The 56335-nt window shown below is 70.0% G+C and carries 49 protein-coding genes and 1 riboswitch (2 of these 50 only partly in view); of the genes, 16 read left to right on the top strand and 33 right to left on the bottom strand.

The annotated features are described in order from the left end of the window. From AUC47_RS11570 to AUC47_RS11550, 5 genes are all read right to left on the bottom strand, one after another. Nucleotides 1-1336 carry the 5' portion of an FAD-binding oxidoreductase gene (locus AUC47_RS11570; RefSeq protein WP_096715328.1) on the bottom strand. 47 nt of this gene lie to the left of the window's left edge, so only the first 1336 of its 1383 coding nucleotides appear in the window; the start codon lies at nt 1334-1336; the stop codon falls past the left edge of the window. Nucleotides 1337-1387: 51 nt separating this feature from the next. Beyond that, nucleotides 1388-1759 carry a YrdB family protein gene (locus tag AUC47_RS11565; RefSeq protein WP_096715327.1) on the bottom strand — a complete coding sequence of 124 codons (372 nt, stop codon included), beginning with the start codon at nt 1757-1759 and terminating at the stop codon, nt 1388-1390. A 70-nt stretch (nt 1760-1829) separates the two neighbouring features. Further along, nucleotides 1830-3875: a sigma-70 family RNA polymerase sigma factor gene (locus AUC47_RS11560; protein WP_179297599.1), complete on the bottom strand. Its 2046-nt coding sequence runs from the start codon at nt 3873-3875 to the stop codon at nt 1830-1832. Between the two features lie 467 nt (nt 3876-4342). Then, nucleotides 4343-5503, bottom strand: coding sequence for an N-acetylglucosamine-6-phosphate deacetylase (locus AUC47_RS11555; protein WP_256999551.1), 1161 nt, complete (start codon nt 5501-5503; stop codon nt 4343-4345). A 2-nt stretch (nt 5504-5505) separates the two neighbouring features. Continuing rightward, nucleotides 5506-7035 carry a family 20 glycosylhydrolase gene (locus tag AUC47_RS11550; protein ID WP_096715324.1) on the bottom strand — a complete coding sequence of 510 codons (1530 nt, stop codon included), beginning with the start codon at nt 7033-7035 and terminating at the stop codon, nt 5506-5508. Between the two features lie 53 nt (nt 7036-7088). Then, a riboswitch (ZMP/ZTP riboswitch) is annotated at nt 7089-7173 on the top strand. 38 nt (nt 7174-7211) lie between these two features. Between AUC47_RS11550 and glyA the strand changes: the two genes are divergently transcribed. Next, nucleotides 7212-8486 (top strand): serine hydroxymethyltransferase, encoded by a 1275-nt coding sequence (glyA, locus tag AUC47_RS11545; protein WP_096715323.1) that lies wholly within the window; start codon nt 7212-7214, stop codon nt 8484-8486. Further along, nucleotides 8483-9361, top strand: a complete 879-nt coding sequence (locus AUC47_RS11540) for a bifunctional methylenetetrahydrofolate dehydrogenase/methenyltetrahydrofolate cyclohydrolase (RefSeq protein ID WP_096715322.1) — start codon at nt 8483-8485, stop codon at nt 9359-9361. Before glyA ends, AUC47_RS11540 begins: the two co-directional genes overlap by 4 nt. A 218-nt stretch (nt 9362-9579) precedes the next feature. Here AUC47_RS11540 and AUC47_RS11535 read toward each other — a convergent pair whose 3' ends face one another. Then, nucleotides 9580-10143 (bottom strand): TetR/AcrR family transcriptional regulator, encoded by a 564-nt coding sequence (locus AUC47_RS11535; RefSeq protein WP_096715321.1) that lies wholly within the window; start codon nt 10141-10143, stop codon nt 9580-9582. Between the two features lie 67 nt (nt 10144-10210). Here AUC47_RS11535 and AUC47_RS11530 point away from each other — a divergent pair, with 67 nt between their 5' ends. Further along, on the top strand, nt 10211-10687 hold the full coding sequence (locus AUC47_RS11530) for a DUF4188 domain-containing protein (RefSeq protein WP_096715320.1): 477 nt from the start codon (nt 10211-10213) through the stop codon (nt 10685-10687). A gap of 83 nt (nt 10688-10770) precedes the next feature. On the opposite strand, the gene AUC47_RS11525 is transcribed toward AUC47_RS11530, so the two are convergent. The 8 genes from AUC47_RS11525 to AUC47_RS11490 all read right to left on the bottom strand — a co-directional run bounded on the left by AUC47_RS11525 (nt 10771) and on the right by AUC47_RS11490 (nt 19332). Further along, a complete protein-coding gene (locus AUC47_RS11525) occupies nt 10771-11490 on the bottom strand; it encodes a DUF6882 domain-containing protein (protein ID WP_096715319.1) in 720 nt (239 codons plus the stop codon). A gap of 22 nt (nt 11491-11512) precedes the next feature. Next, nucleotides 11513-12763, bottom strand: a complete 1251-nt coding sequence (locus AUC47_RS11520) for an MFS transporter (protein WP_096715318.1) — start codon at nt 12761-12763, stop codon at nt 11513-11515. A gap of 63 nt (nt 12764-12826) precedes the next feature. Further along, nucleotides 12827-13630: an HpcH/HpaI aldolase family protein gene (locus tag AUC47_RS11515; RefSeq protein WP_096715317.1), complete on the bottom strand. Its 804-nt coding sequence runs from the start codon at nt 13628-13630 to the stop codon at nt 12827-12829. After that, nucleotides 13615-14400: a 2-keto-4-pentenoate hydratase gene (locus AUC47_RS11510; protein WP_096715316.1), complete on the bottom strand. Its 786-nt coding sequence runs from the start codon at nt 14398-14400 to the stop codon at nt 13615-13617. Before AUC47_RS11510 ends, AUC47_RS11515 begins: the two co-directional genes overlap by 16 nt. 62 nt (nt 14401-14462) lie before the next feature. Then, on the bottom strand, nt 14463-15599 hold the full coding sequence (gene hpaD / locus AUC47_RS11505) for a 3,4-dihydroxyphenylacetate 2,3-dioxygenase (protein WP_096715315.1): 1137 nt from the start codon (nt 15597-15599) through the stop codon (nt 14463-14465). 27 nt (nt 15600-15626) lie between these two features. Then, nucleotides 15627-17123 (bottom strand): 5-carboxymethyl-2-hydroxymuconate semialdehyde dehydrogenase, encoded by a 1497-nt coding sequence (gene hpaE / locus AUC47_RS11500; protein WP_096715314.1) that lies wholly within the window; start codon nt 17121-17123, stop codon nt 15627-15629. Continuing rightward, nucleotides 17120-17818: a GntR family transcriptional regulator gene (locus tag AUC47_RS11495; protein ID WP_096715313.1), complete on the bottom strand. Its 699-nt coding sequence runs from the start codon at nt 17816-17818 to the stop codon at nt 17120-17122. Before AUC47_RS11495 ends, hpaE begins: the two co-directional genes overlap by 4 nt. Beyond that, entirely contained in the window at nt 17815-19332 is a 1518-nt protein-coding gene (locus AUC47_RS11490; RefSeq protein ID WP_373557862.1) for a fumarylacetoacetate hydrolase family protein, read from the bottom strand. Before AUC47_RS11490 ends, AUC47_RS11495 begins: the two co-directional genes overlap by 4 nt. A 162-nt stretch (nt 19333-19494) precedes the next feature. Between AUC47_RS11490 and AUC47_RS11485 the strand changes: the two genes are divergently transcribed. The 3 genes from AUC47_RS11485 to AUC47_RS11475 all read left to right on the top strand — a co-directional run bounded on the left by AUC47_RS11485 (nt 19495) and on the right by AUC47_RS11475 (nt 23439). Then, on the top strand, nt 19495-20874 hold the full coding sequence (locus AUC47_RS11485; RefSeq protein WP_096715312.1) for an MFS transporter: 1380 nt from the start codon (nt 19495-19497) through the stop codon (nt 20872-20874). 49 nt (nt 20875-20923) lie between these two features. Further along, nucleotides 20924-22789, top strand: coding sequence for an FAD-dependent monooxygenase (locus AUC47_RS11480; protein ID WP_096715311.1), 1866 nt, complete (start codon nt 20924-20926; stop codon nt 22787-22789). Between the two features lie 269 nt (nt 22790-23058). Beyond that, nucleotides 23059-23439, top strand: a complete 381-nt coding sequence (locus tag AUC47_RS11475) for a VOC family protein (protein ID WP_096715310.1) — start codon at nt 23059-23061, stop codon at nt 23437-23439. Between the two features lie 390 nt (nt 23440-23829). Here the strand turns inward: AUC47_RS11475 and AUC47_RS11470 are convergent, their stop codons facing one another. Next, on the bottom strand, nt 23830-24687 hold the full coding sequence (locus AUC47_RS11470; protein ID WP_096715309.1) for a PhzF family phenazine biosynthesis protein: 858 nt from the start codon (nt 24685-24687) through the stop codon (nt 23830-23832). A gap of 79 nt (nt 24688-24766) precedes the next feature. After that, nucleotides 24767-26431 (bottom strand): thiamine pyrophosphate-binding protein, encoded by a 1665-nt coding sequence (locus AUC47_RS11465; protein ID WP_096715308.1) that lies wholly within the window; start codon nt 26429-26431, stop codon nt 24767-24769. A gap of 160 nt (nt 26432-26591) precedes the next feature. On the opposite strand from AUC47_RS11465, the gene AUC47_RS11460 reads away from it, so the two are divergent. Beyond that, nucleotides 26592-27101, top strand: a complete 510-nt coding sequence (locus AUC47_RS11460; RefSeq protein ID WP_096715362.1) for a phosphoribosyltransferase — start codon at nt 26592-26594, stop codon at nt 27099-27101. 19 nt (nt 27102-27120) lie between these two features. On the opposite strand, the gene AUC47_RS11455 is transcribed toward AUC47_RS11460, so the two are convergent. From AUC47_RS11455 to AUC47_RS11420, 8 genes are all read right to left on the bottom strand, one after another. Next, complete coding sequence (locus tag AUC47_RS11455) at nt 27121-28644, bottom strand: ATP-dependent DNA ligase (RefSeq protein ID WP_096715307.1); 1524 nt, start codon at nt 28642-28644, stop codon at nt 27121-27123. Nucleotides 28645-28707: 63 nt separating this feature from the next. Next, nucleotides 28708-29478, bottom strand: a complete 771-nt coding sequence (locus AUC47_RS11450; RefSeq protein ID WP_096715306.1) for an enoyl-CoA hydratase/isomerase family protein — start codon at nt 29476-29478, stop codon at nt 28708-28710. A 9-nt stretch (nt 29479-29487) separates the two neighbouring features. Next, nucleotides 29488-30675, bottom strand: a complete 1188-nt coding sequence (gene paaE / locus AUC47_RS11445) for a 1,2-phenylacetyl-CoA epoxidase subunit PaaE (protein WP_256999549.1) — start codon at nt 30673-30675, stop codon at nt 29488-29490. A 16-nt stretch (nt 30676-30691) separates the two neighbouring features. After that, nucleotides 30692-31198: a 1,2-phenylacetyl-CoA epoxidase subunit PaaD gene (gene paaD / locus AUC47_RS11440; RefSeq protein WP_179297598.1), complete on the bottom strand. Its 507-nt coding sequence runs from the start codon at nt 31196-31198 to the stop codon at nt 30692-30694. Continuing rightward, nucleotides 31195-31977, bottom strand: a complete 783-nt coding sequence (gene paaC / locus AUC47_RS11435; RefSeq protein WP_256999555.1) for a 1,2-phenylacetyl-CoA epoxidase subunit PaaC — start codon at nt 31975-31977, stop codon at nt 31195-31197. The genes paaD and paaC overlap by 4 nt, the downstream gene beginning before the upstream one ends. A gap of 92 nt (nt 31978-32069) precedes the next feature. Continuing rightward, nucleotides 32070-32375: a 1,2-phenylacetyl-CoA epoxidase subunit PaaB gene (gene paaB, locus AUC47_RS11430; protein ID WP_096715304.1), complete on the bottom strand. Its 306-nt coding sequence runs from the start codon at nt 32373-32375 to the stop codon at nt 32070-32072. Between the two features lie 67 nt (nt 32376-32442). Continuing rightward, on the bottom strand, nt 32443-33417 hold the full coding sequence (gene paaA / locus AUC47_RS11425) for a 1,2-phenylacetyl-CoA epoxidase subunit PaaA (RefSeq protein WP_096715359.1): 975 nt from the start codon (nt 33415-33417) through the stop codon (nt 32443-32445). 107 nt (nt 33418-33524) lie between these two features. Continuing rightward, nucleotides 33525-33944 (bottom strand): pilus assembly protein CpaE, encoded by a 420-nt coding sequence (locus AUC47_RS11420; protein ID WP_096715303.1) that lies wholly within the window; start codon nt 33942-33944, stop codon nt 33525-33527. A gap of 107 nt (nt 33945-34051) precedes the next feature. On the opposite strand from AUC47_RS11420, the gene AUC47_RS11415 reads away from it, so the two are divergent. Continuing rightward, complete coding sequence (locus AUC47_RS11415; protein WP_096715302.1) at nt 34052-36220, top strand: RecQ family ATP-dependent DNA helicase; 2169 nt, start codon at nt 34052-34054, stop codon at nt 36218-36220. Between the two features lie 164 nt (nt 36221-36384). Here AUC47_RS11415 and AUC47_RS11410 read toward each other — a convergent pair whose 3' ends face one another. Continuing rightward, a complete protein-coding gene (locus AUC47_RS11410) occupies nt 36385-37152 on the bottom strand; it encodes an IclR family transcriptional regulator (RefSeq protein ID WP_096715301.1) in 768 nt (255 codons plus the stop codon). 113 nt (nt 37153-37265) lie between these two features. On the opposite strand from AUC47_RS11410, the gene dhaK reads away from it, so the two are divergent. From dhaK to AUC47_RS11375, 7 genes are all read left to right on the top strand, one after another. After that, nucleotides 37266-38258 carry a dihydroxyacetone kinase subunit DhaK gene (gene dhaK, locus AUC47_RS11405; protein ID WP_096715300.1) on the top strand — a complete coding sequence of 331 codons (993 nt, stop codon included), beginning with the start codon at nt 37266-37268 and terminating at the stop codon, nt 38256-38258. A 4-nt stretch (nt 38259-38262) separates the two neighbouring features. After that, nucleotides 38263-38907, top strand: coding sequence for a dihydroxyacetone kinase subunit DhaL (gene dhaL, locus AUC47_RS11400; RefSeq protein WP_096715299.1), 645 nt, complete (start codon nt 38263-38265; stop codon nt 38905-38907). Beyond that, complete coding sequence (ptsP, locus tag AUC47_RS11395; RefSeq protein ID WP_096715298.1) at nt 38907-41423, top strand: phosphoenolpyruvate--protein phosphotransferase; 2517 nt, start codon at nt 38907-38909, stop codon at nt 41421-41423. The genes dhaL and ptsP overlap by 1 nt, the downstream gene beginning before the upstream one ends. A gap of 156 nt (nt 41424-41579) precedes the next feature. Then, complete coding sequence (locus AUC47_RS11390) at nt 41580-42863, top strand: sensor domain-containing protein (protein ID WP_143740732.1); 1284 nt, start codon at nt 41580-41582, stop codon at nt 42861-42863. 133 nt (nt 42864-42996) lie between these two features. Next, nucleotides 42997-43425: a hydroxyphenylacetyl-CoA thioesterase PaaI gene (paaI, locus tag AUC47_RS11385; RefSeq protein WP_096715358.1), complete on the top strand. Its 429-nt coding sequence runs from the start codon at nt 42997-42999 to the stop codon at nt 43423-43425. Nucleotides 43426-43475: 50 nt separating this feature from the next. Further along, nucleotides 43476-44825 (top strand): phenylacetate--CoA ligase PaaK, encoded by a 1350-nt coding sequence (gene paaK, locus AUC47_RS11380; RefSeq protein ID WP_096715296.1) that lies wholly within the window; start codon nt 43476-43478, stop codon nt 44823-44825. 43 nt (nt 44826-44868) lie between these two features. Next, entirely contained in the window at nt 44869-45471 is a 603-nt protein-coding gene (locus AUC47_RS11375; protein ID WP_096715295.1) for a TetR/AcrR family transcriptional regulator, read from the top strand. Nucleotides 45472-45500: 29 nt separating this feature from the next. On the opposite strand, the gene paaZ is transcribed toward AUC47_RS11375, so the two are convergent. From paaZ to pdhA, 8 genes are all read right to left on the bottom strand, one after another. After that, nucleotides 45501-47582, bottom strand: coding sequence for a phenylacetic acid degradation bifunctional protein PaaZ (gene paaZ, locus AUC47_RS11370; RefSeq protein ID WP_096715357.1), 2082 nt, complete (start codon nt 47580-47582; stop codon nt 45501-45503). 31 nt (nt 47583-47613) lie between these two features. Beyond that, nucleotides 47614-48423 carry a 3-hydroxyacyl-CoA dehydrogenase family protein gene (locus AUC47_RS11365; protein ID WP_096715356.1) on the bottom strand — a complete coding sequence of 270 codons (810 nt, stop codon included), beginning with the start codon at nt 48421-48423 and terminating at the stop codon, nt 47614-47616. A gap of 101 nt (nt 48424-48524) precedes the next feature. Beyond that, nucleotides 48525-49295 (bottom strand): enoyl-CoA hydratase/isomerase family protein, encoded by a 771-nt coding sequence (locus AUC47_RS11360; RefSeq protein WP_096715294.1) that lies wholly within the window; start codon nt 49293-49295, stop codon nt 48525-48527. Next, nucleotides 49295-50485, bottom strand: a complete 1191-nt coding sequence (locus AUC47_RS11355; RefSeq protein ID WP_096715293.1) for a thiolase family protein — start codon at nt 50483-50485, stop codon at nt 49295-49297. Before AUC47_RS11355 ends, AUC47_RS11360 begins: the two co-directional genes overlap by 1 nt. Before the next feature lie 109 nt (nt 50486-50594). Continuing rightward, nucleotides 50595-51914 (bottom strand): MFS transporter, encoded by a 1320-nt coding sequence (locus AUC47_RS11350; protein ID WP_096715292.1) that lies wholly within the window; start codon nt 51912-51914, stop codon nt 50595-50597. 184 nt (nt 51915-52098) lie between these two features. Further along, nucleotides 52099-53568, bottom strand: a complete 1470-nt coding sequence (locus tag AUC47_RS11345) for a dihydrolipoamide acetyltransferase family protein (protein WP_096715291.1) — start codon at nt 53566-53568, stop codon at nt 52099-52101. Further along, a complete protein-coding gene (locus AUC47_RS11340; protein ID WP_096715290.1) occupies nt 53565-54593 on the bottom strand; it encodes an alpha-ketoacid dehydrogenase subunit beta in 1029 nt (342 codons plus the stop codon). The genes AUC47_RS11345 and AUC47_RS11340 overlap by 4 nt, the downstream gene beginning before the upstream one ends. Before the next feature lie 55 nt (nt 54594-54648). Further along, entirely contained in the window at nt 54649-55797 is a 1149-nt protein-coding gene (gene pdhA, locus AUC47_RS11335) for a pyruvate dehydrogenase (acetyl-transferring) E1 component subunit alpha (protein WP_256999547.1), read from the bottom strand. A 109-nt stretch (nt 55798-55906) separates the two neighbouring features. Between pdhA and AUC47_RS11330 the strand changes: the two genes are divergently transcribed. Next, on the top strand, nt 55907-56335 hold the 5' portion of the coding sequence (locus AUC47_RS11330) for an Lrp/AsnC family transcriptional regulator (RefSeq protein ID WP_179297597.1). The gene runs 9 nt beyond the window's last position; only the first 429 of its 438 coding nucleotides appear in the window; it begins with the start codon at nt 55907-55909; its stop codon lies off the right edge, out of view.

Raw genomic sequence — 56335 nt, 5'->3', positions numbered from 1 at the left:
GATCGAAGACGCGCGCGATCTGCCGCTGCAGCTGCCACTGGTCGTCGCCGAGCTCGTCGGCGAGCCAGCGGCTCTTGAGCGTGCCGATGCCGTGCTCCCCGGTCAGGGTGCCCCCCAGTGCGAGGGCGGCACGGAACAGCTCGTCTGCCGCCTCCCAGATGTGCGCGGGCGTCTCCGTGCCCTCGAAGATGAAGTTCGGGTGCAGGTTGCCGTCGCCGGCATGAGCGACCGTGGGGATGGTGATCCCGTACGCCTGCTCGATGCGGGCGATCTCGTCGAACATCGCGGGCATGGCGCTCCGAGGCACCGAGACGTCTTCGATCAGCGTCGTACCCAGTGATGCCATGGCGGCGTGCATCGAGCGGCGGATGGCCAGCAGACGCTCGCCCTCCTCGCGGTCGGACGACACCTGAACGGTGCCGTCGTGAGCCTCGAGGATCTCGGCGATCACCGCCGCTTCGGCGGCGGCGGCCGGCCCGTCGGTCTGAATGGTCAGCTGAGCGCTGCCGATAGTGGAGGAGGGCAGGTCGAGCAGGGCCGCGACGGCGGCGAGGCTCGCGGCATCCATCAGCTCCATGATCGCGGGCTGGACCCCGGATGCCGTCACGGCGGCGGAGGCGGCAGCCGCACGGCGCACGTCGGGGAAGACGGCTGCGATCGTGCAGGTCGTTCCGGCGACGAGGCGGCGGAGCTTCAGCGTGGCCCCGACGACCACACCGAGAGTGCCCTCCGAGCCGATGACGAGGGAGGTGAGGTCGAGGCCGGTGACGCCCTTCACGCTGCGGTGACCGAGGTGCAGCAGGCGCCCGTCGGCGAGAACGAGATCGATGCCGAGCACCGCATCGCGTACGACGCCGTACTTCGCGCACAGCAGCCCGCCCGCACCCGTCGCGATGTTGCCGCCGACCGTCGAGATGGCGCGACTGGCGGGGTCGGGCGCCCACCAGAGGCCGTGCTCCGCCAGGGCGTCGTTGAGCTCGGCGTTGAGGATGCCGGGTTCGACGACCGCGAGCAGGTCGTCGGGCCGCACCTCGCGGATCGCGGTCATACGGCGGGTGGAGAGGACGATCTCGCCGGCGCCGGCGTTGGCCGCCCCCGCGAGTCCCGTGCCTGCTCCTCGGACGACCACGGGAGTGCGCGTCTCGGAGGCGATGCGCATGACGGTCTGCACGTGCGTCACGGTCTCGGCATGCACCACGGCGATCGGCCGCCCGTCCGCGGCGTGACCGGAGCTGTCGGCTCTGGCCTGTTCGAGAGACGCGCCGTCGGTGTCGACGATGTCGCCGAGCGCGTCGACGAGCAGATCGAGGGTCGTCGGGCCGGACGTCGTCGTCATCGTCGCGTCCTCACGGCCGAAGAGCCGCCCCGGAAGAGCGGATGCCGGTCGTCATGCGATGCGCCGCCGTCCGCTCACGACCCCGGCACCCACCGCGACGAGCGCGAACGCGAGGCCCACGACAGGCTGATCCATGAGCCACCACGCGATCGTGACGCTGACATAGATGAGGAGTTCGACGGCCGCGCGGAGGAAGGGATGCAGACGCAGCACGGGTCGCGGCGAGAGGAACAGCGCCCACACCAGGATGACGAGAACCGGTGCTCCGATGCCGAGGACGATGTTCCAGGGCAGCGGCCAGGTGGCGAAGCCCCAGAGCGCGAGCGTCGCGACGGAGATCACCAGGACGATCGAGCGGATCACGTCGAGCGCGGTGATGGTCGGGCGGTTCACGCCGGGTACGGCGGAGGGTTGCTCGGGCATGATTCCAGTCTAATTCTCCGGGAACAGGCCGATCCGCCTCCGAGGGGTGCTGCTTTCCTGCCGGCGGAGCTCAGGGAAGGGGAAGCGCGGGCTCTGCGGTCTCGTCGACGAGGGGGTCCTGGATGGGAGCATCGACCCCCGCGGCCGTCTCGCTCTCGGTCGGGGCCGATTCGACGGGCGCCTGCTCGGCGGGTGCCTGCGGTGCCTGCTCGGCGGGTGCCTGCGGTGCCTGTTCTGTCGGTGCCTGCTCTGCCGGTGCCTGCTCTGCCGGTGCCTGCGCGGGCTCGACGACGGGGGCGGGCGTGGTCGCGGCATCCGTCGGCGGCGTGGCCTCTGTCGGAACCTCGGCGTCGGCCGGGACGTCGGCGGGAAGTCCGCAGGCGGGTGCGAGGAGCACGGCATCCAGGGTCACGCCGAGGCCGTCGAGTGTCGTCCTGCTCGGCAGAACCGGGCCGTCGAGGGTGACGTAGTGAACCTCGACGGTCGAGCCCAGGATGATCTGCGTGAGAGACGGACGGAGGCTGATCGTCCCGGCGCCGGATGCTCCGAGCTGCGTGCCATCGGCGCCGCCGCTCCCTCCGTCGAGGAGCGCGTCCACCTCGGTGCCGGCCGTGCCGAGCACGCCGACGGAGACGTGGGTGACGAGGTCGTCGTCGAGGCAGATGTCCGCCGCGCCGAACTCCACGGGGGCGGTCGGGACGACGGGTGAGCCGGGCTCCTCCGTCCCCGGCTCTTCGGTGCCGGGGTCTCCGCTTCCGGGCTCCTCGGTCTCGGGCTCCTCGTCACCGGGTGCGGTGACGGGCGGTGCGACCGGAGCGACGGGCGCGGCCGACGCGGGAGCCGTCGTGGGTGCCTGATCCTCGGCGGGCTCGGGAGTCACCGGAGCCTCGACCGGCGGGATGACGGGCTCGGGGGCCGGCGTCTCGACCGCGACGGGCTCGTCGGCGGCCATGGCTTCGTCGGGGCCGACATCGGCGCTGATCGATGACGAGTCGCTGTCGCCCGCGCTCGGCAACGACGCGGCCGGGTTCGCGCCGACGAGACCCGGAACGATGGTCGCGGCGGTCACGACACCGGCGACGATGAGGGCGGCCGAGCCCGCACCGACCAGGGCGCCCACTCCGCTGAGCACGCCTCCGCCTGCAGCGCCCGCGCCACCGGTGCCACCTGCTCCGGCGCCTCCGCCTGCTCCGCCGGCGCCTGCTCCTGCGGAGCTTCCGGCGGCGACAGCGCCGCTGCCCACGGTGACGGCGCCCTCGGTCACGGCCGATGGCATCGCGGCCAGCGCGACGACCGGCGCCCCGCCGCCCTGCAGGGTGGCCAGGTACCCGGTCGCTCCGGTGACGCCCAGCACCAGCGGAAGGAGCACGAGGGCGAGGCGTGTCGAGACGTCCTTGGCCTCCGCGGCGACGATCATGCAGCGCGCGCAGTCTTCGAGGTGCGCGTCGAGACGCTTCCTGTCGCGCACGCCGAGATTGCCGCGCGAGTACGCGCCGAGGTGCTCGATGGTCCACTGGCAGTCGGAGCCCGGCTCCGCACTGCGCAGATGCGCCTGGATCCACGCCTCCCGCAGACCCTCGCGGGCGCGGAACGCGAGCTGCGAGACGGCGCCCGCCTTCATGCCGAGGAGAGGGCCTGCCTCGGCAGGCTTCATCTGCTCGATCTCGGTGTACCAGAGCACCTCCTGCCACCGTGAGGGGAGGCTGCGGAAGGCCTGAGCGGTGAGACTGCGGTCGAGGGCCTCGTTGGTGGCCTGCTCTGTGCTGTCGGGGTCGGCGACGGTGTCGAGCTCGTCGATGGCCGACTCGCGTCGTGAGCGCCCCCACGCGGCTGCGGTGTTGCGGATGCTGGTGAACAGGTACGCGCGGAACGATCCGTTGGGGCCGCCGCCCTTGATGATCGCCTGATAGATGCGCGTGTACGACTCCTGGACCAGGTCGTCGGGGTCGATGGATGAGGTGATGGAGCGGGCGACGGACATGCCGGACGGGTAGTGGCGTCGCCAGAGCTCCCCGAAGGCGGCGGCGTCACCCGACCGGGTGCGCAGCACGAGGTCGGCATCGGCGATGGTCTCGTCGTTCGAGGCCTTCTGGGTCGCGGTGGTGTCCTGGCTCACTGTCATCCATCTGTCATGGAGAGCGGATGCGTCTCCACATGAAGAGACGCGTGAGACCGTCCTTCATCACGCGCCTTATCCATTCTCTCTCCGATCTTTCAGGTTCGCCACCCCGGGATTGAACTCTCATCGAGAGGTCGCGTCCAGGAAAAGACCTGATCAGAGCGACTGCGCACAGGATCGGAGAAAAATCTCGAAGAAAATCTGAGAAGTGGCGTAATGAATCGGCGGGACCGTCGTCTCATCCCGTAGAGACAGCCGTGGTCCTCCACCGGGGGGCGGAGGATCAGGCGCTGGTGCCGAGGGGCATGAGCACCGGTGAACGGCGGGTCGGGCGCCTCGGGGGAGGAGTTCCCGGCCCGCCGGCTCTGAGAGGGGAAGCGCGGGGGCCGCCATTCTGGGGAAAGGCGGCCCTCCACCCTGAAGAAGACCGGAGAGCGCAGAGCTGCGCGTCGTCGCGCAGCGGGCTAGGGGAGTCGGCCCACCCAGACGCGCGCGACGCGCAGCTCCGCATCCAGCAGCACCGCGTCGCCGGCGTACGCGGGGGCGAGTGCGCCGATCCGCTCGCCGTGTCCGACCGCGGACGCGGGTGTACGGGTGAGAGCGCGCACCGCGACGGGGAGCGGGATGCCGGCCGCCACCGCGCGCTGCAGCGCGACGTCCTGCGTGAGCGTCGAGCCGGCGATCGATCCGGTGTCGTCCGCGCGGGCGATGCCGTCCTCGACGGTCACGCTGACGGCGCCGAGGTCGTAGTGCCCGTCGGCGCTGCCCGCCGCGGCCATCGCATCGGTGATCAGCGCGACGCGGTCGGGGGCGGAGTCGAACAGCAGCTTCACGACATGAGGATCGAGGTGCACGTCGTCGGCGATCGCCTCGAGCACGACGCGGTGGTCGGCCGCCGCGGTCAGCACGGGGCCGGGCGCGCGATGATGGATGCCCGGCATCGCGTTGAACGCGTGCGTGAGGATCGATGCCCCGGCATCGAACGCCGCTCGGGCCATGTCGGCGTCGGCGTCGGTGTGTCCGACGGCCGCCGCCGCTCCCGACTCGACGATCAGCCGCACGGCATCGAGTCCTCCCGGCAGCTCGGGTGCGATCGTGACCTGGCGCACGGTGCCCGCGCCGGCGTCGAGAAGCCGGCTCACGTCGTCCGCCACCGGCGCCCGGAGCAGGCTCGGCTCATGGGCGCCGTGGTGGCCCGGATCGAGGAAGGGCCCCTCGAGGTGTGAGCCGAGGATGTCGCGGTCGCTGCGCGTCAGCTCGGCGATCTCGCCGACGCGACGAGCGAGGTCGTCGAGCGGCGCCGTGACGAGCGACACCACGGCTCGGGTCGTGCCGTGTGCGCGATGCAGGGAGCGGGCTGTGCGGATCGCGTCGACGCCGTCGTCGAACGACGCGCCCGCTCCGCCGTGCCCGTGGATGTCGACGAAGCCCGGGGTCAGAATCGCACCTTCACCGGCGGCCTCCTGCGCGTCGACGACGCGATCAGCCGCATCCCACGTAGTGCCGGTGCCGGTCGCGACGACGAGGCCGTCCTCGATGCGCACCCAGGCGTCGTCGGCGATGGCGCCGTCATCCACCAGCCGCGCTCGGTGGATGACGAGAGATCCTGACGCGGTCTGCTCCACCGTCACTGCTCGACCCCGTCGATCTCGGGCGAGGTCCAGTCGATCTCGGGCGAGGCATGGAAGTTCACGCCGCGAGCACGCCATCCCGGCGCGAGCGAGGCGATGCGTCCGCGGAACGACTCCCAGTCGCGGCCCTCGCCGTCCCGCGGCGACCACGCCACCTCCGCGAGAGCCGCCGCGCGCGGGAACACGAGCTGCTCGACGTCGGCGTAGGTGCGGGTGGTCTCGCTCCACAGCGGCGCCTCGATGCCGAGGATGGCGCTGTCGGGCACGTCGAGCACGGCCACCGGGTCCCATGAGTACGCGCGCTGCACGTCGACGACGGCGGCCCAGGTGAGTCCGAGGGGGAAGTCCGGGGTGTACTTCATATCGAGGTAGGCGGCGTCAGCGGCAGAGACGATCAGCGCGCCGCCCCGTTCCACGAAGCGGGCAGCCTCGTTGGCGTGCGTCTCGGAGGGTGTCGTCATGCCCCAGTACTGTCCGACGGTGCCCTCGGCGATGCCGGTGGCCGAGCCCATCTCGTGCCAGGCGACAGGGATCTTCCCCTCCTCGACCACGATGGCGGTCGCGCGCTCGGCGAACAGGTCGAAGTCGGCCTGCGGGGTGCCGAGCGACTCGTCGCCGCCGATGTGGATGTACGGGCCGGGCGTCAGCTCGACGAGCTCGCGGACGACGTCGCGCACGAACTCGTAGGTGCGCTCCTCATGGATCCGGACGCTCGAGTGGCCGACGCCCCAGCCCAGGTACGGCTCGCCCTTCACAGGAAGCGGCTGGTCGAGCTCCTTGGCCTGCGACACGAGGGCGTCGTTGAGCACGGGCTCCTCGACGAGCTCGGGGTACGCGACGCCGATCGCGTGCGTGTGCCCGGGGAGGTCGATCTCGGGGATGACGATCATGTGCCGCGCCGCCGCATACGCCACGATGTCGCGGTACTCGTCCTTCGTGTAGAAGCCGCCGCGGTCGCCGTCCGCAGCCGACGCCGACGACAGCTCGGTGAGCCTCGGCCACGACTCGATCTGGATGCGCCAGCCCTGGTCGTCGCTGAGGTGCAGGTGCAGGTGGTTGTACTTCAGTGCGCTCGTCTCGTCGATGAAGCGCTTCACCTCGGCGACGTCGAAGAAGTGACGGGTGACGTCGAGCATGACCCCGCGCCGCGGGAATCGGGGGGCGTCGGTGATCTCGACACGGGGCAGGCTCCACACGCCGCTCTCCTCGGTCAACAGCTGCAGGAGGGTCTGCACACCGTAGAAGAGTCCGGCCTCGTCGCCGCCGACGATCTGCAGGTTCTCGCCGATCGAGAGGCGGTATCCCTCCGTCGGCGCCGCGCCGGACTCCACGCGCAGGGTGACCGCCCCGGGCTCCGCGACGTCGGTGGTGGTGAGGCGGATGCCGGTGCGGTGCGCCACGGCATCCATCAGCTGGATCGCGGCGGGGGAGTCGCCGATGACTCGCATGCTCTCGGTGACCGGCATCCGGCCCTCGCCGACGATGGCGGAGACGGGAAGGGGGACGAGGGGGAGGGGAAGGACCATGAACAAAACCTACCCTGCGGACACACCGCCACGACAGGGCCGATCCGGTATGCTCGAACCGTCGCGACTGGCGTCTGGGTGGACTACCACCGGGGAGCGACTGACCACGGACTTCGACCGCGCGCCTGGGCCGATAGGAACACCCTTCGATTCCGTTGTCAGAGGAGCATGTCACCATGACCGACCGTTACTTCAACGCCCCGCTCGCCGAGGTCGACCCCGAGATCGCCGAGGTCCTCGACCGTGAGCTGAAGCGTCAGCAGACCTTCCTCGAGATGATCGCGTCCGAGAACTTCGTGCCCGTCTCCGTGCTGCAGTCGCAGGGGTCCGTCCTGACGAACAAATACGCCGAGGGCTACCCCGGCCGGCGCTACTACGGCGGCTGCGAAGAGGTCGACGTCGCCGAGGAGCTCGCCATCCAGCGCGCCAAGGACCTCTTCGGTGCCGAGTTCGCGAACGTCCAGCCGCACTCCGGTGCGTCCGCCAACGCCGCCGTCCTGCATGCGATCGCCCGCCCCGGCGACACCCTGCTCGGTCTGTCGCTCGACCAGGGCGGACACCTCACGCACGGCATGAAGATCAACTTCTCCGGCCGTCTCTACGACATCGTCGCCTACGGCGTGAACCCCGAGACCTCGGTCATCGACATGGACGAGGTGCGCCGCCTCGCCCTCGAGCACAAGCCGAAGGTCATCATCGCCGGCTGGTCGGCGTATCCCCGCACCCTCGACTTCGAGGCCTTCCGCGCGATCGCCGACGAGGTCGGTGCGCTGCTCTGGGTCGACATGGCGCACTTCGCCGGGCTCGTCGCCGCCGGTCTGCACCCGAACCCCGTGCCGCACGCGCACGTCGTGTCGTCGACCGTGCACAAGACGATCGGCGGCCCCCGCTCGGGCTTCATCCTCACCAACGACGCCGACATCGCCAAGAAGATCAACACCGCGGTGTTCCCGGGGCAGCAGGGCGGTCCGCTCATGCACGTGATCGCCGCGAAGGCGACCGCGTTCAAGCTCGCCGCGACCCCCGAGTTCGCGGAGCGTCAGCAGCGCGTCCTGCGCGGCGCGTCGATCATCGCCGAGCGACTCTCTCAGCAGGACGTCAAGGATGCCGGCATCGGCGTCCGCTCGGGCGGCACCGATGTGCACCTCGTGCTGGTCGACCTGCGCGACGCCGAGCTCGACGGCAAGCAGGCCGAGGACCTGCTGCACGAGATCCACATCACCGTGAACCGCAACGCGGTTCCGAACGACCCCCGTCCGCCGATGGTGACGTCGGGTCTTCGCATCGGCACGCCCGCGCTCGCGACGCGCGGGTTCGGCGACGCCGAGTTCACCGAGGTCGCCGACGTGATCGCGCTCGCGCTGATCCCCGGCGCCGACATCGAGGCGCTCCGCGCACGGGTCGACGCGCTCGCCGCCGCGTTCCCGCTGTACCCGGACCTGCAGCAGTGACCGCTCGCGTTCTCGACGGCAAGGCGGCGTCGGCCGCGATCAAGGCCGAGCTGACCGAGCGGGTCGCCGCGCTGAAGGAGAAGGGCATCGTCCCGGGCATCGCCACGGTGCTGGTCGGCGCCGACCCGGCATCCCAGCTCTACGTCGGGATGAAGCACCGTCAGTCCGAGGCGATCGGCATGAACTCGATCCAGCGCGAACTGCCGGCCGATGCGACGCAGGGCGATGTCGAAGCGCTGATCGACGAGCTCAACGCCGACGACAGCTGCCACGGCTACATCGTGCAGCTGCCGCTGCCGAAGCACATCGACACCGACGCGATCCTCGAGCGGATCGACCCGGCGAAGGATGCCGACGGTCTGCACCCGACCAACCTGGGTCGTCTGGTGCTCAACGTGAACAGCCCGATCCACACGCCGCTGCCGTGCACGCCGCGGGGGGTGATCGAGCTGCTGCTGCGCAACGGCTACGACCTGAAGGGCAAGCACGTGGTCGTCGTCGGCCGCGGCGTGACGATCGGTCGGTCGATCGGCCTGCTGCTCACGCGCCGCGACCTCAACGCCACCGTCACCCTGACCCACACGGGCACGGTCGACATGCCGCGCTACCTGCGCGAGGCCGATGTGATCGTGGCCGCGGCGGGCGTGAAGCACCTCATCCGTGCCGAGGACGTCAAGCCGGGGGCCGCGGTGCTCGATGTGGGTGTGACGCGCGAGACCGACCCGGAGACGGGCAAGAACCTCGTCTTCGGCGACGTGCACCCCGACGTGGCCGAGGTCGCGGGCTGGGTGTCGCCGAACCCGGGCGGCGTGGGACCGATGACCGTCGCGCTGCTCATGACGAACGTGGTGGAGGCCGCGGAGCGGCTGGTCTGACGCGCGCTGCGGTCGCAGAAAAGCTCCGGCGTCGCAGGGATTCTCCGGATTCCTGCGACGCCGCCGCATTTCTGCGACACGCAGGTCAGTGGTCGGAGGCCCTGCCCGAGATCTTCGACCGCACTGCGTCATACAGTTCGCCCGTTTTCGCGCGGAGCCTGTCGTCGACGAGGTCGTAGGCCACCCTATCGGCAGCAAGACCGGCGGCCGGCCGTGGCTCAGGGGAGCGGGAAGGCCCGTTCGACGGCCGTGACGACCTCCTCGTAGACGGCATCCCAATCGACCGCGACCGGTGTGACGGCGGCGAGCTCGAGGCTCACGGCTCCGTGCACCTGCGCCCAGACCGTCAGCGCGGCTACGGCCACTCTGTCCGCGGGAACGCGCTCTGCGAGGGTGCGGATGAGGGGTGCCATTGCGGCTCCGGTCTTCTCGTCGTCGGGTCGGCAGTCGATGAGCGTCGTGATCGCTCCGTTGAACATCAGGCGGTACAGGGCCGGGTTCTTCGTCGCCCAGTCCCGATAGGCGAGACCGAGAGCGCGCAGCCCTGCGGCCTCGACCGCGGCCTGGGAGTCACCGAACGAGGCGAAGCCGTTCTCGATGACGGCGACGAGCATCTCGTTCTTCCCGCCGAACAGGGCGTACACGGCCGATGTCGACGTACCGGCGGTCTGGGCGATCTCACGGAGGCTGACCCGCTCCGGGCCCTTCTCGTCGACCATCGCCGCGGTCGCCGCGAGTAGGCGCTCCCGCAGCGCATCGTCGTAGAGGGAAGGTCTTGCCATGCATCCGATCGTACCGTAACGTTGTTTGGTAACAGCGTTACGGAATATCTCTCTCGAAAGGTCGCGCATGGCTCAGCAGGTCTTCCCCGGACGGTTCACGGCATCCGTCGAGCGCTCCGACGTCACGGTGTTCCTGATCGGGATGCGGGCCAACAAATGGTGGCAGGTCGGGAGGGTCATGTGGACGGCGAGCAGGATGCCGCCCATGCTGCAGCACCTGATGACGCACCCCGACGCGGGCATGCTCGGCATGCAGAACTGGTTCGGCAGGACGACGCTGCTGCTCACGTATTGGGAGAGCCCAGAGCATCTCCAGCGATTCGCGGCCGATCGCGAGGCCCCGCACCTGCAGCCCTGGCGTGACTTCATGCGCACCCTGCAGGGCACGGGCAGCGTGGGGGTGTGGCATGAGACGTATCAGGTGCCGACGAAGGATCTCGAAGCCGTGTACGTCGACATGCCGGCATTCGGTCTCGCAGCCGCCACCCGGCATGTGCCGATCGGGGAGGGCATGAAGACGGCCCGCCAGCGTCTGGGCCGCTGACGCGCCGTGCAGGCTCGGGGCGCCCGGGATCGTCGACACCCGCCCGCCAGCGTCTGAGACGCTGACGCGCTGGCGACGCTCGCTCAGCCCTGTGGCTGAAGGCTGCTCTCGATGTTCGCGATGCGAGCCTGATCGTCGAAGCGGAAGGTCGCCGTCCCGCTCGAGTCGGTCACGGTCGCACCCGAGAACGACTCGTCGCTCCAGCTGAGGTTCCAGCCGGCGAGGCGCGCGGCGTCCCACACCGAGGTGCGTGCGTCGGGAAGAGCGAGACCCGAGAGGATGCGCGGGAGCGCGATCGCGGCTGCGGCGACCGTGAGTGGCGCGATCGGGGCGTCGAGGAGGAACACGGCCGAGGTCCCGCCACCCACCGGGGCGACGTAGTACGGGGAGCGGCCGGTCAGTTCGACGGCGACCGCGCCGACGGTGTGGCCGGCGGCCGCGATCCAGTCATCGCCACCGGCGTCGGCGGGGAAGGGCAGCTCGGCGTCGCTGAGCGCAGGAATGCCGTGCTCGGTGCCGTAGTCGCGCAGCTGGAGGGCGATCCCGGTGGGGTCGCCCTGCGGGTGCGCCCATGCCCAGAGCAGCGAGCGGGGGCCGGGAGCGATCGTCGCGATGAGGTGCGCGCGGGCGACGAGCTGACGTGCGGCGTCTGCGTTCGACGTGAAGGTGATGGTGCCGGCGGCCATGTCGGCATCCCAGCGGTTGTCGCCGAGCTTCTCGAGCTCCTGCGCCAGGGCGTCCTGACGAAGGGCGGTGAACAGTGCGGCACGGTCGGCGAGGGGCTGGAGCGCGGCGAAGGTCATGCTCACAGTCTCGCCCGGATTGCTATGAATCCGCCAACCCGTCGTGCCCCGAGCCGAGGGCTTCGGCCGGGCGACCCATGCGCCAGACGCTGGGCACGGCGAGAGCCAGCAGTGCGACCGCGGCGTACACGGCACCCGACCAGAGCAGCACGGTGACGACGTCGCTGTGCGTGACCAGCCAGCCGTACACGAGGGTGCCGACGGGCAGCACCACGTAGCTGCCGAGCATGTCGTAGCTGTAGACGCGCGAGAGCTTGTCGCCCGGCACGTTCTCCATCATGGCGACGTTCCATCCGGTGCTGAAGACGTCGGCGCCCGCTCCCGCGAGGAACGCGGCGATAGCCAGGAGCACGACGGCGGGGTGGGCGCCGAGCACCGTGAGCGGGATCGCGAACGTCGCCATGCCGATCATGCCGTAGCGCAGCGGTCGCTTCAGCGGGAACCACATCAGCACGAGCGTCATGAGCAGGATGCCGAGGCCCTCGGCGCTCACGACCCACCCCCAACCGGCGACGCCGAGCCGGTCGTCGTTCTTCGCGATGTACGGGCCGACGACGCCCCAGGCTCCGATGTGGATGGCGTTCATGATCATGAACGCCACGACGATCGTCCACAGCCAGGTGCGGCTCGAGAACTCCTGCCAGCCGACACGGAGGTCGTGGAACAGCGACGTGCCGCCGCCGTGCACGGGCGAGGGAAGGCGGACCATCGCGAGGATCGGGATCGCGAGCGCCCACGCGACGGCCTGCGAGACCATGACCCAGGCGGGGCCTGCGGTCGCGACGACGATGCCGGCGATGATGGGGCCGCCGATCGTCGTCGCCGAGCGCGCGAACGACAGCATGGCGTTCGCCTGCTGCAGGTGCTCCGGCGTCGTCAGCTGCGGGATGATGCCCTGCATCGCCGGGAGCACGAAGGCGGTCGACGCCCCGTTTAGAACCGAGAGCAGCGCGAGGAGCGGGATGGTCGCCGTGCCGCTGAAGAGCAGTGCGGCCATCGTGCCGATGCTCACGATGTCGATCACGTAGCAGGACTGGATGATGAGCGCCCGAGGCAGTCGATCGGCCACGACGCCGCCGAACAGCAGGAAGACGATGTTGCTGAGCGTGAAGGCGGCCAGCACGAGAGACAGCGACTGCGGATCATTGTCGATCTCGAGCACCGCGAACGCCAGGGCGATCGACGACATCGACCCGGTGATCATGGTGATGGCGCGAGCGAGGAAGAACCAGCGGAACCCGCGGTCCTGCATCGCGGCGAGAGCGCGGATCATGGCGCCGGGTCACTCGTGTGCATCAGACCATCCTGGCACCGGGCGCGCCGTGATGCCTCGCTCTCAGTAGCTGTCGCGGTCGGCCGCATCGGATGCCGGGATGAACCGCGCCGCGAGGGTTTCGGACGCCCTCGCCAGGAGCGCGACGTCGGCACCGACCGCCACGAAGTCAGCGCCTCCGTCGATGTACGCGTCAGCGGCGGCAGGGTCGAACGCATTCACACCGACGGGCTTTCCCGCCTCGCTCACCGCTGCGAACACGCTCTCGACGGCGGCGAGCACGTCGGGATGCGTCTGCTGGCCCAGCAGGCCCATCGACGCCGAGAGATCGGAGGGGCCGACGAAGACGGCATCGACTCCGTCGATCGCCGCGATCTCGGATGCCGCGGCGACGCCGTCCGCGGTCTCGATCTGCACCGTGAGCGAGGTATGCCGAGTGGAGTCGCGGAGGTAGCCGTCGACGCGGTTCCACCGGGCGCTGCGGGCGAGAGCGCTGCCGACGCCGCGGACGCCCTCCGGCGGGTAGCGGGTGGCGGCGACCGCGGCGCGGGCCTCCTCGGCCGACGACACCATGGGGACGATGATGCTCTGTGCGCCCAGATCCAGCACCTGCTTGATCGACACGGGGTCGTTCGACGGCACCCGCACGACCGGTGTGATCGGATACGCCGCGACGACCTGCAGCTGCACCAGGGTCGACTCGAGGGTGTTGGCGGAGTGCTCCATGTCGATCAGCAGCCAGTCCAGGCCCGACCCCGCGGCGACCTCGGTCACCAGCGGACTGCCCGAGCAGGCCCACATCCCGATGAGGGGGCGATCGGATTCCGCGAGCGCCTCGCGGAACGACGGGTCTAGACGAAGCGGCATGTGATGGTTCCCATCGGTCCGTAGTCGCACAGCACCTCGTCGCCGCGCGACACCCACATCGGGCGCGTGAACGATCCTGCCAGGATGATCTCGCCCGCCTCGAGGCGCGCGCCGTGCTGGTGGAACTTGTTCGCCAGCCAGGCCACGCCCGTGGCCGGATGACCGAGCACTCCCGCAGCGACCCCGGTCTCCTCGATCTCGCCGTTGCGCGAGAGGACGCCCGGAACCCAGCGCAGGTCGATCTCGTCGGGTCGCTTGCGCACCTCGCCCAGCACCATCGCGCCGTACGCCGCGTTGTCGCTGATCGTGTCGACGATCGTGCGCCCCTCGAGCTCGATGTGCGAGTTGAGCACCTCGAGCGCGGGGACCGCGTAGTCGATCGCCGTGAGTGCGTCGTCGAGCGTGCAGTCAGGGCCTTCGAGCGGCCGCTTCAGCACGAACGCCAGCTCGACCTCGATGCGCACGTTCGAGAAGTGGTCGGTCGGGATCTCGGCCCCCGATTCGTACACGGTGTCGTCGAACATGACGCCGTAGTCGGGCTCGGTGATGCCCGTCGCCTGCTGCATCGCCTTGGAGGTCAGGCCGATCTTGCGGCCGACAAGGCGGCGCCCCGCGGCGATCTGCGCATCGCGCCAGACGCCCTGAATGGCATAGGAGTCCTCGACCGTCGCTTCGGGGTAGCGGCCCGTGATGCGCGGGATGACCCCATGGGTGCGGTCGGCGTCCGCGAGCTCGGCGGCGATCTGCGTGATTATCTCATTCGAGAGCATCCGTGTCCTGTTCGTCAGGCGTTTCGTCTCGTCGCTGCGCTCCTCGCTCAACGACCCGGGGGTTACAGCTGGTTGCCGAGCTTCTTCTCGCCCTCGTCGGCGCGAGTGTACGAGAATCCGTCGGCGCCGATCGTGACGGCCATCTCGGAGCTGTCGGTGCGTGCGACGACCGGCTGCGGGTTGCCGTCGAGGTCGAGCACGAGAGAGGCATCCGTGTACCAGGAGGGCACGACGGGATTGCCCCACCAGTCGCGGCGCTGGTTGTCGTGCACGTCCCACGTGATGACGGGGTTGTCGGGGTCGCCCGTGTAGTAGTCCTGGGTATAGACCTCGACGCGGTGCCCGTCGGGGTCGCGCAGGTACAGATAGAACGCGTTGCTCACTCCGTGGCGGCCGGGGCCGCGCTCGATCGCGTCGGAGCGCCGCAGTGCACCGAGCTTGTCGCAGATCGCGAGGATGTTGTGCTTCTCGTGGGTCGCGAAGCACACGTGGTGCATGCGGGGTCCGTCGCCGCCGGTCATCGCGGTGTCGTGCACCGTCGGCTTGCGCCGCATCCACGCGGCGTACACCGTGCCCTCGTCGTCCTGGATGTCCTCCGTGACACGGAAGCCGAGATCCTGCATGAACTTCACGGCGCGCGGGACATCCGGCGTGACCTGGTTGAAGTGGTCGAGGCGCACGAGCTCGCCGGGGATGTGCAGGTCGTAGCGCCACGACATCCGCTCGACATGGTCGCTCTGGTGGAAGAACTCGATCGGGAAGCCGAGCGGATCGACGACGCGCACCGAGTCGCCGACGCCCTTCACGAAGCCCTGCGGGTCGCGGCGCACGTCGCAGCCGAGCTCCGAGTAGAACGACACCGCGAGGTCGAGGTCCTCGGCCGAGCGCACGCGGTACGAGAACGCGGCCACCGCGGCGACCGGTCCCTTCCGCAGCACGAGGTTGTGGTGGATGAACTCCTCGGTGGAGCGCAGGTAGATCGCCTCGTCGTCCTCCTCGGTCACGTACAGGCCGAGCACGTCGACGTAGAACTGCCGTGAGGCGGCGAGATCGGTGACGACGAGCTCCATGTACGCGCAGCGCAGGATGTCGGGCGGGGTGCTCTGCGGCGTCGCGATGGGGTTCTCGGTCTGGATCGGCGCCTCCTCGCTCACGTAGTAGCCGGCGGAGGTGAGGGTCATCTCGTGGCGGTCGGTCATGTCAGCGTCCTTGCTGTGGTTCTCTGGTCAGTTCTTGCCGAAGGTGGGGTTGTGGGCCCCGCCGAGCGTGATGTGCACGCTCTGCTGGTCGGTGTAGAAGTCGATCGAGCGGTAACCGCCCTCGTGACCGAGGCCCGATGCCTTGACGCCGCCGAACGGGGTGCGCAGGTCGCGCACGTTGTTGCTGTTGAGCCACACCATGCCCGCCTCGACGGACTGCGCGAAGTTGTGCGCGCGCTTCAGGTCGTTGGTCCAGATGTACGCCGCGAGGCCGTACTTCGTGTTGTTCGCGAGGGCGAGCGCCTCCTCGTCGGAGTCGAACGGCGTGATCGCGACGACCGGGCCGAAGATCTCCTCCTGGAAGATGCGCGCGTCGGGGGAGACGTCGGCGAAGACGGTCGGGGCGACGAAGTTCCCCTCCTCGAACCCGTCCGGACGGCCGCCGCCGGCGACGAGGCGGCCCTCGCTCTTACCGATCTCGACGTAGCTCATGACCTTGTCGTAGTGCTCGGGATGCACGAGCGCGCCGACCTCGGTGGCGGGGTCGTGCGGGTAGCCGACCCTCACGCGCTTTGCCTGAGCCGCATAGCGCTCGACGAACTCGTCGTAGATCGACCGCTCGACGATGATGCGGGACCCCGCGGTGCAGCGCTCGCCGTTGAGTGAGAACACGCCGAAGATGGTGGCGTCGACCGCGGCCTCGAGGTCGGCGTCGGCGAAGACGACCGCCGGCGACTTGCCGCCCAGCTCCATCGAGAGGCCCTTCAGGAACGGCGCAGCGTTGCCGAAGATGATCTGGCCCGTGCGGCTCTCGCCGGTGAACGAGATGAGCGGGACGTCCGGATGCTTCACGAGCGCGTCACCGGCGTCTTCGCCCAGGCCGTTGACGAGGTTGAAGACGCCCTTCGGCAGCCCTGCCTCCTCGAAGATCCCCGCCCAGAGCGACGCCGACAGAGGCGTGAACTCGGCGGGCTTGAGCACCACGGTGTTGCCGGTGGCGAGCGCCGGGCCGAGCTTCCACGACTCGAGCATGAACGGCGTGTTCCAGGGGGTGATGAGCCCGGCGACGCCGATCGGCTTGCGGTTGACGTAGTTCATCTGCTTGCCGGGCACCTTGAAGGCATCGTCGGACTGCGCGACGATCAGGTCGGCGAAGAAGCCGAAGTTCTCGGCGGCGCGGCGTGCCTGGCCGAGGGCCTGCGTGATGGGCAGCCCCGAGTCGTACGACTCCAGCTCGGCGAGGCGAGCATCGCGCGACTCGACGATGTCGGCGATGCGGTGCAGAACGCGCGAGCGCTCGCGCGGCAGCATCCGGGGCCACGGGCCCTCGCGGAACGCGCGCGTGGCTGCGGCGACCGCGAGGTCGATGTCGGCCTTCTTGCCGGCGGACGCCGTCGTATAGGTCTCGTTGGTGACGGGGTCGAGCACGTCGAAGGTGTCGCCGTCGACCGAGTCGACGAAGGCGCCGTCGATGTAGTGCTGGATGTGGTCGGGCAGGTCGGCGGGGATGCGGGAATCGGTCATGACTCGTCTCCAGAGGTGTCAAGGAAGCCGGTGTGAGGTGTGCGGGTGTGCAGCGCATCGAGGAAGGCATCCCTCGTGCGCCAGCGATGGTTGCGGGCCGCGAGCTCGATCTCCAGCGGATCGGCGCCGATGCGGATCAGTTCGACGATCTGGGTGTGCTCCTCGACGGAGTGGTGCGCGCGACCGGGCACCGACGCGAAGGTCGAGTCGCGGATGCCGGAGAGCCGCGACCATCCGCGATGCACGAGCTCGAGCAGGTGCGGGTTGGGGCACGGCTCGAAGAGCACGGAGTGGAACTGCCGATTGAGCTCGGTGAACGCGTGCGCGTCGAAGTGCTCCAGCATCCGCGCCATGCGGTCGTTGATGCGCACCGCCTCGTCGAGTGCATCCTCGTCGAGCAGGGGAGCGGAGAGGGCGGTGGCGGCGCCCTCGACGATGCCCAGCGTCTGCATCGTGTGCGCGTACTCGCTCTCGTCGACGAGGGTGACCCGAGCGCCGACGTTGCGTTCGAACGTGACGAGTCCCTCGGCCTCCAGGCGGCGGATCGCCTCGCGCACCGGCACGACGCTCATCTTCAGGTCTTCGGCGATCGAACCCAGCACGAGCCGGTACCCGGGGCTGAACATGTGACCCGTGATGCGCGAGCGGATCCACTCGTACGCGACCTCGGATTTGCTCGTCGCTGTCGTACTCATTTCTCTGCCGGTTCCTGAGCGAGCGGAGCGAGACGAAGGGCGTACCGAGCGCGCCACTCCGCGTTCATCGGGAACAGTCCGTCGACCGGATGTCCGGCGGCCACCTGCTCGGCGACCCACGAGTCCTCGTCCTCCTGAGCGAGCGCCGCGTCGACGATCTCCTCGACGAGTGCCGGCGGGATGACGATCACGCCGTCGCCGTCGCCGACGATCACGTCGCCCGGCTGCACGGTTGCTCCGCCGCACGCGATCGTGACGTCGACCTCCCACGGCACGTGGCGGCGGCCGAGGACGGACGGGTGCCCTCCCTGCGAGAAGACGGGAAAGCCGAGTGCAGCCACGGCGTCGAAGTCGCGGACGCCGCCGTCGGTGACCACGCCGGCCGCACCGCGCACCTGGGCGCGGAGGGCCATGACGTCGCCGAGGGTGCCGCTCGTGGCGTCGCCGCGCGCGTCGATCACGATCACCTCGCCCTCGTCGACCGCATCGAACGCCCGCTTCTGGGCGTTGTAGCCGCCACCGTGCGACGCGAAAAGGTCTTCGCGGAACGGCACGAACCGCAGCGTCTTGGCGGTGCCGACGATCTTGGTGCCGGGGATGTTCGCGGTGAGACCGTCGACGAAGCAGCCGTGGTGTCCACGCTTGCGCAGCTGCGCGGAGAGGCCGGCGGTCGGGGCCGCGAGGAGCTTCTCCCGCAGCTCGGGGGAGAGGGTCTCGTTGCTCTCGCCGCGTTTCGTCTCGTCGCTGCGCTCCTCGCTCGACGACCGGTCGGTCGATTCCGCGAGTCCGGCCGCCTCGGGCGAGCCCCACGCCTCGGTGCGCTGCAGATCGTCGACCGAGGGGAGCGAGCCGAGCTCCGGGTCGAAGGGCACATCGCCCTGGACAACCGTGGTGACGAGGCGCCCGGACGAGGGCGAGCCCTCGGCATCCGGTGCGTCCACCTCGATCTCGACGACGTCGCCCGGCACGATGACCGAGGATCCGGCGGGCGTTCCGGTGAGGATGACGTCGCCGGTCTCCAGCGTGAAGTGCTGCGACAGGTCGGCGACGAGCTGCGCGAGCGGGAAGATGAGGCCGGTCGTCGTGTCGTCCTGGCGCAGCTCGCCGTTCACCCAGGCGCGGACGCGCAGGGCCGCGGGGTCGACGGTGCGGGCGTCGATCAGCTCGGGTCCGAGCGGGGTGTACCCGTCGCCGCCCTTCGAGCGCACGTTCGAGCCCTTGTCGTCGGCGCGAAGGTCGTAGAGGCCGAGGTCGTTCGAGGCGGTCACCCAGGCGACGTGGTCCCAGGCGCGGGCGAGCGATACGCGCCGCGCTGGCGCGCCGATCACGAGCGCGATCTCACCCTCGAAGGCGAGGAGCTCGGTGCCGGCCGGCCGCTCGACGGTTCCGCCGGAGACGCCGATCGAGCTCGCGGGCTTGAAGAAGTACGAGGGGGATGCCGGGCGCCGGCCGCGCTGGTCGGCGCGGGACTCGTAGCTCAGATGGATCGCGATGATCTTGCCGGGGCGGGTCATGGATGCCGTCACGGTGGGCGCCTCCTCGCGCTCTGTCAGACGCCGTATTGCGTCGTATCCGAAATCGTATATCATCATGATCACCCCGGCAACCATGCCCTCCCCGCTCATGCGGATCGCGCGGATGCCGTGACAGAGCCGTCACCATCAAAGGAGATACCCATGAGCGGGCAGCCACAGGCGGGATTCACCCCCACCGGCACCATCGCCTCCGCGACCGACCGGCGACGCGTCGTGTTCGCCACCGTCGTCGGCACCACCGTCGAGTGGTACGACTTCTTCATCTACGCCACCGCGGTCGGCCTCGTGTTCGGCCAGCTGTTCTTCGAGCCGCTCGGTGCCAACAGCGCGCTGATCGCGTTCGCGACGGTCGGGGTGAGCTTCCTGTTCCGTCCGCTCGGCGCGTTCCTCGCCGGCCACTACGGCGACAAGCTCGGCCGCAAGACCGTGCTCATGTGGACGCTGATCCTGATGGGGGCGGCCACCGCCCTCATCGGCATCCTTCCCACGTACCAGGCGATCGGGATCACCGCCCCCGTGCTTCTCGTGCTGCTCCGCATCATCCAGGGCATCTCGGCCGGCGGCGAGTGGGGCGGTGCGGTGCTCATGGCCGTCGAGCACGCCCCCAAGACCAAGCGGGGCATCTTCGGCGCCTCGCCGCAGATCGGGGTGCCGCTCGGCCTGCTGCTCGCGTCCGGTGTGATGGCGCTCATGACGGCGATCGCGCCGGGCGACCAGTTCCTCTCCTGGGGGTGGCGCGTGCCGTTCCTGCTGAGCGTCGTGCTCATCCTCGTCGGATACTACGTGCGTCGTCGCGTCGAGGAGAGCCCGGTGTTCGCCGAACTCGCTGAGCGCAAGGAGCGCGCCCGGATGCCGATCGTGCAGCTCTTCAAGAAGCACCTGCTGCTCGTGATCATCGCCGCGTTCGTGTTCGCCGGGAACAACGCCGTCGGCTACATGACCACGGGCGGATACATCCAGGGCTACGCCACGAACCCCGAGGGGCCGATCGGTCTCGAGCGCGGACCGGTGCTCTGGGCCGTCGCCGGCTCCGCCGTCACCTGGCTGGTCACGACCCTGCTCGCGGGCTGGGTCTCCGACCGCATCGGACGCCGCACGACCTACGTCGTCGGCTGGATCCTGCAGCTCGTGGGTGTGTTCACGCTCTTCCCGCTCGTGAACACGGGTCAGATCGGTCTCCTGTTCGCAGGACTCGCGATCCTCACGATCGGCCTCGGCTTCACGTACGGCCCGCAGGCGGCGCTGTACACGGAGCTGTTCCCCGCGAGCATCCGCTTCTCCGGCGTCTCCATCTCGTACGCGATCGGCGCGATCGCCGGAGGCGCGTTCGCTCCGACCATCGCGACCGCGATCGTGCAGGCGACCGGCTCCACGCAGGCCGTCACGTGGTACCTCGCCGGCATGACCGTGCTGGGACTCATCGCCACGCTGCTGCTGCGCGACCGCTCCGGCATCCCGCTCGGACCCGACCACGAGGAGGAGCAGTCGGTGAGTCCCGTCCGCGGCCTCGCCCGCGCCTGAGCCGCCGCCTTCGCGAGAGAATAGTCACATCCGGAAGGGATCGACGACGATGCAGTTCCACCACCACGGCTACGTGTCCGGAGACCCGCGGGTGCTGCCCGCGCAGGTCGCCGAGCACCCCGGCGACCTGCCCGACGAGGTCGACGTCCTCATCGTCGGCTCAGGGCCGGCAGGGATGCTCCTCGCCGCGCAGATGGCGCAGTACCCGGGGGTGACCACGCGCATCATCGAGAAGCGCGAAGGCCGCCTCGTGCTGGGCCAGGCCGACGGCATCCAGCCGCGCAGCGTCGAGACCTTCCAGGCGTTCGGCTTCGCCGAGCGCATCATCGCGGAGGCGTACAACATCGGCTGGATGAACTTCTGGGGACCCGACCCCGAGAAGCCTGATGAGATCGTCCGCACCTCGCGCACGGCCGACTACGCGTACGACATCTGCGAGTTCCCGCACCTGATCGTGAACCAGGCGCGCGTGCTCGACTACTTCGCCGAGGCGGCAGCCCACGGTCCCGCGCGGCTCGCGCCCGACTACGGCGTGGAGTTCACGGGTCTGACCGTGCACGACGAGGGCGAGTACCCCGTCGAGGTCGGCGTGCGGCACTCGGCGGGGGAGCGCGCGGGTGAGGAGCGGACGATCCGCGCGAAGTACGTCGTGGGCTGCGACGGCGCACGCAGCGGGGTGCGCCAGGCCATCGGCCGCACGCACGTCGGCGCCAGCGCCGCACACGCGTGGGGCGTCATGGACGTGCTGGTGAACACGGACTTCCCCGATTGGCGCACCAAGTGCGCGATCAACTCGGAGGCCGGGAACATCCTGCACATCCCCCGCGAGGGCGGCTACCTCAGCCGCATGTACATCGACCTCGGCGAGGTCGCCGCGGACGACGACCATCGCGTGCGGCAGACGCCGATCGAGGAGATCATCCGCAAGGCGAACGCGATCCTCCATCCGTACTCGATCGACGTGAAGGAGGTCGCCTGGCACAGCGTCTACGAGGTCGGGCACCGGGTGACCGACGGCTTCGACGATGTGATCGACGGCTCGGGTCGCACCCCGCGGGTGTTCCTCACCGGCGACGCCTGCCACACGCACAGCGCCAAGGCTGGGCAGGGCATGAACGTGTCGATGCAGGACGGCTTCAACCTCGGCTGGAAGCTCGGATCGGTACTGTCCGGGATGGCGCCGGAGTCTCTGCTCTCGACCTACTCGGCCGAGCGACGGCCCGTCGCGCAGCAGCTCATCGACTTCGACCGGGAGTGGTCGTCGCTCATGGCTCGGAAGCCGTCGGAGATCACCGACCCCGGCGACCTCGCGACCTACTACCTCGCGACCGCGGAGTTCCCCTCCGGGTTCATGACCCAGTACAGCGAGTCGATGATCACGGCTCGTGACGCGCATCAGCAGCTGGCCGCGGGCTTCCCGATCGGCAAGCGGTTCAAGTCGGCCGAGGTGGTGCGGGTCGCCGACGGCAACGTTATCCATCTCGGTCACCACGCTCGCGCGGACGGCCGCTGGCGCGTCTACGCGTTCGGCGACCGCGACGCGTCGGCGCTCGCCGCGTGGGCGGCCGCGGCCGCTCCCGTGTTCGCGCGCTACACCCCGCCGGATGCCGACGTCGACGCCGTGTTCGATGTGAAGGCCGTCTACCAGCAGCCGTACGAAAAGGTGGAGGTCACGACGGCGCCGGCGCTGTTCCAGCCCAAGACCGGTCCGCTCGGGCTCACCGACTGGGAGAAGGTCTATGCGGCCGGACCCTCGAAGTGGACCGAGGTCGACATCTTCGACGCTCGAGAGCTGTCGAGAGACGGGGTGGTGGTCGTCGTGCGGCCCGATCAGTACGTCGCCGCCGTGCTGCCGCTCGATGCGGTCGACGAGCTCGAGTCGTTCCTGGCGGGGATGCTGCTGCCGGCATCCTGAGCTGCTCGCGCGTCGCGAGTACGAGTTCTTGCGTGGTGCGTGGGCTGGCAGAGGCGCGCACGCGTATTGCAGGAGATCTCGCGCGATGCAGGAGTTTTCCCGGGATTCGGTCCTTCGTTGCGTGCGATCTCCGTCGATACGGAGCGGGATGCCGGTCTCATGCCGATATACCCGCGCAGGGTGACCGTCGCGAGCACTGGTGCGATGTCGGTGGCCCCGCGTACGGTGAGTCGCGTGCGGGCGCCGATGCCCGCCAGGAGGGTGACACCATGTCGTGGAAGATCGAGCTCATCTTCATGCCGGTGAGCGATGTCGACCGTGCGAAGGACTTCTACACGAAGATCGGATTCAACCCCGATCACGATCACACGCCGGCCGAGGGGCTGCGGTTCGTGCAGATGACCCCTCCCGGGTCGGCGTGCTCGATCGCGTTCGGCACCGGACTCGACATCCCGCTCGAGCCCGGTCAGCAGAAGACCATCCAGGTCGTCGTGCCCAACGCCGAAGAGGCGAAGGCGCAGCTGACCGCCCAAGGCGTCGAGGCGCGGGGCGTCGAAGATCTGGGGTGGGGGCGGTTCGTCTGGTTCGACGACCCGGACGGCAACACGTGGACCCTGCAGGAGCTGCCCGACTACAGCGCACAGGCCTGACCTGTTCGCGGCACTCCCGAGGGTCCGGACTCCTTCACGGCCCTGAGCCGCTCGTGGTCGCCAGGATTCGGGGGCGTTCGCAGTTCTGAGCCGCTCGCGGTCGTGAATATCCGGGGGTGTGCAGTTCTGAGCCGGCTCGCCGTTCGGGCCCGGTCAGGCGCTGCTCGTCATCGCTCCACGATGGTGAGCAGCGCTTCCGGGGCTCCGGAGGGGAACAGCACGCGGGCACCGGAGGCGATGTCGCCGAGCGACGCCGGTACACGTTCTGCGGTGATCGGTCACTTCTGCGGCCGTCCTCGCGCGCCGAGGCCGCAGTAGTCACCCGTGGCCGCAGAAGGTGCAGGGAAGACGGAAGTCGCAGGCGCGGGAGAGCGCCCGCGGGACGGACGGTCAGCTCATCATCCGGGTCGCGCCGCCCGACACCTCGATGCCGCCGGCGTCGGGGATCGTGACCGTGAGCAGGCTCGGTCGGCGCACATGCGCGCCCTGGTGGATCCGGATGCTGCGCTCCACGTACCCCAGATCGCGGAGGTACGCGCCCACGGATGCCGCGGCGGAGCCCGTCGCCGGGTCCTCGGTGATCCGCCCCACGGGGAACAGGTTGCGCGCATCGAAGTCGACGGGGCCAAGGGCGTGCAGCACGGTCACCGTGCCGAGCCACCCCTGTTCTCGCATGAGTGCGGCGACCTCCCGCGGCGCGAATCGGAACTGGTCGAAGAGCTCCCGGTCGGCGATCGTCACGACGGGGTGCCAGTTGCCGGCGAACGACTCCTTCGGCGGGAACCGCGGGTCGAGATCGTCGCGGGCGATGCCGAGGAGGGCGAGGAGTCGACCGAGCACATCGTCGTCGAGGTCGCGCACCTCGGGCTCGACACTGGTGAACGAGACGATGGCCGCCCCGCCCGGCTCGATTCTCGATCGCAGCGCGACCGGCCCCGCGTCCGTGTCGAAGACGACCTCCCCGGCGCCGCCGCGCTCGGCGAGGGCGACGGCGGTCGCGACGGTCGCGTGTCCGCAGAACGGCACCTCTGCGGCGGGCGACCAGTAGCGCACCCGGTACCGCGGAACGGGGGAGTCGGCTGCCCGTGCGACGACGAACGCGGTCTCGGAGTATCCGACCTCGGCGGCGATCTGCTGCATCCGCTCGTCGGTCAGACCGGGGGCGTCGAGCACGACCCCGGCGGGATTGCCGCCGTCGGGGGTCGCGGCGAAAGCGCTGTAGCGCAGCACGTCGGGGGTGGAGGTCATGTCGCGAGCCTATCGAGGTGGTCGACGTTCCTCACTGCGCTCGCGGTGGCCCGTACCCATCACCGCGCCGGTGCGCGCCTCAGGAGTTCACGCGGATGATCTCCTGCTGGTACGGAGCGATCACGTCGCCCGAGATCCGCAGGTCGAGGAGGAGGAAGCGACGCTCGGCCGGCGGCTCAGCCGCCCAACTGCTCAGGCGCTCCAGGTCGGCGAGTGTGCGCACGACGACGCCCTCGGCGCCGACTGCGGCGCCGAACGCGGCGAAGTCGACCTCGGGGATGCGCATCGGTCCCTCGGCGAGGCCCTTGAGGCCGTAGAGGTTCACCTCGGCGCCATAGGCGGCGTCGTTCCAGATCACGGCCATGCCGCGGCCTGCGGCCGCCCGCACCGCGGATTCGAGGTCGGCGATCGCCATGAGCCCTCCGCCGTCGCCGGACGTGAGGACGATCGTGGAGTCTCGCCGGGCGAGAGCAGCCCCGACGACGCTGGGCCACCCCTGGCCGATCGATTGGAAGGCGGTCCCGACCATCATCATGCGGTCCGGGGCCGCGACGGGCCAGTACATGTTCGCCCAGCCGATGAAGTGTCCGCCGTCGGAGACGACGACGCGGTCGTCCGGCAGGAGCTCGGCTATGCGTCGAGCCGCCGAACGCGGGTCGAGCCGGCCGTCGGGCGCGAGGTCGTCGCCGGCCTCATACGCGCGCGCCGTCATCACGTCGACCGTCTCGCGCCACGGGCCAGCTGTCGCGTTCTCCTTCGGAGATGCGGCGCGCAGTCGATTCACGAGTGCTTCTGCCGCGAGCCGGGCGTCGGCGCGCACGAACCCGCCCACGTGCGGGTGGGTCGCTGCGGGAGCCGTGTCGATCTGGAAGACCCGGGTGCCGGGTGCGAACAGCTCGCCGAAGCGCATCGTGAACTGGTTGAGGGACGCGCCGAACACGACAGCGACATCGGCGGAGCGCACGAGTTGCATGGCCCCGTCCGCTCCGAAACCGCCCGTGACGCCGAGGTCGAACTCCGCCGCGGGGAAGACTCCGCGACCGAGCGCCGACGAGGCGGTGAGCGCACCGGTCAGGTCGGCGAGCTCGCCCAGTGCCGCGCCCGCGTCGGCGAGCCAGGCGCCGCGTCCCGCGAGCAGGAACGGACGTTCGGCGCCCCGAAGAGCCTCCGCGATGTCGTCGAGCATGCCGTCGGCGAACGCCCCGCGCGGGGTGAGCGGGGCAGGGATGCGGGGCTCCGGCGCTGCGGGGAGGGGGCCCGCTTCCAGAGACGCGACGTCATAGGGGATCGCGAGCACGACGGGCACCCGATAGGTCAGGGCGTGCTCGATCGCGATGACGGTGGTGGCCGCGGCATCCGCTCGTCCGACCGTGTAGGTGCGAGCGCCGACGGCGGAGGCGAGGGCGATCTGGTCGACGTCCCACGGTCGGGGGCCGGAGGTGGGCTCGTCGCCGACCACCAGGACGAGGGGCACGTGCGCCTGCACCGCCTCGGCCAGGGCGGTGAGGGTGTTCGTGAAACCGGCGCCGTACGTCGACGTGCCGGCGGCGATGCGTCCGGAGGCGCGGAAGTGGGCGTCGGCGGCGACCACGGCGCCCTGCTCGTGGCGGACGGCGGTGAACACGGCATCCGTCTGGGTCTCGAGGGCGTCGAGGAAGTAGGCGTTGCCGTTGCCCATGACTCCGAAGACGGCGTCGATGTGCTGGGCGAGGGTGAGGGCGACGTGCGCGGACACGGTGGGCATGCGAAGGCCTTTCGAGACAGTGACGGAGAGATGCGTTCCGTATGTGTCTCGCCGCCGCGTCGTCGCGAGGGGCTTCGTGCCTCTTTTTCAGGCACCGGCGTCGAGCCGGACTCCTCGATTCTAGTGCGGACCGGAAGCACGGGTGGGGGAGAATGAGTCGGTGACGGATGCTTCGATCGAGCGCGAGACGCTCACCTGGGATGGTTTCGGTTCGGCGACGCGGGATCTCGCGCGATCGATCCTGGAGAGCGGCTTCGAACCGGAGGTCGTGGTGGCGATCGCCCGCGGCGGGCTGCTTCCGGCCGGCGCCATCGCGTATGGACTCGGTGCGAAGAACTGCGGGGCGATCAACGTCGAGTTCTACACGGGGATCGGCACGGTGTTGGACGCGCCGGAGGTGCTGCCGCCGGCACTCGACATGGACTACCTCGACGGCCGACGCGTGCTGCTCGTCGACGACGTCGCCGACTCGGGTCGCACGCTTGCGCTCGCGGTCCAGCTGCTCGAGGACAAGGGCGCCGACGTGCGGTCGGTCACCATCTACACCAAGCCGTCGACGATCATCCAGCCGGACTACGCCTGGAAGGACACGGATCTGTGGATCAACTTCCCGTGGTCGTTCCAGGGCACGGTTCGCGAGGAGGACCTGGGGCTGCCCCCGACGGCCTGACCCTGCTCGTGCGCGACTCTCAGCCCCGCCGGAGACCCCGCAGCGTCTGGATCGTGTCGGCCTCCGCCGGGGTCTTGTCGGCGCGGTAGCTCTTCACACGCGCGAATCGCAGGGCGATCCCGCCCGGATAGCGAGGCGAGCGCTGGACGCCGTCGATCGCGATCTCGACCACGAAATGCGGATCGAGGAAGACGGTGCCCTGCGTGCGGCGGGTCTCGTGCGCGGGGAACTGCTCGGTCTGCCACCGCAGCAGTTCGTCGGTGAGGCCTTTGAACGTCTTGCCCACCATCACGAACCCTCCGGGTTCGCCGAACTCCCCGTCGGCATCGCGGGCGCCGAGGTGCAGGTTCGACAGCCACCCCTGACGGCGTCCCGATCCCCATTCGGCACCGAGGACGACGAGGTCGTAGGTCAGGACGGGCTTGACCTTGACCCAGGCCTTGCCGCGTCGACCGGCGGTGTACGTCGAGTCGATGCCCTTGACGAGCACCCCTTCGTGACCGGCGGCGAGGGCGTCGCGTGACAGCTGCTCGGCGGCCTCGGGGTCGGCGGTGACGATGCCCGGCATCCGCCAGTCAGCCGCCACCCGCTCGAGCTCGGCGAGCCGCACCGACAAGGGCTCGTCGATGAGGTCGCGGCCGTCGACGTGCAGCACATCGAAGAACCAGGGGCGCAGCGCGAGCTCGCGGGCTGCGTCGGCGCCGAAGCGCGACATGGTCTCCTGGAAAGGCCGGGGGCCGCCGTCTTCATCGAGCGACAGCGTCTCGCCGTCGAGGATGACGTCGTCGACGGGCAGGCCGCGGACGATCTCGACCAGCTCCGGAACCCGGTGCGTCACGTCGGCCAGACTGCGCGTATAGACGCTGACGTCGTCGCCGCGGCGGTGCACCTGGATCCGCGCGCCGTCGAGCTTGTATTCGACCGACGCCTCGCCGGTGATCTCCAGAGCAGCGGTCGGGGTCGCGGCCGTGCCCGCGAGCATGGGCAGCACGGGGCGTCCGACGGCGAGTCCGATCGCGTCGAGCTCCTCCTCGGTGCCGGTGAGCGCCACCACGGCCGTCTCGCCGAGGTCTCCCGAGAGCATCGCCGCGCGCCGCACGACATCGGCCGGGCGATCGGACGCTCTCGCCACGGCGTCGAGCAGCACCCCGGCAAGGGCGCCCGTGCGCAGTTCGCCGAGCATCGAACGGGAGAGGAAATCCCACTCGGTCGCCGTCGCGCGCGACGCGAGGTCGGTGAGGAGGCCGGTGCGAGCCGCGGCGGACCCTGACCCGGACGACGCCGCCAGCTCGTCGAGCGCGACGTCGACGTCGGACAGAGACAGTTCCGGGGCCGCGGCGTGTGTCGCGTCGAGCGCCGACAGCCCGCGCCATCCGACGCCGAGCCTGCCTTGGCGGGGCGCGGCGAGCAGCAACCCGACGAGGACGGGCAGCTCCTCTGCATCCGCCGTCGAGAGGAGGGTCGCGAGGGCGTCGATCTTCGCGAGACGGGAGGAGGTCGACGTCACCGTCTCGGCGGTGGTGACGACGTCAGCGAGCTTCATCCCCGCAGTCTGGCATCGAGGTCGGACATTCGCCCAGGCCCTTGCGCGCCGATGTCCGCGTCGTCAGCGCCCCCGGAACTCCGGGCGGCGCTTCTCCTGGAAGGCCGCGAAGCCCTCGCGGTAGTCGTCGGTGTCGCAGAGGGCGGCCTGCGCGGCGTTCTCGACCTCGACCGACTCCCACAGCGCCAGGCGCTCGTCGCGGATGCGGGCGACGAGCTGCTTGCTCGCGAGGAACGCGGCGGTGGCGCCGCGGGCGGCTGCGGCTGCGGCATCCGTCGCGGCCTGCACGACCTCGTCGTCGGGGAATACGCGCGAGAACAGTCCCGCGCCGACCGCTTCCGCTCCGCTCATGAGCCCGCCCGTGTAGATCAGGTCGAGGGTGCGGTGCGCTCCGAGGCGGTCGACGAAGAGCGCGTGCCCGCCGGAGTCGAGCGTCGCCCCCAGCGCGGCGAAGGGCGACCCGATCTTCGCCGACTCGCCGACGTACACGACATCGGTCGCGATGAGAAGTCCGAGGCCGACGCCGAGGCACGCGCCGTGCGCGACCGCGAAGGTCGGGGCGGGGAACCTCGACATGCGCTGCAGCAGCGGCGTGACGAGGCCGCCGAGGTAGCCGATCACGTCATCGTCGCGCGGGTCGACGCCCGAGATGTCTCGCCCGGCGCAGAAAGCCCGCCCTTCACCGCGCAGGACCAGGGCGCGAACCCCGGCCCGTTCGGCGTCGTCGTAGGCGCGCCCCAGGTCGTGCAGCGCCTGCTCGTCGAGCGCGTTGAGCTTCGACGGCGCGTTCAGGACGATCGTGGCGACACCGTCGGCGATCGCGAGATCGATCATCGGAACTCCTCAGACGTCGTAGTCGACCACGACGCGGTCGCTGGTGGGGTGGGACTGGCAGGTCAGCACGTATCCGCGTTCGAGCTCGTCGGGCTCCAGAGCATAGTTCTCGGTCATCGTGACGCTGCCCTCGAGCACGCGCGCCCTGCACGTCCCGCACACACCGCCCGCACAGGCGAATGGCGCGTCGGGGCGCACGCGCAGCGCCGCGTTCAGGACGGACTCGTGCGCGTCGACCGGGCTCTCCACCGTCGACGACACGCCGTCGAGCGTGACCTCGATGCGCACCGTCTTCTCGCCGTCGCGCACCTCGACCGGCCGCGCGGCGCGGACGGGCTCGTCGCCGGTCGTGAACAGCTCGAACCGGACGTGCTCCTTCTCGACTCCCACGTCGGCGAGCACCTCACGGCATAGGTCGACGAGCGCGAGCGGGCCGCACAGGAACCACTCGTCGACGTCGGTCGGATCGATGAGCGAGGAGAGGATCGTGCGCAGCCGCTCCTCGTCGAGTCGTCCGGAGAGTACCGGTGCCGTGCGCTGCTCGCGCGAGAGCACGTGATGCAGCGTCAGCCGCGTCGGATAGCGGTCCTTGAGGTCGGCGAGGTCCTCCAGGAACATCACGTCGACGGTCGCGCGGTTCGTGTACAGCAGAGTGAACCGTGCCGTGTCCGACCGGCCGAGCACCGTGTGCGCGAGCGCCATGAGCGGGGTGATGCCGGACCCGGCGGCGATGCCGACCACGTGCCGATGGTCGAGGTCGTCGAGCCCCGAGGTGAAGGTGCCCTGCGGGCTCATCACGTCGATCTCGAATCCCGGATGCAGTCCGGTCTGCGCCCAGGTGGAGAACAGACCGCCCTCGTCCCGCTTCACCGCGACGCTCAGCCGTGTCGGCATGTCGGCGGCCACCTGCTCGGGAGTCCGGTGCTCGGGTGCCCGGCACAGCGAGTACGAGCGTCGCACCTCGAGGCCGTCGAGGGTCGTCCGCAACGCCACGTACTGCCCCGGCAGGTGGTCGTAGTCGTCGGCCAGCGCCGCGGGGACCGTGAAGGTCACCTCGACGGCATCGTCGGTGAGCGGGCGGACGCTCTCGACCGCGAGCGTATGGAACGTGGCGCGCCGTCGAGCAGGGCGCTGCCCCGCGGATGCCGGGGTCGGCGGCGCAGCGGTCGGAGCGGCGCGTGTCGTGAACAGTCCCATCAGAGCCCCCCGCCCATCAGTGCACCTTGAAGTGGTCGAACGGCTCGAGGCAGGCGCGGCATTCGTAGAGCGACTTGCACGAGGTCGATCCGAAGCGGGAGACCTCGCGGGTATCGAGCGATCCGCAGCGCGGGCAGCGCACGCTGATCGCGAGGCGGATCGGGCCCGAGGAGACCGCCGCGCGCCCGGAAGGCGGGGCGATGCCGTAGCGCTCGAGCTTCTGCTTGCCGGCATCCGACATCCAGTCGGTGGTCCACGCGGGGGAGAGGACGAGTCGGACGTCGACGCGGGCGGCCCCTGCCGCGGTGAGCGCGAGGATGACGTCGTCGCGGATCGTGTCCATGGCCGGACAGCCGCTGTACGTCGGCGTGATGTCGACCCGCACCGTCTCGCCGTCGAGCTCGACCGCCCTCAGCACGCCGAGGTCCTCGATCGTCAGCACCGGGACCTCGGGATCGGCGACACCCGCGGCGATCGTCCACGCGTCGTCGCGGGAGAGGGGTCGCGCGCCTCGCAGGGTCACCACGATGCTCCCGGATGCCGTCGCGCGAGCACCTGCATCTCAGCGAGCAGGTGTCCGAACGGGGTGGAGTGGGCGCCGTGGCGCCCGCCTGCGGACGAGGCGGCGACGGCCGGCACCTCGAGCTGCGCTTCGGCGAACACGGTGTCGACGACAGCGTCGAAACCGGCGCGCAGGCTCGAGGGTCGGACGGCCATGTCGCCGAGGCGCTCGATCAGGTCGTCGTCGCGGAAAAGCTCGTCGACGTACGGCCAGACATCGCCGATCGCGCGGATCATTCGACGGCGCGACTCGTCGGTGCCTCCGGCGAGCCGCAGCACCCACTGCACGGCATGGTCGCGGTGGTAGTCCACTTCCTTGAGCGCCTTCTCGGCGATGGCGGCGAACGTCTCATCGCTGCTGGCGCGGAGCGCCGAGTACAGCTCGAACATGGAGGTGGAGACGACGAACTGGCGCGCGATGGTCTGCGCGAAGTCGCCGTTGGGCTGCTCGACGATCCACGCGCACAGGAACTCGGCCTCGTCGCGGAAGAACGCCAGGTCGTCCTCGCTGCGACCGTCGTACGAGCCGGCGTAATGCAGGAAGGAGCGCGCGTGGCCGAGGAGGTCGAGAGCGATGTTGCCGAGCGCGACGTCCTCCTCGAGCTCGGGGGCACGGGAGATCCACGCGCCGAGCTGCTGGGAGAGGATGAGGGCGTCGTCGCCGAGTCGGAGGGCGTACTCGGCGACGTCTGCGGATGCCGCGACCGCGCCGCTTCCGGAGAGCTCGGCGCTCAGCCGCAGCTCTTCGACGAGGACGTCGCCGTGCACGTCATGGTGCGTTTCCTCTCGCCGCGCTCGGTCGACGACCGGGTGGGCGACGTCTTGTTCCGCGCTCACAGGTGCGGCACCCCCTCGGAGGCCGTGTAGTACACGGCGTGCCGGTAGTTCTTGCCAGCGGCGCTCTCGAAGTAGGCGCCCTTCGCGTCGGGGTCGCTCGTGGTGATCGCCTCGGCGGGCACCGCCCAGATCGATACCCCCTCGCCCCGCCGCGTGTAGAGGTCGCGGGCGTTGCGGATCGCCATGTCGGCGTCCGGTGCGTGCAGCGAGCCGACGTGCACGTGGCTGAGTCCGCGGTTCGCTCGCACGAAGACCTCCCAGAGGGGCCAGGGCTCGTGCTCGTCGTGTCCAGGGGTCGCCATCACGCCACCGTCCCTTCCACCAGCTCAGGAACCCAGGGCTCGTGCTCGTCGTGTCCAGGGGTCGCCATCACGCCACCGCGCGATCTGCTGCGGCCTGCTTGCGGGCGTACTCCGCGGCGGCCTCGCGCACCCACGCGCCCTCCTCGTGGGCGGTGCGGCGTCGCTCGAGGCGCTCGGCGTTGCACGGGCCGTTGCCGCGCAGGACCTCGAAGAACTCGTCCCAGTCGATCTCGCCCATGTCGTACCGTCCGGCATCTTCGTTCCACCGGAGCTCAGGGTCGGGCAGCGTGACGCCGAGGATCTCAGCCTGCGGCACCAGCATCCCGATGAAACGCTGCCGCAGTTCGTCGTTCGAGAAGCGCTTGATCTTCCACGCCATGGACTGCGCGGAGTTGGGGGACTGGTCGTCCGGCGGGCCGAACATCGCCAGGCTCGGCCAGTACCAGCGGTTCACGGCATCCTGCGCCATCTGGCGCTGCTCGTCGGTGCCGCGCATGAGCGAGAGCAGGATCTCGAACCCCTGGCGCTGGTGGAACGACTCTTCCTTGCAGATGCGCACCATCGCGCGGCCATAGGGCCCGTACGATGCCCGGCACAGCGGCACCTGGTTGCAGATCGCTGCGCCGTCGACGAGCCAGCCGATCGCACCCATGTCGGCCCAGGTCGGCGTGGGGTAGTTGAAGATCGACGAGTACTTCGCCTTGCCGCTGATGAGCTGATCCATCATGGCGTCACGCGTGATGCCGAGCGTCTGCGCGGCCGAGTAAAGGTAGAGTCCGTGGCCGGCTTCGTCCTGCACCTTCGCCATGAGGATCGCCTTGCGCTTCAGGCTCGGCGCGCGGGTGATCCAATTGCCCTCCGGCTGCATGCCGATGATCTCGGAGTGCGCGTGCTGAGAGATCTGGCGGATGAGCGTCTTGCGGTAGGCGTCGGGCATCCAGTCGCGGGGCTCGATGCGCTGCTCGTTCGCGATGAGCTCGTCGAAGAGGCGCTGCTGCTCCGACGTCTCCTCGATGAGGGAGAGGTCTGCGGGGCTGGTCATCATCGACTCCTCCGTGGGGGCAGTGTGCGGATCGGCTTTACTGACCGATCGTTAGGTTATTCTGACACACGTGCCCGACGTCTTCAAGGCGTCGCGCCGAGCGGGGGTCAGCGAGAGCGCGACACGAGCTCGAGGAGCGCTCGTCCGTACGCCTCGGACGGTTCCGGATGCTCGAACGAGAGCGTCTCGCCGCCGATCTCCACGTCGACGCGGAACGAGTCCTCGAGGCGCACCAGCGCCCGGAAGGTTCCTCGAAGCAGGTCGCGGAGCTGATCCTCGCGCGGCAGCCAGACGGCGTCGGCCAGTGTCACGGCGTCAAGCGCCCACTCGGTGGTGCCGTTGAAAGCGAGGTCCGTGCCGCTCGGCGTCTGCCGCGCCTCGATCGTCATCGCGCTCACGGTGAAGACGTCGGCCTCGGCCTCGAGCTCGATCTCCTCGGGGAGGTCGAGCTGGAAGCGGTCGCCCTCGGCGGGGTGCCAGCCCAGCCCGGCGTCTCGGAGGCGGACGGCGAGTTCCCGGGAGATCATGACCTCACGCTACCGGCGCTGGACAGCGTCGGGCTCGTCGGGGCCCGCGCAGGGAGGCTGTGGATGGGCGGGGCGCGGATGTCCGACGCCTCCGGCAGAGTGGAGACATGACTTCCTCCGCCGAGACCGCGCATCCGACCGCGACGACCGACGGCATCCGAGACCAGGCGCGCTCCGCCCTCCGCGAGCAGGCGCTCTCCGCCCTCCGCGAGCTGGTCGGCCGTTCCGACGCCGACTTCCACGAGGGGCAGTTCGAGGCGATCGAGGCGCTGGTCGGAGGCCGACGACGGGCGCTCGTCGTGCAGCGCACGGGGTGGGGCAAGTCGGCGGTGTACTTCGTCGCCACGTCGCTGCTGCGTCGGCAAGGCGCCGGGCCGACGGTTCTGGTGTCGCCGCTGCTCGCCCTGATGCGCGATCAGATCGCCGCGGCGGAGCGGGCGGGGGTGCGGGCGGTCGCGATCAACTCCACCAACGCGCACGAGTGGAGCGACGTGCTCGCTCAGCTCGACCGCGACGAGGTCGACGTCCTGCTGGTGTCACCTGAGCGGCTGAACAATCCGTCCTTCCGCGAGCAGCAGCTGCCGGCCCTCGTGCGGCGCATCGGCATGCTGGTGGTCGACGAGGCGCACTGCATCAGCGACTGGGGGCATGACTTCCGTCCCGACTACCGGCGCCTACGCGACCTCATCGCGCAGATGCCGCCCGGAGTGCCGGTGCTCGCAACCACGGCCACAGCGAACAGCCGGGTCGTGGCCGACGTGGCCGAGCAGCTCGGCAGTCTGACACAGGATTCTCCCTCCTCCGAACCGGTCCTGACGATCCGAGGGCCGCTCGCCCGCACCTCGCTGCGTCTCGGCGTGCTGCGGCTGCGTGACTCGGCGAGTCGGCTGGCGTGGCTGCTCAGCCATCTCGACGACCTCCCCGGCTCGGGCATCATCTACACACTCACGGTGTCGGCAGCGGTCGACACCGCGCGGCTGCTGCGCGATCACGGGCATGACGTGCGGGCCTACACAGGGCAGACGGATGCCGAGGAGCGTGAGGAATCCGAGGGGATGCTGAAGCGCAACGAGGTGAAGGCGCTCGTCGCCACGAGCGCCCTGGGAATGGGGTTCGACAAGCCTGACCTCGGCTTCGTCGTGCATCTCGGAGCGCCGTCGTCGCCGGTGGCGTACTACCAACAGGTCGGGCGCGCCGGTCGAGCGAGTGACAGCGCCGACGTGCTGCTGCTGCCGGGCGTCGAGGACCGCGACATCTGGCACTATTTCGCGACGGCCTCGATGCCCGATCGTGAGCGTGCCGAGCGAGTGATCGGCGCGCTCGGCGACGCCCCGATCTCGACTCCGGCGCTCGAGGCGATGGTCGACATCCGCCGCACGCCGCTGGAGCTGCTGCTCAAGGTGCTCGACGTCGACGGCGCGGTGCAGAAAGTGCAGGGCGGCTGGATCGCGACCGGCGAGCCGTGGACGTACGACGCCGCGCGCTATGAACGGATCGCCGCGGAGCGCGTCGCCGAGCAGCAGCACATGCTCGACTACGAGCAGACCGACGGATGCCGCATGGAGTTCCTGCAGCGTGCGCTCGACGACGACACGGCGGCGCCCTGCGGGCGGTGCGACAACTGCGCGGGAGTGTGGTTCCCGCAGGAGATCGCGACGCGGGCCGGAGCGCAGGCGGCCGAGTCGCTCGACCGGGTCGGTGTGCCGATCGAACCTCGCCGCGCCTGGCCGACCGGCGCCGACCGGCTCGACGTTCCCGTGCGGGGGCGGATCGCCGCCGAGCAGCAGGCAGACGAGGGTCGCGCGCTCGCTCGTCTGACGGACCTCGGGTGGGGTGGCACGCTCCGCCAGATGTTCGCTGCGGGTGCCCCCGATGCCGCGGTCACATCGCAGGTGCTCGACGCCTGCATTCGCGTGCTCGCGCGCTGGGAGTGGGCCGAGCGGCCGGTCGCCGTGGTGGCCATGCCGTCGCGCTCGCATCCTCTCCTCGTCGACTCTCTCGCCCGCGGTCTGGCCGAGGTGGGGCGGTTGCCCTATCTCGGCGCGCTCTCACCCGTCGGTGGCGGGCCGAGCGGCCAGGCCGGAGGGAACAGCGTGTTCCGGCTCGCGGGACTCTGGGACAGGCTCTGCGCCGACCATCTGGAGGTGTCGTCCGGTCCGGTGCTGCTCGTCGACGATCTCGTCGACAGCCGATGGACGATGACTGTCGCGGCCCGCGAGCTCCGCCGTGCCGGTGCGACCGCGGTGCTGCCCTTCGCACTGGCGCTGCGCGGTTGACGGGACGCGCGGGTTCTGGTCGTGTGTTCCGCGCTGCCCTTCGCGCTGGCGCTGCGCGGTTGACGGGACGCGCGGGTTCTGGCCGTGTGTCCGCGCTGCCCTTCGCACTGGCGCTGCGCGGCTGACGTCTCCGCTCCGTCGCGCGCCTGCGCGTCAGGAGGACCCTAATCCTCGTCGGGCGCCACCCTCGGAGGCCAGCTCGTGGCGCCGAGTTCGCGAGAGATGTTGCGCGCGGCCTCGCGCAAGGCATCGAGGACCCCGTCCGTCGCGGGCCCCTGCGAGGTGGGGATGACGACGGCGACGGCGGCGACGATCTGGTTCGAGGCGTCGGCGACCGGTGCCGCGATCGAGGACTCTCCGAGAACGGCCTCGTCGGACTCGGCCGCCGTTCCGCGTTCGAGGGTGGCCGGGAAGTCGAGGGTGAGACGCGCGACGTCGGTGATCGTGTCTCCGGTCAGACTGTGCAGCGGTCTCTCGAACACCGTGCGCTGGAACCCGAGATCCCACGCGAGCAGCACCTTGCCCATCGCCGAGGCGTGGGCCGGGATGGCGACGCCCGTCTCCAGCATCTGTCTGCTGTCGTCAGGCCGCAGCTCGTGGTGGATCACGAGCACCTCGTGGAAGTGCGGAGCGCCGAGCCGCACCGGCAGCTCCGTCCGGCGCGCGAGTTCCTGGGTCCAGCGCATGGCCCTGGCGCGCACGTCGAGCGTGTCGAGGTAGACGTTGCTGAGGCGCAGCAGGGTGGGGCCGAGCATGTAGCGCTGGCCCCCGCGCTCTTTGGCGACGAGTCCGTGCTGGCGCAGTGACTTGACGATGCCGTGCACGGTCGACGGCGGCAGATCGAGCGCGGCGGCGAGGTCGCTGATCCCGAGGTGGCGGGCGCCCTGCAGCAGCTCGAGCACCTTCGCCGCGCGATCTATCGCCTGGATCACGGAACCGTCCTCTCTCCCTTGACATCAGGACTCTGCCCGAGCATATTCGACATTGACGAATTCCTTTCCGATTTTTCGGGGAGCCGTGCGGTCGAGATCAATGGAGATCCAGCATGAAGAAGCTCATCAACGCGCCGGAGGACGTGCTCGTCGAATCGCTCAGGGGGGTGGCCCTCGCGCATCCGGAGCTCGCCGTCGATCTCGAGACGCACGTCATCACGCGCGCGACGCCCAAGGCCCAGGGCAAGGTCGCGGTGGTCTCCGGTGGCGGATCGGGTCACGAGCCGCTCCACGGCGGATTCGTCGGCGAGGGGATGCTCGACGCGGCCGTCGCGGGCGAGATCTTCACCTCCCCGACGCCTGACCGGGTGCAGGCGGCGACGAAAGCGGTCGACCGAGGTGCAGGGGTGCTGCACATCGTGAAGAACTACACCGGTGACGTGCTGAACTTCGAGATGGCGGCCGAGCTCGCGTCCATGGAGGGCATCGAGGTCGGCACCGTGGTCGTCGACGACGACGTCGCGGTGCAGGATTCGCTCTACACCGCCGGTCGCCGGGGCGTCGGACTCACGGTCCTGCTCGAGAAGCTGGTCGGTGCTGCGGCCGAGGAGGGACAGGACCTCGCGTCGGTCGTCGCGCTCGCGCAGCGCATCAACGGCCAGGGCCGCTCGATGGGCATGGCCCTGACGAGCTGCACGGTGCCCGCTGCAGGCAAGCCGACCTTCGACCTGCCCGAGGACCAGATGGAGATCGGTATCGGCATCCACGGCGAGCCAGGCAGGCACCGCGAACCGCTCGCCCCGGCATCCGAGATCGCGCGGCAGCTGGTCGAACCGATCCTTGCCGACCTCGATCGCACAGGTCCCGCGATCGTCATGCTCAACGGCATGGGTGCGACGCCGCAGATCGAGCTCTACCTCATGTACGGGGAGGTCGCGGCGCTGCTGGAGAAGGCCGGGATCCGGATCGCACGCAACCTCGTCGGCAACTACATCACCTCGCTCGACATGGCCGGCTGCTCGGTCACCGTGCTCGCCGCGGACGACGAGATCCTGAGGCTCTGGGACGCCCCCGTGAACACCCCCGGCCTGCGCTGGGGGGTGTGACGCGATGGCGGAGACGATCGGCACCGCGACCGTCGTCGACTGGATCACGCGATTCCGCGACGCCGTGACCGAGAAGCGCGACTGGCTCACCGAGCTCGACTCGGCGATCGGCGACGCCGACCACGGCGCGAACATGAGCCGCGGCATGGCGGCGGTCGTCGAGAAGCTCGGACCCGCCTCGCCCGCCACGATGGACGAACTGCTCAAGAGCGTCGGGATGACGCTCGTCAGCTCGGTCGGCGGAGCGAGTGGACCGCTTTACGGCACGCTGTTCCTGCGCATGGGCATGACGGCCGGGGCCGTCACGGAGCTGGATGCCGCGGCCCTCGCCGCAGCGCTGCGCGCGGGGCTCGACGGGATCGTCGCGCGGGGCAAGGCCGAGGCGGGGGACAAGACCCTGTTCGACGCGATGGCACCGGCGGTGGATGCTCTGGATGCCGGCGTCGCGCGCGCCGCAGGCATCGCCGACGCGACGCGCGCCGCGGCGAAGGCAGCGGCGGCCGGCCGTGATTCCACCACACCGCTCGTCGCCCGGAAGGGCCGCGCGAGCTATCTGGGGGAGCGGAGCGCCGGGCACCTCGATCCGGGCGCGGCATCCGTGACGCTGCTCTTCGAGACGCTCGCCGACGCGATCGCCGGCTCGTCCTGATGATCGGCGTCGTCGCCGTCTCCCACAGCGCTCGGCTCGGGGAGGCGGCACTCGAACTCGCCCTGCAGATGGTCCCGTCCGGCGGGGCGCAGGTGCGCGTCGCTGCGGGCGCGGGGAGGGATGCCGACGGCGCGCCGGTGCTCGGCACCGATGCCGTCGCCGTGGCGTCGGCGATCGACGAGCTCGCAGACGACTGCGACGGCGTGCTCGTGGTGATGGATCTCGGATCGGCCGTGCTGAGCGCAGAGCTCGCGCTGGAGCTGCGCGCGAGCGACGTTCCGGTGCGCTTGGTCCCTGCGCCCTTCGTCGAGGGTCTGCTCGCCGCGGTGGTGTCGGCCTCGGCCGGCGGGGCGCTGGACGCCGTCGCCGCGGAGGCCTCGGGAGCGCTCGCCGCGAAAGCGGGGCAATTGGGGGAGGAGCACGCACCGGACCCGGGAACGGACGACGGGGCGCCGGCCGTGGACTCCGGCGGCTCCGTGCTCACCCGCACCGTCCGGGTGCGCAACCCGCTCGGCATCCACGCGCGTCCGGCGGCACTGATCGCCGAGGCCTCCGCCGGAGCGGTCGTCCGGGTGCGCAGACTGCCCGACGGACCCGAGGCGTCGGCCGCGAGTCTGTCGCGTCTGCTCGTGCTGGACGCGCGACAGGGGGACGACGTGGAGCTCATCGCGAGCGGCCCGGACGCCGAGGCAGCCCTCGAGCGCATCGCCGCGCTTTTCGACGAGGGGTTCGGCGAGGACGCGCCGTCCGCATCCGTGTCCGCCGAGCCGCGGGTGTCGACGCCCCTTGATTCCGCCGTCTCCGCCACCGCGTCCTCCGCCTCCGTCACCTCGGTGTCCGACTCGACATCCGCGCGGGTCCTTCCCGGCACAGTGCTGCGGGGCCGCGGTGTGAGCCCGGGACTCGTCTCCGCGCAGGTGGTCCTCCTCGGATCGCCGCTCGTCGAACCCGATCCCGCCGTGGCCGTCGATCCGGCCGATCGGGCAGCGGAGGTCTCGACGATCGAGTGGGCCGCCGTCGCCGTGGCCGACCAGCTGCGACGCCGCGCCGAGAAGGCGAGCGGTGAATCGCGGGCGATCCTCGACACCTCGCGGCTCTTGGCGTCCGACCCTGAGCTGGTCGCCGAGGCCACGGCCCTCGTGCAGGCGAAGGGCCGCACGGCGGCGCGCGCGGTCTGGGAGGTCGGTGGCGCCCATGCGCGCACGCTCGCCGCTCTCGGCGGTCGGATGGCGGAGCGCGTCGCCGACGTGATCGATGTGCGCGATCGGATCATCGCCGAGATCCTCCAGGTCGATCTGCCGGGGGTGCCCGAGCGCGATGAGCCCTTCGTGCTCGTCGCCCGCGACCTCGCTCCCGCGGACACCGCCTCTCTCGCGGGCGGCAACTGCGTGGCACTCGTCACAGAGGAGGGCGGACCGACCTCGCACACGGCCATCATCGCTCGGTCGCTCGGACTGCCCGCGGTGGTCGCCGTGGCGGGGGCGACCGATATCCCGACCGATTCCGTCGTTCTCGTCGATGGGGACCGAGGGACGGTCGAGGTGGAGCCGTCCGCCGAGGCGATCGAGGCGGCGCGTGCGGCATCCGAGATCGTGCCTTTCGACGGGCGCGGCGCGCTTGCCGACGGTGAGAGCGTCGCGCTCCTCGCGAACGTGGGTGGCGCCGCCGACGCGAAGACCGCCGCCGAGGCGCGTGCCGAGGGCATCGGACTCTTCCGCACCGAGTTCTCCTTCCTCGATCGCGCCGACGCGCCGAGCATCGAGGAGCAGGTCGCCGCGTACGGTGCCGTGCTCGCGCCGTTCGCCGGTCGCCGGGTCGTCGTGCGCACGCTGGACGCCGGCAGCGACAAGCCTCTGCCGTTCACCGACCCGCAGCCCGAGGAGAATCCTGCGCTCGGTGTGCGGGGAGTGCGACTCGCGCGGCGCTCGTTGCAGCTGCTCGACGACCAGCTGCGAGCGCTCGCGGCCTCAGCCGAGCAGGAGGCGGCGCAGGTCGAGGTGATGGCGCCGATGGTGGCGACCGTCGACGAGGCCCGCCTGTTCGCCGATCGCTGTCGGGCTGCGGGCCTCGATCGCGTGGGCGTGATGATCGAGACTCCCGCGGCGGCGCTGCTCGCGGCCGAGCTGTTCGATGTCGTGGACTTCGTCAGCATCGGCACGAACGACCTCACTCAATACACGATGGCGGCCGATCGTCTGCTCGGCGAGCTGGGCGACCTGAACGATCCGTGGCAGCCGGCCGTGCTGCGACTCATTCACGCGGTGGGAGAGGCGGGAGGCGCGGCGGGAAAGCCTGTGGGCGTCTGCGGAGAGGCGGCGGGAGATCCGTCTCTCGCCCCAGTGCTCGTGGGTCTCGGCGTCACGTCGCTGTCTATGACGCCGCGCGCGCTCGGGCGGGTGGCCGCAGCTCTGGCATCGACGACGCGCGAGGACTGTCGCCGCGCCGCCGACGCCGCTCGTGCGGCGCTCAGCGCAGATGCGGCGCGTGCAGACGCTGCCCGTGCCGTGACTCCCTAGATCCCATCCCAGAACGCGTATGCCATCGACGGCATGCGACGCGTAACGGTTCCATGTCTCCTTGCTCCCGTGTCCCGGTTGCGCGCCGCGGCGTCGATAGGGTGACCGCAGGGGAAGCGCCGCGCACCGGCGCTCGCAGATCATCGGAGGGTCGACATGAGGGATGGAATCCGACGGCGAGGCGTCACGAGAGGCGCGCTCGCCTGTGTGACGGTGGTGGCGCTCGCGCTGATCTCGGCGTGCGCACCGGAGCCCGAGCCCAGTGCCACGACGGCCCCCTCTGCGTCTCCGTCTGCGCCCGTTCCGTACGACGGTCCACTGAACTTCGTCGCGGACGAGCTCTCGTCCTTCGCCCTGACGGCCGATGAGATCGCCGGTGTCTTCCCGGGCGCTCCATCGACGAGCGCCGTCACCGACCGCCTGCTCCAGTTCTCGGATGGGGGAGGGCCGGAGTTCACCCCGGCGGTCTGCTCCTGGCTGATGGTCGAGCCATCGCTGTGGAGCGTCGGGGCTCGCGTCGTTCCCTGGGAGGGGGTCGACGAGGGAACGAGCACCGGAGCTCAACAGATGCTCCAATACCCCTCGGAGGCGCAGGCTGAGGCGATGATGAGCAGACTGCTGTCGACGGTCGAAGAGTGCGCTCAATTCGACGCTGCGGGACCCGGCACCTTCGATGCGATCGTCGCCCCCGAGTCGGACGGCGTCCGCGCCTTCGCCGGCTCGTTCTCGGCGGATTTCGCGGGCAATCCCTGGACCGCCCACCATGTGTTCGCCTCCGTGGGGAACGTTCTCGTCCATCTCTGGCAGCCCTCTCCGGAGGAAGAGGGGTTCGATGCGGAAGCAGCTGCTCTTCTGCTGCGCGACCGCGCCGTGGATGCGCGTCAGTCCCTGATCGAGAAGCTCACCGAGGAGCCTCCTCAGGAGGAGCCGGCTCCCGATGCCGCCGACCCGAGCACGCCGTGGAGCGAGTGGACTTTCACTTCGGCCACGGTGGGGCCGCTGCGTCTCGGCGACACGAGAGATGTCGTGCTCGCAGCCGTCCCCGGCGCAACGGCCGAAGAGATGGGATATGGGGGTTACGTGCGACTGCGCTCCGCGGGTGGCGATGCGTCGCTGGTGCTGCATTTCACAGAGGACGGGCTTCTCGAGAGCATCACGGCAGGTATCGCGAATCTCGCGGGGGATGAGCAGCCGAACGGGTCCGCACTGCCTTCGGTCGAAGGAGTGCGAATCGGTGCACCGCTGGCCGACGCCGTGGCCGCCCTCCCCGAGGGCACCTTCGTCGAGGTCTCCTCATCTGAGGAGTACTTCTACCGGTGGGCCACTCGCGACGGTCGCGTCATCGACGTCCGCGCCGATCGGGACTTCGACGATCCGGAGGCCGTCATCAGCGGCGTGACGGTCACCGATGCGACCCTCGCGCCGATCCCCGAGGGCTGATCCGCTCTGACCTTTCTCCTCGTCATCCTCTTTACTAACCGATCGTTCAGTTAGTATGGTCGGGTCGGATACCCCGTCAGCGGGCACCCGACTCGACGAGGAGGTCGGCATGGCAGATGCGGCGACGCGAACGATGGGCGAGAACGAATTCGCCTCGGACCCCGCCCTGCCCCCGAACCGCGCGATGATGCAGCGCGACCGCGCATCGGCATCCCTCGGTCTCGTCGTCGAGCGCGACGACCCGGGCCACGCCGTCGTGTCGATGCCGGTGCGCGACGACATGACCAACGGGTTCCGCATCACGCACGGCGGTTTCGTGTTCGCCCTCGCCGACACGGCCTTCGCGATCGCCTGCAATGAGGACGACCGGGTGACGGTCGCGGCCGGCGCCGACATCGCCTTCCTCAAGCCGACGACGGCCGGTCAGACCCTGACCGCGACCGCCGTGAGACGCGCCCGATCCGGGCGCTCCGGCATCTACGACGTGACCGTCGTCGACGAGATCGGTGACGTCGTCGCCGAGTTCCGCGGGCGTTCACGCACCACCTCGCAGACCCTCTGACCCGGTCGCGCCACTCTGACCTCACCCTTTCGATCCCCTCTGGAGCACTCATGTCGACGACGACCGAACCCTCCACCGCATCTCCGCACGTGCGCACCTCACGCGTTCAGCCGCCGAGCCTCGATTCCCTCGATCCCGAAGAGCGAATGAGTCGCGAGGAGATCGAAGCCCTCCAGCTCGTCCGGCTGCAGCAGACCGTCCGACACGCGTACGCGAACGTGCCGCTCTACACCCGCAAATTCGATGAGGCCGGTGTGCACCCCGACGACATCGGCACGCTCGCCGACGTCGAGCGGCTGCCGTTCACGACGAAGGCCGATCTGCGCGAGACCTACCCGTTCGGGATGTTCGCGGTGCCGATGACCGACGTCGCCCGCATCCACGCGTCCAGCGGGACGACGGGACGCCCGACGGTCGTCGGCTACACGAGGGGCGATCTCGAACGATGGGGCACCCTGGTGGCGCGATCCCTGCGCGCGGCGGGTATCCGCCCTGGCATGCAGGTGCACAACGCCTACGGGTACGGACTCTTCACGGGCGGTCTCGGCGCTCATGCGGGAATCGAGGCGCTCGGCGCCACCGTGATCCCCGTCTCCGGCGGTCAGACCGCTCGCCAGCTGCAGCTGATCCGCGACTTCGAGCCCGATGCGATCCTCTGCACGCCGAGCTACCTGCTCACGATCGCCGACGCGATGGTGGCGCAGGGCATCGACCCGCGGTCGACTTCGTTGAAGGTGGCCGTGCTGGGCGCGGAGCCGTGGACGAACGAGATGCGGCGCGAGCTGGAGCAGCGGCTCGACATCGACGCGCTCGACATCTACGGCCTGAGCGAGGTCATGGGCCCGGGGGTCGGGAGCGAGTGCCTCGACGGCAAAGACGGGCCGCACCTGTGGGAGGACCACTTCCTGCCAGAGGTCATCGACGCCGAGACGGGTGCCGCACTGCCCGACGGCGAGCTCGGCGAGCTCGTCTTCACGTCTCTCACCAAGGAAGCCTTCCCGGTCATCCGGTACCGCACGCGAGACCTCACGCGGCTGCTCCCCGGCACCGCGCGCCCCGGGATGCGGCGCATGGAGAAGGTCACCGGGCGCAACGACGACATGATCATCGTGCGGGGCGTGAATCTGTTCCCCACTCAGATCGAGGAGCTCGTGCTCGGCATCGAACAGCTCACACCGCACTTCATCCTCGAGCTCAGCAAGGACGGGCGGATGGATGCTCTCACGGTGCGCATCGAGCGGCACCCCGACCTGTCGGTCGAGGTCTGCCGGAGCGCCGCGGAGGTGCTCGCTCAGCGCATCAAGGTGTTCATCGGGTCGACGGTCGCCGTGCGACTCGAAGAGCCGGGAGTCCTGCCGCGGAGCGAGGGCAAGTACAAGCGCGTCTACGACCTGCGGTGACCTCTCCGCCTGCCACCCTCTCGACCTGCCACACTGTGTTCTGATGTCTGAGATGCAGAGTGCGCGACGCGGTCGCCCCGGTTACGACCAGCAGGGGATCCTCGCGGTCGCCGTGGCGGCGTTCAACGAGTACGGGTACGACGCGACCTCGATCGGCATGCTCGCCGAGCGGCTGGGGCTGTCGAAGTCGGCGATCTACCACCACTTCGGCTCGAAGGACGAGATCCTCGATCGGGCGCTCGACTCCGCGTTGAGCAGCCTCGAGGCGGTCGTGGAGGATCAGCCGTCGGATGCCGGTGGGGGAGCGGCCGAACGGCTGGAGCGGGTGCTCCGGGGCGCCGTGCACGTGCTCGTCGATCAGCTTCCCGCCGTGACGCTGCTGCTGCGTGTTCGCGGCAACACGGAGGTCGAGCGCACGGCGCTCTCGCGTCGGCGCACGTTCGACCGCCGCATCACGGCGCTCGTGTCGGCGGCGCAGAACGAGGGCGCCCTCCGAGACGACATCGATGCCAGCGTGGCCGCGCGACTGACGTTCGGCATGATCAACTCGATCGTCGAGTGGTACCGCCCCGGTGGGCGAGAGGGCGCCGACCGGCTGGCGGACGACGTCGTCGCGATCGCGCTCGACGGGCTGCGCAGGCGCTGACCTGGCGGGGGCACCAGCACCAGCCGCCGCTACGCCGCCTCGCGCTCCTTCGCGACGAGGGTGAGCACGTCGTACGTCGCGACGATCTCGTCGTTCTGGTTCTTCAGCACGGCATCCCACCGCACCTCGCCGTACTCGTCGGTCTCGCGCGGGGTGATCTGCTTGGCCGTGAGCTCCACGCGGATCTCGTCGCCGGGAGAGACCGGGGTCACGAACCGCAGGTTCTCGAGCCCGGAGTTGGCGAGAACGGGACCGGGCGCCGGGTCGACGAACAGGCCGGCCGCCCATGAGACCAGCAGGTATCCGTGGGCCACTCGTCCGGGGAAGAACGGGTTGGCGGCGGCGGACGCCTCGTCCATGTGCGCGTAGAAGGTGTCGCCGGTGAATGCGGCGAACGTCTCGATGTCGTCGAGCGTCACGGTGCGGGAGCCGCTGGCGACCTGGTCGCCGATGTGCAGCTCGGCCAACGACTTGCGGAACGGGTGCACGCCGTCGCTGTCCTGGTATGGACGCGCGGCCGCGCCCTGGTGCCAGACCCCGGTCAGCGCGGTCATCATCGCCGGCGACCCCTGCACCGCTGTGCGCTGCATGTGGTGCAGCACGGCGCGGACGCCGCCAAGCTCCTCGCCGCCGCCGGCGCGACCGGGCCCGCCGTGCACGAGGTTCGGCAGCGGCGATCCGTGACCGGTCGAGCTGCGGGCGTCGTCGCGGTCGAGGAACAGGACGCGGCCGTTGTACGCGGCGATGCCCGATGCCAGCGCGACGGCCACCTCGGGATCGTGTGTGGCGACGCTGGTGACGAGCGAGCCACCGCCACGCGCGACCAGCGCACTGGCCTCGTCGAGCGAGTCGTACCCGATGATGCTCGACACCGGCCCGAACGCCTCGATCTCGTTCACGGCCGCGCTCTCGGCATCCGAGAAGCGCAGCAGCAGCGGTGCGACGAAGGCCCCGTCGGGAGCCGTTCCCTCGCTGCCGTCGGCGAGGCGCACGGTCGGCGCCTCGGTGGATCCGACGACGAGCTCGCCGCCGCCGGCGCGCAGACGCTCCACCTGGCGCAGCACCTCGTCGCGCTGCTCGGTCGAGGCCAGTGGCCCCATCGTGACGCCCTCGGCCCGAGGGTCCCCGACCACCACACGCTCCGCGAGGCGGGTACGGACGGCCCCGATCACGTCGTCGACAAGACCCGTCGGGACGATCGCCCGCCGGATCGCGGTGCACTTCTGCCCGGCCTTGCTGGTCATCTCGGCGACGAGCTGGCGCACGTAGGCGTCGAACTCGGGGGTGCCGCCGACGGCATCCGTTCCGAGGACCGAGGCGTTGATCGAGTCGGTCTCGCTCGTGAACCGCACGCCGCCGGTCTGCACGGCGTCGTGTGCGCGCAGACGCTCGGCGGTCGACGCGGACCCCGTGAAGGCGACGAGGTCGCCGAGCCGCAGCTCGTCGAACAGGGTCGGGACGCTGCCGGATACGAGCTGCAGCGAGCCTTCGGGGAGCAGGCCCGACTCGACCATGATGCGCACCATGGCCTCGGTGAGGTACCCGGTCGGCGTCGCGGGCTTCACGATCGTGGGGACCCCGGCGAGGAAGGCGGGCGCGAACTTCTCCAGCGAGCCCCAGACGGGGAAGTTGAAGGCGTTGATCTGCACGGCCGCTCCGCGGAGGCGCGTGTAGATGTGTCGGCCGATGAACGAGCCGTCGCGGGAGAGGTTCTCGACCGGTCCGTCGACGTAGACCTTCGCGTTGGGCAGCTCACGGCGACCCTTGCTGGAGTAGGCGAAGAGCACGCCGATGCCGCCGTCGATGTCGACCCAGGAGTCCTGCGTCGTCGCGCCGGTGCGGCTGGAGATCTCGTACAGCTCGGACTTGCGCTCGGTGAGGGCCAGGGCGAGCTGCTTGAGGCGCACGGCGCGCTGGTGGAAGGTGAGCTCGCCGAGGAAGTCCTGGCCGGTGCTCCGCGCGTAGGCGAGCGCAGCACCGAGATCGAGTCCCTCGGTCGAGACGCGGGTGACGACCTCACCGGTCGATGCGTCGCGCACCTCGGTGGCGCTGGTCGCATCGGCGGGTGTCCACCACGCGCCCTGCACGTAGCTGGGCAGGATGTCGGTCATCTCTCGTCCTTCCATCTGTTGCTCTCCTCCATCACGCGTCCCATTCGTAGAAGCCGCGACCCGTCTTGCGGCCGAGATTCCCCTCGGCGACGAGGCGACGCAGCAGCGCGGGCGGCTCGAAGCGCTCACCGAGGTGAGCGGCGAGGTACTCGGCGATGCCGAGGCGCACGTCGAGTCCGACGATGTCGGTGAGGCGCAGCGGCCCGACGGGATGCTTGTAGCCGAGTGTCATCGCGGCGTCGATGTCCTCGGGGGACGCGACGCCCTCCTCGACCATACGGATCGCCTCGAGTCCCAGCGCCACCCCGAGTCGTGAAGAGGCGAAGCCGGGCGCGTCTGCCACCACGATCGGCGTCTTGCCGATCGAATGCACCCATCCGCGCGCCTGATCGACGAGCGGAGGCGCGGTGGCCGCCGCGCGCACGATCTCGACGAGAGTGGATGCCGGAACCGGGTTGAAGAAGTGCATCCCGAGGAACCGATTCGGGCGATCGAGTGTCGCCGCCAGCTCGTCGATCGAGATGGACGACGTGTTCGACGCGATCACGGCGTCCGGGCCGATCTGCGCTTCGACTCGCGTGAGGGCGTCGATCTTGAGAGAGATGTCCTCCGGTACGGCTTCCACGACGATCTCGCACGAATCGAATGCGGAGATATCGTTCGTCGAGACGAGCCGCGCGCGATAGGCGCCGGAGGTCTCGGTCGCTGATCCGCGAGTGATCGAGGCCTCGACCGACCCCAGGACGCGATCGGATGCCGCGTGCGCGGTCTCCTCGTCGCGCTCGACGACGGTCACGTGCGAGCCGGCGAGCAGGAACGCGTGTGCGATGCCCGCTCCCATGCGACCGCCGCCGAGCACGCCCACGCGCGCGGGTGCGTGTGCGATGCCCTCTCCCGCGCGACCACCGCCGCGGACTCCGATGTGCGTGGGTGGTGCGGCGTTCACGCTCGGCCTCCCGTGTGCTGCCGGTCTTTCCGTTCGAGGAACTCGGTCATCCGCCGGAACTTCTCCGGACTCTCGAACAGCTCCGACTGCGCCTCGAGGTCGACGGACGGATGCCGGTCACGCGGCGCGCGGAACACGCGTTTGGTCGCGATCGTCGCTGCGCGATCGTTCCGGGCGATGCGGTCGACGATCGCATGGGCCGCCGTCAGCAGGTCGCCGGTCTCGTGCACGGATGAGATCAGTCCGATCCGCAGCGCCTCGTCGGCCTTCACGGTGCGGCCGGTGAGCAGCAGCTCGATCGCCCGCGCATCGCCGACGATCTCTTTGAGCCGCCAGCTCGCGCCGGCCGCGGCGAGGATGCCGAGCCCGGTCTCGGGGTTGCCGATCGCGAGGCTCGGCGTGCCGATGCGGATGTCGGCGGCGTAGGCCAGCTCGGCGCCGCCGCCCAGAGCGTAGCCGTCGATCGCCGCGATGACCGGCAGGGGGAGTTCGGCGACGCGGACGAACGCGTGCGCGTTGATGCCGCGCAGCGCATCAACGGCCCGTCGTTCGCGCAGCTCGGCGATGTCGGCTCCCGCGGCGAAGACGCCCGCAGCGCCGGTCAGAATCAGAGTGCGGGGGTCCTTCTCGAGTTCGGCGCAGAGCTCGTGCAGTGCGTCGACCGTCGCCTGATCGATGGCGTTGCGCTTGTCCGGCCGGTTCAGTGTGGCGACGACGCGGTCGCCCGCGCGCTCGACGAGCAGAGGGGAGTGGCCGGCGGCCGTCATCACGCCTTCTCCAGGATCACGGCCGCGCCCTGTCCCACGCCGACACACATCGTCGCGAGCCCGTAGCGCGATCCTTCGCGCTCCATGCGGCCGAGCAGTGTGACGAGCAGCCGCGAACCGGATGATCCGAGAGGGTGGCCGAGCGCGATCGCTCCGCCGTCGACGTTCACGATCGCGTCGTCCAGCCCCAGGCGGCGGATGCAGGCGATGGACTGGGTGGCGAATGCCTCGTTCAGCTCGACCGATCCGATGTCGTCGATCCGGAGTCCGGAGCGGCGCAGGGCCTTCTCGGTCGCCGGTACGGGGCCGAGGCCCATGATCTCGGGCGCGAGCGCCGCGCTCGTGCCGACGACGATGCGAGCGCGTGGCACAAGGCCGTAGCGCTCGACGGCGTCGCCGCTGGCGACGACGAGCGCGGAGGCTCCGTCGTTGAGCGCGCTCGAGTTGCCGGCCGTGACGACGTGACCACCGGCCACGACCGGCCGCAACCGGGCGAGCACCTCGAGCGTGGTGTCGGGTCGCGGTCCCTCGTCGACCAGGAAGCGACCGTCGCCGACGGGCACGCCGACGATCTCCTCCTCGAACCGGCCGGCGGCGATCGCGGCGGCGGCGCGCTGCTGCGATCGCATGGCGAACGCATCCGCCTCGTCCCTCCCGATGCCGTCGAGGCGGGCGACCTCCTCCGCCGTCTCGGGCATCGTGAAGGTGGCCTTGTCGCGGGCGGCGAGGCGGGGGTTCGGGAACCGCCATCCGATCGAGGTGTCGTAGGCGGCTCCCGGCTTGCCCCACGCTTTCTCCGGCTTGGCCTGGACCCAGGGTGCGCGAGTCATCGACTCCACGCCGCCGGCGACGACGAGGTCGGTGTCGCCGGCGCGGATGGCCTGGGCCGCCATCGTCACCGCCGACATGCCTGAGGCGCACAACCGATTCACGGTGATCCCCGGCACGGAATCGGGGAGTCCTGCCAGCAGTGCGGCCATGCGGGCGACGTTCCGGTTGTCCTCGCCCGCCTGGTTGGCTGCTCCGAGAATGACCTCGTCGACGTCGACCGCGGTCGGATCGATCCCCGCGCGACGTACGGCCTCGCCGACCACGATCGCCGCCAGGTCGTCGGGGCGGACCGAGGCGAGAGCGCCGCCGTATCGCCCGACCGGGGTGCGGGCTCCACCGACGAGATAGGCCTCGGTCATGCGGATCTCCTGACTGCGTCGTCTGGGCTCGGGCGAACCGGCCGGAATTACTGACCGATCGTATGGTAATTATTGCACAGGTCGCCCCAGTCACCGGGGCGACCCCGCGTCAGCCCAGCAGGTCGACGCCCTTCGTCTCCTTCACGAGCGATACCGCGATGAGCGAGGTCACCGATGCGATGGCGATGTAGAGGCCGATGGTCCATGCCGCCTGGAACTGGTTCAGCAGCGCCTCGGCGATCATGGGGGCGAATGCCCCGCCGAGGATGGCGCCGAGCGCGTAGCCGATCGAGACTCCCGAGTACCGCACGTTCGCGGGGAACATCTCCGCGTAGAGTGCGGCCTGCGGTCCGTAGGAGAGTCCGAGCGCGAACGTCATCACGAACAGCGCGACGAAGTACCAGACGATGTTTCCGGTGTCGATGAGGAACCACATCGGCACGGCCCAGAGTGCGAGCGCGACGTAGCCGATCTGGAAGGTGCGCACGCGTCCGAGGCGATCGGACAGGTGTCCGCCCCACAGGGTGAAGATCAGCCAGCCGAACGAGGCCAGCGTCGTGGCGAGCAGCACCGGAGGACGCTCCATGCCCAGCGCGGTGACGGCGTAGGTCGCGAAGAAGGCGATCAGGAGGTAGCCGGCGGCGTTGTTCGCGATGAAGATGAGCGCGGTGAGCACGACCTGCTTGGTGTTCTTGCGGAACAGGATGCCGAGGGGCGCGGACGCCTCTTTGCGGCGGCGCTGCAGCTCCTCGAAGATCGGGCTCTCGTCGACGGCGCGGCGGATGAGGTAGCCGACGCCGATCAGAACGATCGACAGCAGGAACGGGATGCGCCAGCCCCACTCGAGAAATGCCTCGGGTGACATCGAGGTCGTGAGCACCCACAGTGTCGCGGTGGCGAGGATCATGCCGACGGGGACGCCGATCTGCGGGAAGGCGCCGAAGAGTCCGCGGCGCCCGCGGCGCGCGTGCTCGACGGCCATGAGCGCGGCTCCGCCCCACTCACCTCCAGCCGAGAAGCCCTGCAGGATACGCAGCACGATGAGGAGGATGGGCGCGGCGACGCCGATCGCGGCGTAGGTGGGCAGCACGCCGATGAGTGAGGTGGAGAGCCCCATGAGGATGAGGGTGAAGACCAGCATCCGCTTGCGTCCGAGCTTGTCGCCGAGGTGTCCGGCGATGATCGCGCCGAGCGGGCGGAAGAGGAACGAGATGCCGATGGTGGCGAACGAGAGCACCTGCGCGAGGCCCGGGCTGCTCTCGGCGATCGGGGCGAGGAACAGCGGCGCGAGCACGAGGCCGGCCGCTTGGGCGTAGATGAAGAAGTCGTACCACTCGATCGAGGTGCCCACGAGCGTGCTGGCGAGCACGCGGCGCTCTTCGGCGGGCATCCGTCCGGTCGAGGTCGGTTCCGAGACTGCTGACGTCATGGCGAACTCCGTTGTTCTGCGATTCGGGACTGAGGGTGATTCGGCGTCCAGGTCGAGCATGCGCGGCGGTCGTCGACGCGCATTCCTAACCGATCGATCGGTCAGTAATTGCCGAGCGTAGCGCATGGCGCGAGCGAAATCGACAGGTCCGCCGACGGGATCCCGCCGTGGAAGCCCTGCGTGATCACACCCTGCCGAAGGCGCGGAGCGGATGCTCGATCAGTTCCGTGACGCGGCGGAGGAAGCTCGCGGCGTAGCCGCCGTCGCACACGCGGTGGTCGAAGACCAGGGAGAGCTGGGCGATGCGCCGCGGCACGACCTGGCCGTCGACCACCCAGGGGCGCTCGATGATCCTGCCGATGCCGAGGATCGCGACCTCGGGGTGATTGATGATCGCCGCCGATCCGTCGACGCCCAGGCCGCCGTAGTTGTTGAGGGTGAAGGTCGAGCCGCGCAGCCGCTCCGGGGGCATGCGGCCCTCGCGGGCGGTGGACGACACTTCGCGCAACGCGGAGTCGAGCTCGTCGACGCTGAGGGTGTGCGCACGGGGGAGTACCGGCACGAGCAGGCCCCGGTCGGTGTCGACCGCTACGCCGAGGTTCACGCCGTCGAACGAGATCAGCTCCGATCCGTCGTCGCTGAGGCGCGAGGCCAGGACCGGGTGCTCGGCGAGAGCCAGCAGCACGAAGCGGGCGAGGATTGCCGTGATCGACGGCGCCGTGCCGCCGGCCGGGGCCATGTCGGCGCGGAGGTTCCAGAGGTCGGTCGCGTCGACGTCGACCCAGACGGTGGCCTCGGGGATCTCGGAGCGGCTGCGCGAGAGCCGCCCGCTCACCGCTTTGCGCAGCGGCGACAGGCGTTCGCGGGAGCTGACGGCGAGGCCGTCGAGGGCGTCGTCTCCGCCTCGGCCGTCCGGAGTCTCAGAGGTGACGCGTGCCTCCCGACTCGTGTCCTTCCCGATCCCGTCGACGGCGCTGTCGACCGCGGCGGCGAGCACGTCGGCGCGGGTGACGGCGCCGTCTGCGCCGGTGGGCACGATCGCGTGCACGTCGAGTCCCAGGTCGCGAGCAAGGCGTCGCACCAGCGGAGAGCGCACGGCGACGGGCCCCGAGACTTTCGACTCCGTCGGCTCCGTCTCATGTTCCAGCCTCGGGCGGAGCGACTGACCCCTCGCCGCTGCCGCCCTCGGCGCACGACGGCGTCCGGACGACGCGCGCTCGGACGTCCCGTACCCGATCAGGACGTTGCCCGACCCTGCTCGCTCTTCAGAGCGGTAGGTCTCGTGCTCGACGGATGCCGCGGGGCGCACGTTCCCGGCATCCGTGTTGTTCTCGTCCGCTCTTTCCTCGCCCGGATGCTGCGTCTCACCCTGGTGCCCCGCCGTGCCCTGTTCTGCGACGTCGAGCACGGGGGCGCCGACGTCGATCGTGTCGCCTGCCGTTCCGTGGAGAGCGGTCACGACGCCGGCGAAGGGGGAGGGGAGCTCGACGATGCTCTTCGCGGTCTCGACCTCGGCGATGGGCTGATCGGTGGCGATGGTGTCTCCGACGGCGACGAGCCACTGCACGAGTCCCGCCTCGGTCAGTCCCTCCCCGAGGTCGGGCAGACGGAAGGTCCTGGTGCGGGAGGTCGTCGTCGCGCTGCCGGTGCTCATGGTCGGTCCTCCCAGTGCAGGGAGTCGACGGCATCCAGGATCCGATCGACGTCGGGCAGGTACCAGTGCTCGAGCTTCGGGGGTGCGTACGGGGTGTCGAAGCCGGTGACACGGCGCACGGGAGCTTCGAGGTATTCGAAGCAGCGCTCGAACACCCGCGCCTGGATCTCTGAGGCGACGCTGGCGAAGCCCGGTGCCTCGGCGATCACCACGGCGCGTCCGGTCGATCGCACGGCGTTCGTGACCGTCTCGTCGTCGAACGGGGTGAGTGAGCGCACGTCGACGACCTGCACGCTGCGCCCCTCTGCGGCTGAGGCGTCGGCGGCCTCGAGCGCGAGAGCGACGGATGCTCCGTAGGCGATCAGGGTGACGTCGGTGCCGTCACGAGCGATGCGAGCGGAGCCGATGTCGACGGTGGCGGATGTGTCGACCTCGCCCTTGGTCCAGTACAGCTTCTTCGGTTCGAGGAAGACGACGGGGTCGGGTGAGGTGATCGCGGCACGGAGCAGGGAGTAGGCGTCCTGCGGCGTGGAGGGGCTGACGATCGTGAGGCCGGGCGTGTGCGCGTAGTAGGCCTCGGAGGAGTCGCAGTGGTGCTCGACCCCGCCGATGCCGCCGCCGAACGGGATGCGGATGACCATCGGCATGCGGACGCCGCCGCGGGTGCGGTTGGGAAGCTTCGCGACGTGGCTGACGATCTGCTCGAACGCGGGGAGGGCGAACGCGTCGAACTGGAGCTCGACGACCGGGCGGAGGCCGTTCATGGCCATGCCGACCGCGGTGCCCACGATGCCCGATTCTGCGAGCGGGGTGTCGAAGCAGCGGTCCTCCCCGAAGCGGGCGGTGAGTCCGTCTGTGATGCGGAAGACTCCGCCGAGGGCGCCGACGTCTTCGCCGAAGACCACGACCGCCGGGTCCTCGGCGATGGCGTCGGCGAGGGTGAGGTTGAGCGCGGCCGCCATGCTCAACGTCCGGACGGAGGTCTCGGGTGCGTCGAGCTCGATGTGGTCATGGGTGATGGTCATCGCACGCCTCCTGCGAAGTGGGTCGTCTCTCGGGCGACCTCGATGTGCCTGATGGTCATCGCATGCCTCCTGATCGCTGGGCTTCCCGATCTCGTTCGATCTCGTCGCGCAGCTGGTGCCACTGCTCCTGCAGCTGGGGCGAGCGTTCGGTGGTGACGAAGCGGAAGAGGTCTTCAGGATCCAGGTCGGCGTCGGTGTTGAGAGCGGCGCGCATGGCCGCCGCGATCTCCTCCGCCCCGGCCGTGATCTCCTTCTCGAGCTCGTCGGTCAGCGCGCCGCTGGTGGTCAGATGGGCGTGCAGACGGGTGAGCGGGTCTCGCGCGACCCAGGCCTGCACCTCCTCGCGCTCGCGGTAGCGGGTGTCGTCGTCGGCGTTGGTGTGGGCCTGCATCCGGTAGGTGTGTGCTTCGACAAGGGTCGGGCCGCCGCCGCTCCTGGCGCGCTCGACAGCCTCGCCGAGCACTGCGAGCACCGCGGCGACGTCGTTGCCGTCGACGCGCTGACCCGGCATCCCGTAACCGATCGCCTTATGCGCGAGCGAGGGCGCGGCGGTCTGTCGGCTGAGGGGAACGGAGATCGCGAACTCGTTGTTCTGCACGAAGAAGACGACGGGCACGTGGAAGACGGCGGCGAAGTTCATGGCTTCGTGGAAGTCGCCCTCGCTCGTGGCGCCGTCGCCGCACAGGGCGAGCACGACGGTGTCCTCGCCGCGCTGCTTCGCGGCGTAGGCGAAGCCGACCGCGTGCAGCAGCTGAGTGGCGAGCGGCGTGGCCTGGGGGGCGACGCGGTGCTCGCGGACGTCGTAGCCGGAGTGCCAGTCGCCCTTCAGGAGGACCATGGCGTCGGCGGGCGCGACTCCTCGGGCGATCACGGCGACGGAGTCGCGATAGGTGGGGAAGAGCCAGTCGGAGTCGCGCAGGGCGAGGGCGGCGCCGATCTGGCAGGCTTCCTGACCGTGCGACGACGGGTACACGGCGAGTCGTCCCTGACGCACGAGGGCGCTGGCCTGGTCGTTGATGCGTCGACCCTCGACGAGTCCGCGATAGGCGGTCAGGAGCGCTGTGCTGTCGGGCAGACGGTAGTCGTCGTCGGCGACGGCGGTGCCCGTGGCGTCGATCAGCTGCACCGCCTCGTCGCGCGGAAGCAGTTCTGCGTGCGTCATCCGTTCGCCCTCCTTGCCGAACCCGATGAGGACAGGATGCATCGCGAGGATCATTCGTCCAAGGGGTCACGCTGATTCGTGGACGAGTGCTTGACGGTTGGCGTCTCGGTGAACGAAGTGTCAGAATTCCAGCACTGGACGAAGGGGTGCCATGACAGGGTTGGATGACGTCGATCGCGCGATCCTCGATGAGTTGCGCCGCGACGCGCGAGCGTCGATGACGGCGATCGCCGAGGCCGTGCACATCTCGCGGGCGGGCGCGCACGCGCGGATCAAGCGGCTGACGGATGCCGGAGTCGTGACCGGGTACACCGTGCGGACCGACCCGGTGCTGCTCGGACACCATGCCAGTGCGTACGTGACGTTGGCGATCGAGCAGGCGACGTGGCAGGAGGTCAGCGCGCGGCTGCGCGCCATTCCCGAGATCGAGCACATGGCGCTCGTCGGCGGAGACTTCGACGTGATCCTCCTCGTGCGCGCCAACGATGCCCGTGACCTGCGGCGGATCGTGCTGGAGGACATCCAGGCGATCCCGTCGATCCGCTCGACGCGGACGACGCTGATCTTCGAGGACTTCACG

The organism is Microbacterium sp. SZ1 (genome assembly GCF_002362255.1).
Taxonomy (GTDB): domain Bacteria; phylum Actinomycetota; class Actinomycetes; order Actinomycetales; family Microbacteriaceae; genus Microbacterium.
Note: the sequence above shows the minus strand (reverse complement) of the source record. Positions and strands in the feature narration are given on the sequence as shown.

Coding starts and splice junctions, on each gene's coding strand:
- AUC47_RS11530 (WP_096715320.1), top strand. CDS start 10,211: ATGGCTCAGCAGGTCTTCCCCGGACGGTTCACGGCATCCGTCGAGCGC.
- paaI (WP_096715358.1), top strand. CDS start 42,997: ATGGGCGAGAACGAATTCGCCTCGGACCCCGCCCTGCCCCCGAACCGC.
- AUC47_RS11420 (WP_096715303.1), bottom strand. CDS start 33,944: ATGATCTCCCGGGAACTCGCCGTCCGCCTCCGAGACGCCGGGCTGGGC.
- dhaL (WP_096715299.1), top strand. CDS start 38,263: ATGGCGGAGACGATCGGCACCGCGACCGTCGTCGACTGGATCACGCGA.
- paaK (WP_096715296.1), top strand. CDS start 43,476: ATGTCGACGACGACCGAACCCTCCACCGCATCTCCGCACGTGCGCACC.
- AUC47_RS11355 (WP_096715293.1), bottom strand. CDS start 50,485: ATGACCGAGGCCTATCTCGTCGGTGGAGCCCGCACCCCGGTCGGGCGA.
- pdhA (WP_256999547.1), bottom strand. CDS start 55,797: ATGCATCCTGTCCTCATCGGGTTCGGCAAGGAGGGCGAACGGATGACG.
- AUC47_RS11480 (WP_096715311.1), top strand. CDS start 20,924: ATGCAGTTCCACCACCACGGCTACGTGTCCGGAGACCCGCGGGTGCTG.
- AUC47_RS11520 (WP_096715318.1), bottom strand. CDS start 12,763: ATGATCCGCGCTCTCGCCGCGATGCAGGACCGCGGGTTCCGCTGGTTC.
- glyA (WP_096715323.1), top strand. CDS start 7,212: ATGACCGACCGTTACTTCAACGCCCCGCTCGCCGAGGTCGACCCCGAG.
- AUC47_RS11550 (WP_096715324.1), bottom strand. CDS start 7,035: ATGGTCCTTCCCCTCCCCCTCGTCCCCCTTCCCGTCTCCGCCATCGTC.
- AUC47_RS11415 (WP_096715302.1), top strand. CDS start 34,052: ATGACTTCCTCCGCCGAGACCGCGCATCCGACCGCGACGACCGACGGC.
- AUC47_RS11510 (WP_096715316.1), bottom strand. CDS start 14,400: ATGCTCTCGAATGAGATAATCACGCAGATCGCCGCCGAGCTCGCGGAC.
- AUC47_RS11565 (WP_096715327.1), bottom strand. CDS start 1,759: ATGCCCGAGCAACCCTCCGCCGTACCCGGCGTGAACCGCCCGACCATC.
- AUC47_RS11490 (WP_373557862.1), bottom strand. CDS start 19,332: ATGACCCGCCCCGGCAAGATCATCGCGATCCATCTGAGCTACGAGTCC.
- AUC47_RS11365 (WP_096715356.1), bottom strand. CDS start 48,423: ATGGGAGCGGGCATCGCACACGCGTTCCTGCTCGCCGGCTCGCACGTG.
- AUC47_RS11475 (WP_096715310.1), top strand. CDS start 23,059: ATGTCGTGGAAGATCGAGCTCATCTTCATGCCGGTGAGCGATGTCGAC.
- paaZ (WP_096715357.1), bottom strand. CDS start 47,582: ATGACCGACATCCTGCCCAGCTACGTGCAGGGCGCGTGGTGGACACCC.
- AUC47_RS11495 (WP_096715313.1), bottom strand. CDS start 17,818: ATGAGTACGACAGCGACGAGCAAATCCGAGGTCGCGTACGAGTGGATC.
- AUC47_RS11390 (WP_143740732.1), top strand. CDS start 41,580: ATGAGGGATGGAATCCGACGGCGAGGCGTCACGAGAGGCGCGCTCGCC.
- hpaD (WP_096715315.1), bottom strand. CDS start 15,599: ATGACCGACCGCCACGAGATGACCCTCACCTCCGCCGGCTACTACGTG.
- AUC47_RS11455 (WP_096715307.1), bottom strand. CDS start 28,644: ATGAAGCTCGCTGACGTCGTCACCACCGCCGAGACGGTGACGTCGACC.
- AUC47_RS11485 (WP_096715312.1), top strand. CDS start 19,495: ATGAGCGGGCAGCCACAGGCGGGATTCACCCCCACCGGCACCATCGCC.
- AUC47_RS11525 (WP_096715319.1), bottom strand. CDS start 11,490: ATGACCTTCGCCGCGCTCCAGCCCCTCGCCGACCGTGCCGCACTGTTC.
- AUC47_RS11340 (WP_096715290.1), bottom strand. CDS start 54,593: ATGACCATCACCCATGACCACATCGAGCTCGACGCACCCGAGACCTCC.
- AUC47_RS11375 (WP_096715295.1), top strand. CDS start 44,869: ATGTCTGAGATGCAGAGTGCGCGACGCGGTCGCCCCGGTTACGACCAG.
- dhaK (WP_096715300.1), top strand. CDS start 37,266: ATGAAGAAGCTCATCAACGCGCCGGAGGACGTGCTCGTCGAATCGCTC.
- hpaE (WP_096715314.1), bottom strand. CDS start 17,123: ATGACCGATTCCCGCATCCCCGCCGACCTGCCCGACCACATCCAGCAC.
- ptsP (WP_096715298.1), top strand. CDS start 38,907: ATGATCGGCGTCGTCGCCGTCTCCCACAGCGCTCGGCTCGGGGAGGCG.
- paaB (WP_096715304.1), bottom strand. CDS start 32,375: ATGGCGACCCCTGGACACGACGAGCACGAGCCCTGGCCCCTCTGGGAG.
- AUC47_RS11535 (WP_096715321.1), bottom strand. CDS start 10,143: ATGGCAAGACCTTCCCTCTACGACGATGCGCTGCGGGAGCGCCTACTC.
- AUC47_RS11360 (WP_096715294.1), bottom strand. CDS start 49,295: ATGACGGCCGCCGGCCACTCCCCTCTGCTCGTCGAGCGCGCGGGCGAC.
- AUC47_RS11450 (WP_096715306.1), bottom strand. CDS start 29,478: ATGATCGATCTCGCGATCGCCGACGGTGTCGCCACGATCGTCCTGAAC.
- AUC47_RS11470 (WP_096715309.1), bottom strand. CDS start 24,687: ATGACCTCCACCCCCGACGTGCTGCGCTACAGCGCTTTCGCCGCGACC.
- paaE (WP_256999549.1), bottom strand. CDS start 30,675: ATGGGACTGTTCACGACACGCGCCGCTCCGACCGCTGCGCCGCCGACC.
- AUC47_RS11515 (WP_096715317.1), bottom strand. CDS start 13,630: ATGCCGCTTCGTCTAGACCCGTCGTTCCGCGAGGCGCTCGCGGAATCC.
- AUC47_RS11345 (WP_096715291.1), bottom strand. CDS start 53,568: ATGAGCACCGGCAGCGCGACGACGACCTCCCGCACCAGGACCTTCCGT.
- paaA (WP_096715359.1), bottom strand. CDS start 33,417: ATGACCAGCCCCGCAGACCTCTCCCTCATCGAGGAGACGTCGGAGCAG.
- AUC47_RS11465 (WP_096715308.1), bottom strand. CDS start 26,431: ATGCCCACCGTGTCCGCGCACGTCGCCCTCACCCTCGCCCAGCACATC.
- AUC47_RS11350 (WP_096715292.1), bottom strand. CDS start 51,914: ATGACGTCAGCAGTCTCGGAACCGACCTCGACCGGACGGATGCCCGCC.